Raw genomic sequence first — 57,671 nt, 5'->3', positions numbered from 1 at the left:
TGTGCAGGATGTTTTTACCGATGTTTGGTTGTATCGGGATTCTTTGCAGGATTCTGTTGTGGTAAAAGCATATTTGTTGTCAAGTGTTAGAAAAAGGATTGCCAGATTGTTTCAAAGAGATCACATTTTTCGCAAAACAGCCTCAACTGATGCGATAGAATTTTTATTTGATTTTTCTATCGAGCACACGCTTATCGATGACGAAACTACTGCTGAACGTGTTTTGCATCTTAATAAACTTTTAAATGATTTACCCCCACGCCAAAAAGAGGCTTTGTATCTTCGCTACCATCAAGGGCTGGCAATAGAACAAATTGCTGAAATGTTAGAAGTCAATTATCAATCCGCAAATAATTTATTGCACCGTGGATTGTTAAGCCTTCGAAAAGAATTTCAGGGTAATTTGTTTTCAGCTTTAGCACTGTTTTCAGGGTTTTCTCAACTTTCTTAAAAAAAACTTAAAAAAAATCACAATTTGGTGAGTATATAATTAAAAAGTTGTCCTCTATGTTTTTGTAACCTCATTAATAGATGCAAAAACGTAATCAATATATCGAAATAGAAGATTTTTTAGCCGATGAATCTTTTCAGTTATGGATATTAACTAAAACTGATGAACAAGGCTGGGAAGAATGGACAGTTGAAAATCAACAACGTGCCAAATTAGTTGAAGATGCCCGTCTTTTATTATTAGCGATGAGGGCAGGCAACAAAGAAATATCTCCAATTGAAATTCAATCTGCTTTACAAGCTACCTGGAAAAGAATTGAAGAAAGAGAAATTTCAAAAAAACAAAATTCAAAATTCTCCATAATTTTTCTACAAAAACATTGGTTAAGCAGTGTTGCTGCTACTTTGTTTTTTTGTTTTCTTTCTATTTGGTTTTACAATAATCAAATTTCTCCATCCAATACTGTGGTTACTTACAATGAGCTTATCGAAGAAAATAATGAAGGATTGGTTGAACAAACCAACAATTCGGATAAGCCGCAAATTATTACATTGTCAGATGGCAGCTCTGTATTGTTGCAGCCAAAAAGTAAACTAAGTTATCCTAAAATTTTTACAGGAAACGAAAGAAAAGTGTATTTATCCGGAGAAGGCTTCTTCGAAATTAGCAAAAACCCTAAAAAACCATTTTTTGTTTATGCTAACGAAATTGTAACAAGAGTTGTAGGAACAAGTTTTAGAATCAAAGCGTATTCTGATCAGCAAAATGTTGAAGTCTTGGTGCGCACTGGTAAAGTAAGGGTAAAATCGAATGAGCTTATTTCTAATTCAGACGAAATTGTACTTCTACCCAATCAGGCCTTGCGATTTGTTCGTAAAGAATTGGTATTTAATAAAATAACAGATATTACAGAAGATAAATCATTAATTCAAAATGTAGGTAATATTGAGCAGTTGAGTTTTGAGTTTACAGACATTCCAGTTACACAAATATTCAAAACTATAGAACAGGCTTACTTGGTAAATATTGATTTTCCTAAGGATAAATTAAAAGATTGTCATCTTACGACATCGCTTAGTGATCAGCCTTTGTCTGAAAAACTTAAAATTATCTGTAAAAGCATCGGGAATAATACCAATTATGAAATGAATGGAAATCAAATCATAATTACATCTGAAGGTTGTAATTAAATTTTGAATTTCTATTTAAAGAGCCGTTGTTTTTAGATTTTAAAAAAAAAATAAGTTAAAGCTTGTTATTATGAATTTAATTATAGATAAAAAACTGATTATAAAAGTACAATGCAAAACTAAACCAATAATAAACTAACTAATAAATAAATTTTTTAATGCCTATGTAAATAAATAATACATAAAAAAAGTGCCGAAATGCTGTAACATTTTCGACACTTAGTAAGATTAAATTACCCTCTGTAAAGGATAATTTATGAGTTTCAATATACACCTGTATAGTATTAATCAAAACAAACCAAAATTATGAAAAAACCAGTTGTTAAACAACGATTACTCCATCGAATTATGAAAATAACACTATTTCAGTTCGTCTTAGCACTTGTATTTTCAAGTGTTACCATGGCAAACAGTGTAAATGGGCAAAAAAAATTAGATACAAAAGTCACCATAGACCTTACAAATCTAACTTTAGACAATGCTCTTTCTAAACTTGAAAAATCGGCACATGTGAAATTTTCTTATAATTCAAGGATCAGCCAGTTGAACCAAAAGATAACTATTAAGGCTACTGATGAAACTTTGGCAAGTATATTGTCAAGGATTTTAGTGCCTTTGAATATTTCTTTTGATGAAATTAGCAATCAAATTGTATTACAAAAAATGAGTGCTAAAAACGCTTTTCCAGATGTAAGCAATCAAAATTCAGTATTCGAAAGTTTAGTTCCTGGGCCCATTATTAAAGGGAAAGTAACGGATTCCAGTGGAAGTCCATTGCCAGGAGCAACAGTATTAGCAAAAGGAACAAAAATAGCTGTTTTAACAGACTTTGATGGAAACTTTGTAATCGAGATGCCAGCAAATAGCGATAGATTAGTCATTTCTTATGTAGGGATGGAATCTAAAGAAATTGGTATTGAAAACACATCACCAACTATCGTTTTAACAGAAGAAGGACAAAATCTAAAAGAAGTTGTCGTTACAACAGGTTACGAAAAAACATCAAAAAGAACTTTTACAGGAGCTGTAAGTAAAATTTCCGGAACAGAACTAAAAGTTGACGGAGTTGTTGATATTAGTAGAATGATCGAAGGTAAAGCTGCAGGGGTAACGGTTCAGAATATTACCGGAACTTTTGGAACTGCACCTAAAATTACAGTTCGTGGATCGTCCTCAATTTTTGGTGATACAAAACCTTTGTGGGTTATTGATGGTGTGGTACAGGAAGATATTATTAATGTTTCAGTAGCGGATTTAGCTTCTGGAAATTCTGAAACATTGTTGAGTTCTTCTGTAGCAGGAATTAACTCAAATGACATTCAAAGTATAGAAATTTTAAAAGATGCTTCGGCAACTTCTATCTATGGATCAAGATCTTTAAATGGAGTGGTGGTAGTAACTACAAAACAAGGTCGTAGAGACTCGCCATTAAAGGTGACTTATTCATTAGAAAATACAGTAAGAACAGTGCCAAACTACAACCAATATGATATTTTGAATTCTCAGGAAACCATGAGTATTCTAAAGGAGGTTGAAGCCAAAGGTTTTCTGGAAAGACCATTAACCACACAAGGGCGTTATGGAGGAGTTTATAATATTTTAGAAAGAGCCGTAGGAACTTATGTGCCTGAAACAGATAGCTACTTAGTAAAAAATGATCCGGCAAGCCGTAACGCTTTTTTAAGAAAATACGAATTAGCAAATACAGACTGGTTCAAAGTTTTATTTAGACCATCAATAACTCAAAATCACTCACTTAGTTTTTCTGGCGGAGGAAAAAACAGCACTATGTATGCTTCGTTAGCTTATTATACGGATCCGGGTTGGAGTATAGCAGATAATGTAAAACAACTTTCCTCCAACTTAAAAGGAACTTTTTATGTTAATGACAGATTAAATGTTACACTAACAACTCAGGCTTCTGTTAGAGATCAGCGCGCTCCAGGAAGTTATGATAGCGAAAAAGATGAATATTTTGGTACAACTACCAGAGATTTTGACATCAATCCATTTAATTATGTTTTAAACACAAGCAGAACTTTAAGACCTTATGATGATAATGGGAATTTAGAATATTACAGAAACAATTGGGCTCCTATTAATATTTTGAATGAGTTGGAAAACAACTTTATGGAGATAAAAGTAAAAGATATGCGTTTTCAAATGGATTTAGATTATAAAATTAATCCATATTTAACGTACAATCTTACTGCTGCTGCGCGTTATGCAAATACAAGCAGAGAGCATAAAATTCTTGAAAACTCAAATATCGTTGGAGCTTATAATGCGGCCGAAACTACTGTTGTTAGAGATGCTAATGTTTTCTTGTATCAGGATCCTAATGATCTTACTGCACCAAAAGTATCAGTGCTTCCAAATGGTGGAATGTTAAGAAAATTTACAAATGATTTAACTTCATACAATGTTAGAAATAGTGTGAATTACAGACGTACAGTAAATGAACTGCATGAACTTGAAGGATTATTTGGTACAGAATTAAGATCTTTAGATAGAAACAGTGACAATTTTACCGCTTATGGCGTACAATATGACAGAGGACTTACTGGTTTTACAGACCCTAGATTATTAGAAAAAATCATTAGAGAAGGTGATTCTTATTTTGGATTTAATGAAGAAAGAGAAAGAACGATAGGTTTCTTCGGAAAAGTTGGTTATACCTATGATCGTCGTTATACAGCTTCTGTAACAGGACGTTATGACGGATCGAACAGACAAGGAAACAGTGATTCTTCGAGATGGTTGCCTACTTATACTTTTAGTGGTAAATGGAATGTTACCGAAGAAGATTTTATGAAAGACGCTTCAGTTGTAAACAATTTAGCATTAAGAGCTTCTTACGGACTTACTGCAACAGCTGGTCCTGCAACTAATTCGTTAGCTATTTACAAAAGTTTTATTTCAGATCGTCTAAATCTTAATGATAGAGAGTCAGGTATTGAAATTGATGAACTTCAGAATGGAGATTTGACCTGGGAGAAACAATTTGAAACTAATATAGGTGTTGATCTTGGAATGTTTAATAACAGAGTACAATTGACAACTGATATTTATAGCCGTAAAGCATTTGACTTAGTAGATTATGTGGTTACTTCCGGAATTGGTGGGCAAAAAATTAAACAAGGAAATAATGCTGATATGGAAACCAAAGGTCTTGAAATTAGCTTAACAACTAATAATATTGCAAGCAGAGACTTTAAGTGGTCAACCAATTTTAATTTTTCGGTTTATGACCAGGAAATTACAAAACTGCAAAACCAGCCTAACGCATTCGATTTGATCGAGGGAACAGGAGGAAATACAGTAGGTCATCCAAGAAATTCGCTGTACTCTTATCAGTTTACGGGTCTTAATCCACAAGGTTTACCAACTTTTTTAATGAAAGATGGTGAAACAGATAATATTGCTGGAGCCAATTTTCAGGATACAGAAAATGTTACTGACTATTTGAAATATGAAGGTTCAATCGAGCCAAATAAATCGTTTGGTCTTTCAAATACTTTTACTTATAAAAGCTGGTCACTTTATGTTTTTGTAGTAGCATCTGCCGGAAACAAAGTTCGTTTGAATCCTATTTTTGATAGCGAATACGATGATCTAACCGTATTTACAAAAGATTATACAAACCGATGGATAAATCCAGGAGATGAGAAATTTACAAACATACCTGTAATTGCCGATAAAAGATTAATTGCAAATTATGATGAGCAATCAAGAGATCTTGAAATTGCATATAATACTTATAATTTTTCTGATGCTCGTATAGCAGACGGAGATTTTGTAAGATTAAAGAATGTTTCATTAAGCTGGGAATTTCCTAAAGATTTAAAGAAAAAGTTAGGATTTACAACTTTTACTTTAAAAGGTTCTGCCGTTAACCCTTTATTGATTTATTCTGATAAAAGACTAAATGGGCAAGATCCTGAATTTCGTAATACTGGTGGGGTAGCTTTACCGGTTACGACACAATATACATTTGCTTTAAACATTTCATTATAATTTATACTATTATGAGAAAATTAAAAATAACACTATCACTATTATTACTAATAAGTATTAGTAGTTGTGATGAATTTCTATCTGAAACACCAGATAACAGAACACAAATAGACACACCAGAAAAAATAGCTGAATTACTTGTAAACGCATATCCAAAAGGTTCTTACATGGAATTTGCCGAAACAATGTCGGATAATGTTTTTGATAGTGGAGATCCAAGTTTTTTTGAACCTAATAATACTCAAAATTATAATTGGGAAATGAATGAGGCTGTTGATACAGATAGTCAGGCAAATTATTGGGATGCTTGTTATAATGCGATTGCACACGCAAATAAAGCATTACAGGCTATTGAAGAATTAGGAACACCAACAAATTTACTGCCACTAAAAGGTGAGGCATTAATGGCCAGAGCTTACGCGCATTTTATGTTGGTTACCTTTTGGTCTGAGCGTTACAATCCCGCAACAGCCAAAACTGATTTAGGAATTCCTTATGTATTAAAACCAGAAGAAGTTTTACTTGAAAAATACAAGAGAAATTCAATGGCAGAAGTTTTTGCTTATTTAGAAAGTGATATTGAGGAAGGCCTTTTATATGTAAGAAATGATTACAGTCAGCCTAAGTTTCATTTCAACGAAAATGCGGCTAAAGCTTTTGCTACCCGTTTTTATATTGTAAAAGGAGATTGGGAAAGAGTTATTCAGCTTTCAGAAGAACTGGCAGCTAACCCGGATGGTAAATTAAGAGATTACACTTCGTATTTAGCACTTGATTTTAATACACGTGTTAGAGTATATGGGGATGCTACTCAGGAAACTAATTTATTGATTACTTCGGCGCAATCCTGGTACGAAAGATCTTTTTACCAAAACAGATTTCAGCTTACAGGTGCCAGACAAGATGAAGTGGTAGGGTTTTCTACTAATCTGTTTAATAAAGACTGGAATTTTCAGATTTTATCTTACAATGGACAAATTACCGTTTTTGTGCCAAAATTTGATGAGTATTTCAAATATACCAACCCAAATGCAGGAATTGGAAATGGTTATGTATCACAAGTTTTACTTAGCAATAACGAATTTTATCTGAATAGAATAGAAGCACTTGTAATGGAGAATCGTTTTGCAGAAGCCAATACTGCCATGCAATACATTTTATCAACTCTAACAGATAGTTTTGATCCTGCAACAGATGTGGTTACGGAAGAATTAATTATAGATAAATATCCTGTAATTGAAAATGAATATACTCCGTTTTACGAGCTTACAGATAAACAAAAATCATATATAAAAGCAATTGCTCAAATTCGTCGTGTAGATTTTATTCATGAAGGAATAAGATGGTTTGATATTAAGCGCTTTGGTTTAGAGGTAAAACATGATATTTACAATCAGCCAACTATTGTTTTAGCTAAAAATGATAAGCGTAGAGCGTTACAAATTCCGCTTCACGCATCTTCAAATGGTATCGAAAAAAATCCTAGATAATTTAATTTTGAAATTATGAAAATTACAAAGAAATATAAAGTTGCAATTTTAGCGATGACACTAGTTGCTTTTGCCGGATGCTCTCATGAAGATCAGCCTACAGAAAGTCAATTGGATTTAACAAAACCGGTTCAGTCTGATTTAGATAAATGGATTACAACAAATTATGTAAATCCATACAATATGAAAGTGCAGTATAAATGGAATCAGAATACGGTAGATTTTAATCGTTTTTTATATCCTCCACAAGAGGATAAAGTAAAACCGGTATTAGAAATTATCCAGAAAATCTGGTTGGATAGTTATAAGGTTATTGCTGGAGCAGATTTTGTCAAAAAAATTGCACCAAGAGAGATTGTCATGGTTGGAGGTGTTAATAGAAACACAACTGGAACAATTACTTTAGGTCTAGCAGAAGGAGGACAAAGAGTGACACTTTTTGAAACTGATTATGTAGATAAAACAGATAGAGAAAATGTAAAACAATTTATTCATACTATCCAGCACGAGTATATCCATATTTTAAACCAGACTAAACCTTATGATGAAAACTCATTGGCTAAAATTACACCATCTGGTTATACGGCCAACTGGTACGCATCAGGCGATGCTGTAGCAAACGAAGAAGGATTTATTACGGCTTATGCCAGGTCTAACATAAACGAAGACTTTGCCGAAATGGCCTCTATAATGCTTATTAATTCTAAAGAAGAGTACGAAGCAATTTTAGCAGGTATCGAAAGTGAAGAAGCTGTTGCAGCAATTAAATCAAAAGAAGCTATTGTAGTAAAATATTTTAAAGAAGCTTTTAATATTGATTTCTATGCTTTAAGGGATGAAGCTGATAAAAACACTACAGCAGTGGTTAATGGCAATTAATAAGTCGTTATAAAATTAACTTAACATGAAAACATTATGAAAATAAAAAATATATTTAAGTTTCTGATTTTTGCTTTACTGGCAATGCAATTAGGCTCTTGTAATGATAATACAGATGCTGAGCAAAAATTTGATCAAAATCCTACCGATCGATTAAATGCTCAGAAAAAAGAACTGAGTGATGTATTACTAACTTCTGAACATGGTTGGAAAGCGGTTTATTTTACAGACAATACTCAATTAGGAGGATTTACCCATTTGTTTAAATTTTCGAGTGATGGAAAAGTAGAAATGGCTTCAGATTTTGATGGTGATACAGATGCTTACGAAAGTGCGTATAGTGTAGAACTGGGAAGTGCCGTTAGTTTATTGTTTACTACTAAAAACAGAATTCATCTATTGTCTGATTCGGATAATTCTCCAACGGATGCCTTAGAAGGAAAAGGATACAAAGGTGATTTTCAGTTTTTATATTATGGTCAGGAAAACGGAGAAATCATTTTTAAAACCAACAGAAGTTTTCAGGAATTACGTTTTGTAAAAGCAACTGAAGAAGATTGGGAAAATTTGGCTCAAAATGTGATTATGGGCGAAAATGTTGTGGGAGGAGAAGAACGTCCGCTTTTTAGATTATTAGAAACAAATGATGGAACAACAACACATCAGTTTGATTTTATTTTTTCTGAAGCTCCTCGTTTTGCTAGTGCCAATTCTATAGAAACAGGTTATGCTGTGAGCTATAATATGGGTATTGCTTATACGCCTACAGGAATTTCTGTTAGCCCGGCTGTAGAGGTAAAAGGTCAGAAACTAACCGATTTTGTTTATAACGATACTGATGGAAGTTTTACAGCTACAGGAACAGGTGGAGTAAGTGCAACTATAAAATACACAACAAAACCTCTTATTTTAACTGATGATTATAAAGGTTTACTGGATGGTAATGACTTCAAAGTGTATGGTTATATTTCTCCTTTCTTAACAAATGCCATAACCACTTCTACCTTATGTAAGGAATTGTTGGATGAAATAAACGCTAGTTTACCAGCAACACAACAATTAACAAGAGTTCAGTTGTATTTTAATGATGGAGGATATAATTACATCGAATACAGATTTTCTGGAGGAAGGCCTACACTTTATCATAATGTAACAACAAGTGAGAATGCTGTAGATAAAACAATTGTATTAACTCATGATTCATGGCAAACGGCCACAGCATTAATACCTGCACCAGCACTTTTGAAAAAAATAGACGATGAGTTTACAAATCCTAAAGGTTTGTATGTTAAAAAAGAAAACTTTAAGGTTGTTTACAGCAATGTAGTCTGGACCTTTACCAGTGCCAGTAGTAATTTTAGAATTACGACCTACGCATTGAACTAAAATTTTAGTTTTTAATTTTGATTTTGGAAAGAAAATGCAGCTCTTTTATGGGCTGCATTTTTGATTAAATTAAGTTTAATAAAAAGATAAAAGATGAAAAAATACATAACATCTGTAAATATTGCTTTCTTTTTATGGGGTTTGATACTGGTTGCTATATCAGAAATAAGTAAAGGAGAATACACGAGAAATTTTTTGTATTTCTCCATAATCGTGATTATTCCAATAATGATTTTTAATCTTATAAAAAAAAGAAAAGAAGATAAACGGAATGATACTTCGCTATTTAGAGAATCGATTTATAGAATGTTAATTGTTGTAATAATGCTGGGAATTGCATTTTATATAACAATACAAAATAGGATGTAACTGATGTTTAAGTCTTAAACCTTAAAGAAAATGCAGCTCTTTTATGGGCTGCATTTTTGATTTATAGATTTAGGTAAAATTTAGTAAATTTAATTTATATTGTTTTATTTGATAAAATAATCACTACTTTTGCACCCGTTATCACGAATCTCGCAAAGAGATAGCAACCTGCAACAACGAGCAAGGTGCTAAAACGATAAGCCAAATCCTTTGGAAAAAATGTTGTTTTTCACATTACCATTCTGGATTTACTTGTCGTTATAAACGTTTCATTATATAATTTAGTTTATGACAAAACACAGTAAGAAAAAAGGAAGCGCAGTAGCTTTGATTCCTTTATTTGTATTTATTTTTACCTTTTTAGGTGTTGGAATCGCTTTGAATGATTTTTACGCTTTTCCTTCGCCAGTTGCCGTCTTAATTGGAATTATTGTTGCTTTTTTACTTTTCAAATCTTCGACAGAGGAGAAAGTAGATACATTAATTGCCGGTTGTGGCGAAAGCAAAATCATGACCATGTGTATTATTTATCTGCTTGCAGGTGCTTTTGCAGTGGTAAGTAAAGCCATGGGTGGAGTAGATGCTGTTGTAAATTTAGGTATCAACACTATTGATCCGGCTTATTTTCCGTTGGGAATTTTCCTGATTTCGGCTTTTTTATCAACTGCAACTGGAACTTCAGTAGGAGCGATTGTGGCTTTAGGTCCCATAGCGGTGAGTTTGGCTAATGCGAGCGGGAGTTCTTTACCGCTTATTTGTGGTTCTTTATTAGGCGGCGCGATGTTGGGCGACAATCTTTCGATGATTTCGGATACGACTATTGCAGCTACGCAATCTTTGGGTTGTGAACTGAAAGATAAATTCAAAATTAACTTGTTTATTGCTTTACCGGCAGCGATAATTACGATTTTGGTGTTGTTTTATTTAGGATTTAATTCTGAAATTCAGACGGTTGAAATTCCGAAAAACACTTTCGAATGGATGGCAATTGTACCGTATATATTGGTAATTGTTTTGGCTTTGTTTGGTGTGAATGTGTTTTCGACATTGATAATCGGAACTTTATTGGCGGGAATTGTTGGTTTTTATAATGATCAGTTTACGCTTTTGATTTTTGCACAAAAAATTTACGAAGGTTTTACAAGTATGACAGATATTTTTATGCTGTCGATGCTTTCTGGTGGATTGGCAGCAATGGTGGACAAAGCGGGTGGAATAGATTTTATTTTGTACCAAATAAAAAAACGCATCAAAAACAAGAAATCAGCTCAGGTTGGGATAGGAACTTTGGTTGGTTTGACCAATTTAGCAATAGCAAATAATACTGTTTCGATAGTGATTACTGGCGGAATTGCGAGGGAAATTAATGATGAGTATGATTTAAATCCGAAGAAAACGGCAACTATTATGGATATTTTTTCGTGTCTGGTACAAGGAATTTTACCTTACGGCGCACAAGTTTTATTGCTGTTGAATTTTGCTGGTGGAAAATTAAATTTCTTAGATTTGGTGGGCAATGCGTGGTATATTTTGTTTTTGTTTATATTTACAATGATTGCTATTTATAGTTCATTTTGGGACAAATGGGTGTATAAATATTTTAAGATTTAAAACGTATTGTTTAAAGGTTCTTGCAATTGTTATTTTTTTAAAAAGGGAATTGTTCTATATTTGACGAGTCGTTTTTAGCCCTGTCCCGATAGCTATCGGGAGAAGCGACATCTCCCGATTTAGAAAAACAAGGCTTTTTAGCCGTAGTTTTTGTTAATCGGGAATATAGCGGATAGCAGGAATAGCTACAAATAAATATTAAAATTAATTTTGAATATGAAATTACTAGAAGGAAAAGTGGCCATTATTACAGGCGCTAGTCGTGGAATTGGAAAAGGAATTGCTGAAGTTTTTGCTAAACATGGTGCAAATGTAGCTTTTACATACAGCTCGTCTGTTGAATCTGCTCAGGCTTTGGAAGCTGAATTAAACGGTTTAGGAATTAAAGCAAAAGGATACCAGTCGAATGCGGCGGATTTTAACGAAGCGCAAACTTTTGTTGACGCTGTTTTAGCTGATTTTGGAACAGTTGATATTTTGATTAACAATGCTGGGATTACAAAAGATAATTTATTAATGCGTATGTCTGAGGCTGATTTTGATCAGGTTATCGATGTAAACCTGAAGTCAGTGTTTAATATGACTAAAGCGATTCAGAAAACCTTTTTGAAACAGCGTTCTGGTTCTATTATCAATATTAGTTCTGTAGTTGGAGTTTCTGGAAATGCCGGACAAACGAATTATGCGGCTTCAAAAGCGGGTGCAATTGGTTTTACAAAATCGGTAGCTTTAGAATTAGGTTCACGTAACATTCGTTGTAACGCAATCGCTCCTGGTTTTATTGAAACGGAAATGACTGCAAAATTAAGCGAAGATGTTGTAAAAGGCTGGAGAGAAGGAATTCCGTTGAAACGTGGCGGAAGCGCCGAAGATGTTGCGAATGCCTGTCTTTTCTTAGCATCAGATATGAGTGCTTATGTTACAGGACAAGTGCTTAATGTTTGTGGAGGAATGCTAACCTAAGGTACTGAGGTTCTAAGTTGCAAAGGTTCAAAGGTTTTTCTATCTTTAAATCTTAATTTCTCATCACTAAATAAAATTTATGACTACAAATACGATTCTATTAATATTACTTTCTTTAGTAATAGCGGGTGGTTTGTCGTATTTTCAATATTTTTATAAAGCCAAAAACTATTCGAAAGTGAATATGTTTTTGGCTTTTTTACGTTTTGCAGCCATTTTTGCATTGTTGGTTTTGTTGATTAATCCGATAATTACCAAAAATTCGCTGGAAATTACCAAAACACCTTTGGCCATTGCGGTTGATAATTCGAGTTCGATTGTGGCTTTGAAATCCGACAAAAAAGTGGTCGAATTGTACCAAAAACTGATTTCAAATCCGGCACTTCAGGAGAAATTCGAAATTCAGTCGTATCAGTTTGATACTGATTTAAAATCTTCTGACAAATTTGATTTTAAAGGAAAACAAACCAATCTGGATGCAGTTGCGAAAAACTTAAATAGCATCAACAAAAACCTGATTTTCCCAACGGTAATTATTACCGACGGAAATCAAACTACAGGAAACGATTATGTATATCGTTTTGATCCTGCGAATAAAGTTTATCCTTTGGTTGTGGGAGATACAACTACTTTTTTTGATTTAAAAATAAATCAGCTTAACGTAAATAAATACGCTTTTCATAAAAATAAATTCCCGGTTGAAGTTTTTCTGCAGTATGCCGGAGATAAGAATGTAACGGCAGATTTTACTATTTCGCAAGGAAATTCTGTTTTGGCAAAAGAGAAAGTTTCTTTTTCCTCTTCTAAAAAAACAGCGACGATCAATTTGCTTTTGCCTGCTGATAAAGTAGGATTGCAGGTTTTTAAAGCAACTATTTCATCCAACGTAAAAGAGAAAAACAGCTATAATAATATCAAGAATTTTGCTGTTGAAATCATCAATCAAAAGTCAACTATTGCGATTGTTTCGTCTATAAATCACCCGGATATTGCAGCTTTAAAACGCTCAATAGAAATTAATGCACAGCGTAAAGTAATATTGGTTAAACCAAATGAAATCAATTTATTACAAGATGTTTCTGTTTTAGTTTTATATCAGCCAACGACGGCTTTTAAAGCTATTTTTGACAACACCAAATTAGCAGGAACAAACACTTTTATCATTACCGGAAACAACACCGATTTTAATTTTCTGAACCAGCAGCAAAACAACTTGGTTTTTAAAATGAGCGGTCAGAGAGAAGATTATTTATCAGAATTTCAGTCGCAATTTAATTTGTTTGCGATAGAGAATATTGGTTTTGAAAATTTCCCGCCTTTGCAGAATTTATTCGGAACCATAACGACTAAAGGAAATGTTTCAGTTTTACTTTCTTCGAAAATCAGAAACGTTTCTACTAATGCTCCGTTATTGGCTTTCGCCGAAAATCAAGGTAAAAGAACTGCTTTTTTATTAGGTGAAAACAGCTGGAAATGGCGTTTGCAAAGTCATATAGACAATCAGTCATTTGAGAAATATGATGTTTTTGTAGATAAGATAATTCAATATCTGGCTTCTACAACTTCTAAAAAATCATTGGTGGTTGAACACGAAAGTTTTTATAATTCGGGTGAAGCAATTGCAATTAATGCGCAATATTTCAATAAAAATTACGAGTTCGACGAAAAAGCACGACTCACTATTACCGTTACCAATACCGAAACCAAACAAACTAAAAACTACGATTTACTAAAAGGAAACAATTCGTTCTCAGCAAATCTGGACGGTTTGGTGGCTGGGAAATATAATTTTTCGGTAAAAGAACTCAACACAAACACGGTTTACTCCAATCATTTTGAGATTTTAGATTTTGATATCGAAAAGCAATTTGTAAATCCAGATGTTCAGAAATTACAACAATTGGCATTACAAACCAACGGAAAAGCTTTTTTCGAAAATCAAGCTGATGATTTAATTCAGCAACTTCTGGAAAACAAAGAATACAAATCAATAGAGAAAAACATTTCGACCAAAACTCCATTGATTGATTGGGTTTGGTTGTTGGTTTTGATTGCGATTTTATTGACAACGGAATGGTTTGTGAGGAAGTATAATGGATTGTTGTAATTTTAAAAATGAACTACAATTTAAATAAAAAAAAGAAAGAGTATATTCATTATACAATTATTGCAACATTTATAGGTATAGCTTGTATCTTTTTACAAGATAATATTGATGTCAAGAAATTTAATGTTAGTACTAAAATATTAGCGAAAGAACCTTTTTTTACTAAAAGTGGAGGTCCAAAAAATAAAAAATATTGGGTTGAATTGAGTTTCAAAAATGTGGATACCACTTTTAAAATTAATGAATCGGATTATAAATATTTAAGTATTGAGGATTTTAAAGTAGAGGTAAAAACTAATGATACATTGACAATTTCTTCAATTAATAATGTTATTTATCATTTACGAAAAAACGATAAAGATTATTTAAATTTTAAACGAGCGAGAAAATATGAAAATGGAAAAGCGTCATTGGTAGCTTATATGTATGCAATTTTAGTTTTATTTACACTTTCTATTTTTTTATTAAACAAGAAACCTAGAATTAGAGTCTTTGATAAGATTTATTCTATAAATATTGACTTTTTGTTTCTATCAATTATTTTTATTAACATTATTTTAATTGGTGCTTTATTTGGAGATGAATATTTTAAATAATTTCAAATGGCTTTCAGGCTAAAAGTTTTTCAAACCGTTGCACTCAGGCTCAACTTTTAAAATTAGAAGTAACTTGAAATAAAATGAAAAGATTTTATGTAAATTGAGTGATTATGAAGGAAAAAGAATCAGTACAATTATTTGAAGAAAAAAAAGTAAGAACTGTCTGGAATAAAGATGAAGAGAAATGGTATTTTTCAATTATTGATGTTGTTAGTGTATTAACTGAAAGTATCAATGCGACGGCTTATTGGCGTAAACTTAAACAAAGATTAAAAGCTGAAGGAAATGAAACCGTGACGAATTGTCACGGTTTGAAAAGTAAAATTTGTGATAATTTGTGAAATTTGTGTTTCACTTTCAATAAATATAAAATGGATTTCCGCCTAAAAGTTTTTCAGACCGTTGCACTCAGGCTTAACTTTACCAAAGCAGCTTCGGAATTGTATATCACACAGCCAGCGGTTTCGAAACACATTCAGGAACTCGAAGAAGCCTATAAAACCAAGCTTTTTGAGCGAAACGGTTCTAAAATTGCCTTAACTCCGGCCGGAGAAATTTTACTTAAATACACCAAAAACATCTTCGAAATTTACCGCGAAATCGACTTTGAAATGAGTTCGTTTAGCAACGAACGTCAAGGTTTGTTAAGGCTAGGAGCGAGCACAACCATTTCACAATATATTATTTCGCCGGTTCTGGCACGTTTTCATCAAAAACAGCAAGATATAAAAGTCAATTTACTGAACGGAAATACCGAACAAATAGAAAATGCTCTAATCAACAAAGAAATCGAAATCGGAATTGTAGAAGGACAATCAAAAAATCAATCTATAAAATACATTCCGTTTTTGAAGGACGAATTGGTTTTGGTTTGCAACAGCAAAAATCCTTTGGTACAGCAAAACGAAATTTCGCTTAACGATCTAAAAGCCATGAAATTCATCACTCGTGAACGAGGTTCAGGAACACTTGAAGTTATAGAATTTGCTTTAAAACAAGTTGGTTTAAAATTAAGCGACTTACAAATCGAAATGCAATTAGGAAGTACCGAAAGTATAAAATCCTATTTGCTGAATTCAGATTGTTTTGCATTCATGTCCATACATGCGGTAACTAACGAGCTTAAAAACAGAGAATTGATTGTTTTGGATGTCGAAAATATTACGATCGAAAGATACTTTTATATCATCACTTTACTCGGGAAATCAGATGCTTTGTCTGAATTGTTTATTCAAAATATTGCAAATCATTATAACTTAAAGTTATAGCGAATCTTTTTTTACGATTGGCGATTTGATTATAAAGAACCGACCTTTGTAAGGTAATAATCAAATTACCTTATTTTGAAAACACAACACCATTCATTTTCACATTTAGTTGAAATAAAACATTTTCTTTCGCCAATTATTTTTGGTGCTGTGATTTTGTTGTGTTTGTTTTCGATTATTTCACCACCAATTGCTTTAGTTGCAGGAATAGTTTTGGTGAATTTTTTTGGAAACCCATTTTTAGCATTCCATCATAAAGCAATTACTTTTTTATTGCAATTTTCAGTTGTAGGTTTAGGTTTCGGAATGAATGCTACAAGTGCCATTTCGGCTGGGAAAGAAGGCTTTTTATTGACCATTTTCTCTATTTTCAGCACTTTAATTTTTGGAACACTTTTAGGGAAATGGCTCAAAACCGATAAGAAAACCTCGCATTTAATTTCTTGTGGAACAGCTATTTGCGGTGGTAGCGCCATTGCAGCCATTTCTCCTGTAATTAAATCCAGCGAAAACCAAACTTCGATAGCTTTAGGTGTTATTTTTATACTGAATTCAGTTGCGTTATTTGCTTTTCCGTTTATAGGTCATCAACTCGATTTATCTCAAAAAGACTTCGGTTTGTGGTGTGCGATCGCTATACATGACACCAGCTCGGTAGTTGGTGCTGCCAATAAATACGGTGCCGAAGCATTGCAAGTCGCCACAACTGTAAAATTAGCCAGAGCCTTATGGATTATTCCAATTTCGATTATCACGGCTTTTATTTTCAAAAACAAAAACTCAAAAATCAAGATTCCGTACTTTATTGGATTATTTATTTTGGCAATGCTCCTGAATACGTATGTGCCCGCTACCGCCATTTTTGCGCCACAAATTGTGAGTATTGCCAAAATTGGTTTAACGATTACTTTATTTCTAATAGGAGCAACATTAAACATAAATACTTTAAAATCAGTAGGAGTGAAGCCTTTACTACAAGGTGTTTTCCTGTGGGTTTTTATTGCGGGGCTTTCGTTGGTTGCGATTTTGTTTTTTTAACCATATAAGTGATATAAGATAATTTAAGTAATTGGTGGAGTGAAGATCATATAAAATAATTTCACTCAATGGTTTTTAGTAATTTCAAATAGAATACGTTTTTTAAGTAAAAGCTTTTAATATGAACTTATATCACTTATATGGTAAAAAAGTTTCAGAAAATTAAATTAACATATTCTTAATTACTATTCTTTTGAATTATCTTTAAATACAATAAATTTGCAACTCAAATAAAAACAGCAAATGAAAAATTTTAAAATGAAACCAAAGCTAGTTGTGATTTTCGCTTTAGCGATTGGTTTTTTGACATTATCCTGGGGAATTGTAGGGCATGAGCGAATCAATAAAGCTGCAGTTATGGCTTTGCCACAGCCGCTTCAGGTGTTTTTTTACAACCACATCGATTTTATTACTCAGGAAGCTTCGGTTCCGGATATTCGTAAATATGCTTTAAAATATAAAGACGAAAATCCAAGACATTATTTTGATATGGAAAATTTTGGAGCCGTTGATAGTATTCCTAAAACTTACGAAGAAGCAACAAAAAAATACGATGCAAAGTTTTTGAACTCAAACGGAATTTTGCCTTGGTATATCGAAGACATGATGGTAAAATTAACCAAAGCTTTCAAAGAAAAAAACAGAGCCGAAATCTTGTTTCTGGCTGCAGATTTAGGACATTATATTGGTGATGCACACATGCCTTTGCATACTTCTGCCAATCATGACGGACAATTGAGCGATCAAAAAGGAATTCATTCGCTTTGGGAAAGCAGATTGCCGGAATTATTCGTGAAAAATTACAAATTAAACGTTCCTGAAGCACATTATTACGAAGACGTTCACAAAGCGACCTGGGACATGATTTATGATACCCATAGTCTTGTGGAGCCATTGTTATCAGTCGATAAAAAGTTGCGTACAGCGACTCCGGAAAATCAGGTTTTTGTTGTCGATGCTGATGGAAAAGTGGTGAAAAACAAATACAACAGCGCCAAATTCTCAGATGAATATGCGCAGAAATTGCACACAGAGCTTAACGGAATGGTCGAAAACCAAATGAAAAAAGCCATCACCGCGACAGCCAGTTTCTGGTACACAGCCTGGGTAAACGCCGGAAAACCAGATTTAAGCGATTTAGACGCTAAAGAAATCACCAAACGCAACAGCAAGAATCTGAAAAACGATTTAAAATTATACCAAAAAGGATATTTATTCGGAATGCAAAATCAGAATGATTAATTCTTTTACATTATACCAAAAGCCTTTGAAGTCATTGATTTCAAAGGCTTTTTTATTTAGGAGCTATTTCCCGCTATCCGTTACAATCTTTGTCTGGCTAAAGGAGCCAGACAAAGGATTTCCACTTCTATCGGGGCTAGGGCACTTGTTTTCATCAGAAGGTCGTGTTTTTTTATTTCTGATATTTTTTTTCTTTTAGCAGATGCGAAGCAGTTTGATAGAAAGAAACAGTTTCATTAACCAAATCTGTTCTTTCGGTCCGAAGTGATTTTTCGGTATAAAAAATCTGAAATTCTGGAGCAGTTCCAGCTTTAGGATTCAACTGTAATTGAAATTGCTGTACTTTTTGCTTAGGAGATAAAATAGTTAAAATATTGTCTTTTATCAATCCTAAATCTTCATAAGTTGCAATAAAAGCTCTTGGTTTGTAGTATGATTTTAGCACGTCTTGTCCGTAAAATTTGCTTTGATAATCAAAATGCAACCGTCCAAAAAGAGTAGGCATAATATCAATTTGCGACATCAGTTTATTGCATTTTTTCGACTGAAATTCTGGACTATAAATAAATCCTGGAATTCTGTATTTATCCAGCGGAAGTTGTGTTTTTCCTGCACTCGAAGCACAATGATCAGCAACGATTACAAAAATCGTATTTGTGAACCACGGCTGTTTCCTTGCCATCGCAAAGAATTTTCGTAAGGCGTAATCGGTGTATTTTACGCCGCCATCACGCGATTTGATATCCCCCGGAATATCAATTTTATTGTTAGGATACGTAAAGGGTCTGTGATTACTAACAGTCATGATATGATTGAAAAAAGGTTTATTTTCCTTCGCCTCAATATTCATAATTTTTATTGCCTTATTGTACATATCTTCATCACATACTCCCCACACATTCGAAAAAGTAATTTCTTCGGGAGAAAAACTGGATTTATCTACAATTTCATAACCATTTCCCGAATAGAAATCCTTCATATTGTCAAAAAAAGCATCGCCACCGTACATAAATTTTACATTGTACCCTTTTTGCTTAAAAATTGCACCAGTAGAAAATTTGTTTTTATTGTCTTCGCGTTTTATTATACTTTCACCTGCTGTAGGCGGCAAACATAAGGTAACAGCTTCAAGGCCTCGCACTGTGCGGTTTCCAGCAGCATAAAGATTGGTGAATTGTAAACTTTTTTGAGACAAACTATCCAGAAAAGGAGTGATGTTTTGCTCATTTCCGTAGGCTTTCATAAACTCGGCACTATAACTTTCGATAGTTATTAAAACAATATTTTTATGAATTTCTACAGAATCACTTTCTATTTTTCTAATGGAATTTTCTTCGGAAATTGCAGGGAATTGTTTTTTTAGAATTGCAAAAGCTTCTTCTTTAGGAATCGTTTTATAAAATTTAAAATAATCTAAATCGCTGTTTTTGAAAGCCAAATAAAATTTGTATAAACCATTAGATTGTAATTCATTAACGAAAACATTTTTGGAGTTTTCGGCTTTAGCCAAAGTTGGAATTGCAATTAATGAAAAGAGTAATAAAGAGATATAGATTCCGGTAATTTTAAGTTTTTGATTCAGATTCGGAATATCATTAATATAGTATTTTGCTTTTCGTAAAATAAAATAAGTAACAATTCCGGTTGTCAAAAATAAAACAGAAAATACAGGAACTATCGGATAGGATTGTAAAATATTCCCGATGACTTCATTGGTGTAAATCAGATAGTTTACGGCGATAAAGTTATATTTTACGCCAAATTCACTCCAGAAGAAAAACTCACTAATACCGTTTTGTAAAATCAATAAAACGTATAAAAAAATAACAAAAGCAAATAGCCAATACCTAATTTGCTCTCTCTTTTTAGGGAAAAATAATAACAACGAAAATAAAACGGTTTTAATGGCAACAAAAGCTAGGACGATTTTAGGTAAAGCACCTCCGTACTCGCTTAAAATGCTTTTTCCGGAGGCGATATATAAAAATAGTGCAATATAAACTGCCAAAATAATATATCCTGATGGTTTGCTATATTTTGTATTTGAGATAAAAATCAAATACAGCCATAAAAAAAATGAAGCTGCCACAAAGACAAAAGAGTCTGAGAACAAGCCTAAACTAAAGATTTTTAAGCTTTCCAGAATAGTAAATGAACTTCGTGTTATAGGATGAAATATGAGCAGAATTCGAAGAAAAAAGCTTATTGTAAAGTAAAAAAAACCTAGCGTATAAAAAGGAGAAAGTTTCTTTGAAAGTGGCATTGTTATTTTTTTTGACAAAGCTAAAATCAAACGTATTCAAATACAATTTGTTCAGCTTTTACCTTGCTTAATAGAAACTTAATATTTGCTTAAGTCGAGTTATTATTTTGATTTCTAAAGTTTTTAGGACTCGAATTAAGTATCTTTGAGTTTTAAAACGCCATGCAAAATTTAATTTTTTAGTCACTATAAAATAACTATAATGCATATTTTAATAGTCGAAGACGAACTCGGAATTGTTCAGTTTTTGCAACAGGGATTGCAGGAAGAAGGGTATCAAATAACAACTGCAAGTGACGGTTCAAAAGGTTTTGAATTGATTAAGAATCAAAAATTTGATTTGATTTTACTCGATTGGATGTTGCCCAAAATTAATGGTTTGGATTTATGTAAAGCCATCAGAATCAAAGATCAAAAAACACCTGTCATATTCTTGACTGCAAAAGATACAGTTCATGAAACGATTGAAGGATTACGAGCTGGCGCTAATGATTACATTAAAAAACCGTTTAGTTTTGATGAATTATTGGCACGTATCAAAATACATTTCAGAACATTCGAAAAAGAAGAAATCCTAACTTTAGGAAGTATAAAAATTGACTTGGCTAAACATATCGTTACCAATAATAATATCGAAATTTCGCTAACTCAACGAGAATTTGAACTATTAACGTATTTGGTCAAAAACAAAGGAAAAGTATGTACTAGAAATGATATTTTGAAAGATGTTTGGGATATTCATTTTGAATACGATACAGGTGTAATTGACGTTTTTATGAATGCCATCAGAAAAAAACTCAAATTGAAGATCGAAGAAGATTATATAAAAACAATTCGCGGTATCGGATATATCGCCAACGACTTATAAATGATACAACTTTCTTTTAAAAATCGAATTGCTTTCAACTACATTGTGACCACAGGTTTATTAATGTTTGTGGTTTTTTGCACTATTTTTTCTATTGTAAAGCATTCGGTTTACAGACATATAGATGAAGATATTAAGGTAGAAATTCAAAATCATCTTGACGAAATCAAGATTATTGATGGTGTTGTAGTTTTGGCTGATAAAGAAGAGTGGAAAGAGCGCGAACACAATACGGTAGATGTAAATCCTGTATTTGTTCAGTTTTTAGATAGTAATAAAAAAATAACTGAAAAATCTCCCAATCTAAAAAAGCATTCCCTTGTCTTTGCTGATACAGCAGAGAATTTCGAATTGTTTGACACTCAGTTAGGAGATGATACCATTAGACAAATTCAGGTTCCGCTCATTATAAAGTCTAGAAACATAGGGTATCTTATAATTGCCATGTCGTTGACAAATTCTAGTATGGTTTTAGATAATTTGTTCGAAATTCTGATTGTTGCATTTCCGATAATCTTATTGCTTTTATTTTTTATTGCCCGATTTTTTGCTGGAAGAAGTATAAAACCTATCAATGCTATCATTAGTACTTCTAAAACCATTACCAAAGATAATCTGAAAACACGCATTGGCTTACCAAAAATAAAAGACGAGCTTTATACACTTTCTGATACGATAAATAATTTATTGAACAGGTTAGAAGATGCAATTGAACGAGAAAAGCAGTTTACCTCTGATGCTTCTCATGAATTAAGAACACCGCTAACTGTTATTCGGGGAACACTTGAAGTTTTAATACGTAAACCTCGTGATAACAAAGAATATGAAGAAAAAATTAATTTCTGTATAAACGAAGTTGATCATTTGAATATGTTGGTAGATCAGTTGTTGTTATTGGCTCGTTTTGAGAATCAGAAAAAAAATATAATCTTAGAATCTGTTTATTTGAATGCAGTAATTCTGGATGTAATGACTTTGAATGCTGAGAAAATAAAAAGAAAAAAGATAAATATAAAACTTGACGCACAACAAGATTTTTATATCAATTCAGATAATTATTTAATAGTAACAATTTTTAGGAATATTATTTCGAATGCTCTTAAATATTCAAACAATAACGGAGAGGTTGCGATTTTGCTTTTTAATGAAAATCACAAAATAAGCTGCAAAATCACTGATAACGGGATCGGAATTAACAAAGAAGATTTAGAGGCTATTTGCAATCCTTTTTTTAGATCAAATTCTTCAGTACATCCTGAAATAAAAGGGACAGGATTAGGATTGTCAATTGTAAAAAGACTTTCGGAATTATTGCAAATTTCTTTTCAGATTGAGAGCGAAATTGGAATAGGAACGACTGTTATTTTGAAATTTGACGAAGATTTGAAAACGTTTTCGTAATAGAAAAGTTCTAATTTAAACGTAAGTTGAGTTTTATTTTAACAAGGAAATAGTATTAAGTTAAATAAAAATTTGTTTTTTTATGAAATTAACTATTATATTTGCAACCGAATCAAAGAATAAAAAATCAACCAACAATGTTTTTAAATCAATTACATCATCATCATTTTCATAATTGCTCTCAGGCGATGTGTTAATGGTATGCGTGTAAATCATCATATTTTAAAACCCGTTTGAGTACATCAAACGGGTTTTTTATTACCTATTCTTTGTACTCAAACTATTAATTTAACAAAAAAAGAAAAAATGAGTACGTTAAAAATTGCAATTCAAAAATCAGGTCGTTTAAACGAAGACAGTATCCAGATCCTTAGAGATTGCGGTATTTCGATCAACAATGGTAACGACCAGTTAAAAGCTGAAGCTTCTAATTTTCCTCTTGAAGTTTTGTATTTACGAAATTCAGACATTCCTCAATATTTGATTGACGGAGTAGTAGATTTAGCCATTGTAGGCGATAATTTATTAATCGAAAAGGGAAAACACATTGAAGTTGTTCAGAAATTAGGATTTTCAAAATGTAAGGTTTCTGTGGCTGTTCCTAAAACTTTCGAGTACAATTCGATTCAGGATTTAGCTGGTTTGCGAGTAGCGACTTCCTACCCAAACACGGTTACCGAATATTTTGCATCTTTTGGATTAACGGTTGATATTCACCAAATTTCAGGTTCAGTAGAAATTGCGCCTAATATAGGCCTTGCCGATGCCATTGTAGATATTGTTTCTAGCGGAAGCACTTTATTCAAAAACAACTTAAAAGAGGTTGAAGTGATCCTGAAATCAGAAGCTGTTTTGGCAGTTTCGCCAAAAGTTTCTCCAGAAATTCAAAAACACATTGATACATTAAAATTCAGAATTCAGTCGGTTTTGAGAGCTCGTAATTCAAAATACATTTTGATGAACGTTCCAAACGACAAAATTGATGAAATAGGTAAAATTCTTCCCGTTTTAAGAAGTTTAACTGTTTTGCCATTGGCACAGGAAGGCTGGAGCTCTGTACACTCAGTAATTGACAAAGATACTTTTTGGGATGTAATCGATCAGTTGAAAGAGGCAGGAGCCGAAGGGATTTTGGTTTGTCCAATTGAGAAAATGGTACTGTAGAGTTAAAATCCAAAATAAAGGAAAATTCCAAATTCCAACTTTAAAAAATGAAATTACAAAAGAAAAATTCAAAATTCCAAAAATCGACAACAGCTTTGTAAACTTTATGTTTGTCAAGGAAATATAAACAAAAAAACCTTGTGCCTTTGCGGTAAAAAAAAACACAGTAATTGGAATTTGGAATTTAAAAAATTGGAATTTAATATAAAATATTATGAATAAAATAGACAATCCAAAACCAAATACCTGGTCAGAAATACTAAAAAGACCGACCAAAACAATAGATGATATTGAGGTTACGGTCAAAGAAATTTTTAAAGAAGTTCAGAAAAAAGGTGACGAAGCGGTTGCAAAATACACTTCCATTTTCGACGGAATTACTTTAGATAATTACGAAGTTTCTAATGAAGAAATTCAGGAAGCTGTAAATACTATTTCTTCTGAATTAAAAGATGCTATTCAATTAGCGAAAGCAAATATTTATAAATTTCACGCAGCTCAAAAAACCGGAAAAGTTTCGGTAGAAACAATTGAAGGAGTAAACTGCTGGCAGGAAAAACGTCCAATCCAGAAAATCGGATTGTACATTCCGGGTGGAACCGCGCCTTTATTTTCAACCGTTTTAATGTTAGCTGTTCCTGCTGAAATTGCGGGTTGCAAAGAAATCGTTTTGTGTTCGCCACCAGATAAATCAGGAAAAATTAATCCAGCTATTTTGTACGCGGCCAATTTATGCGGTGTGACTAAAATTTTAAAAGTTGGTGGAATTCAGGCGATTGCAGGAATGACTTTCGGAACACAATCTATCCCGAAAGTATATAAAATTTTCGGTCCAGGAAATCAGTTTGTAACCGTAGCAAAACAATTAGCGACTCAATTTGGTGTTGCAATTGATATGCCGGCCGGTCCATCAGAATTGTTGGTTGTGGCTGATGATACAGCGGTTCCAGCGTTTGTAGCGTCGGATTTATTATCACAGGCAGAACACGGTACCGATAGTCAGGTGATTTTGGTTTCGACTTCAAAGAAATTGATTGATGCTGTAGAAGGTGAAATTCAAATACAAATTGAAGAATTGCCTAGGAAAGTAATCGCTAAAAAAGCCATCGAAAATTCAAAATTAATTTATGTCGAAAACGATCAAATCGCTTTAGATTTAATCAACGAATACGGACCTGAACACTTTATTGTCTGTTCAGAATTTGATGATTTTTATGTAAATGGAATTGTGAACGCAGGTTCGGTTTTCATTGGAAATTATACACCGGAAAGCGCAGGAGATTATGCTTCCGGAACGAATCATACCTTGCCGACAAACGGATACGCTAAGAATTACAGCGGAGTAAATCTGGATAGTTTTACCAAATCGATGACGTTTCAGAAAATTTCGGAAAAAGGAATTCAGAATATTGGCAGAGCAATCGAAGTTATGGCTGAAGCTGAAGGTTTGCAAGCGCATAAGAATGCGGTAACTTTGAGATTACAGTCGTTGAAGTAATCCGGTTTTCCTGCAAGGTTTCCAAAACCTTGTAGGTATAAAATGTGAGACTTATAAAAAAAAACATACCTACAAGATTTTGTAAACCTTGCAGGAACAAAAAATACGATAATGAGTACTTTTGATATAAATACAATTACGCGTGAAAACGTAAAAACATTAAAACCTTATTCGTCTGCAAGAGATGAATTTGAAGATTTTGATACTGCCGAAATGATTTTTTTGGATGCCAATGAAAATCCGTTTCAAAATGGGGTAAATCGTTATCCGGATCCACAGCAAAATTCGGTAAAAGCAATTTTGGCAAAAAGTAATAATGTAAAACAAAGTCAGATATTGTTAGGAAACGGAAGCGACGAAGTTTTAGATTTGATTTTTAGAGCCTTTTGCGAGCCAAAAAAGGATAACATTATTTCGCTGCCACCAACGTACGGAATGTACAGCGTTCTGGCGAATATCAATGCAGTTGAAAACAGAGAAGTTTTGCTTTCCGCAGATTTTCAGCCACAAGTAGAAAAGATTTTAGATAGTGTTGATGATAATACTAAAATTATCTTTTTATGCTCACCAAACAACCCAACCGGAAATTCTTTTTCGGATGAAAGTGTGGTTAAATTATTGCAAAATTTTAAAGGTCTGGTTGTAATTGATGAAGCGTATATCGACTTTTCGGATAAAGAAAGCTGGTTAGTAGAATTGGAAGAATACCCGAATTTAGTGATTACACAAACGCTTTCTAAAGCGTATGGTTTAGCAGGAATTCGTTTAGGAATTTGTTATGCCTCAGAAGCGGTTATTTCAGTTTTGAATAAAATAAAACCGCCCTACAATGTAAACGAATTGACTCAACAAAGAGCGATTTCCCGCTTGAATTATTCGGAAAAAATAAAACAAGAAATAACTTCTATTATTGAGCAAAGAGAGGAGTTACTTAAAGTTTTACTTGATGTTAATTTTGTTGAAAAAGTGTATCCTACAGAAGCTAATTTTGTTTTGATAAAAGTGGATAATGCCAACAAAAGATACGACGAATTAATTGCAAAAGGAATCGTAATCAGAAATAGAACAACACAACCGTTATGCGAAAATTGCCTTCGTTTGACGATAGGAATTCCTGAGGAAAATGCAGTTTTAATTAGAGAATTAAAATTATTAAGCTAAAAGAAATAGCCCACAGATTTTGCGGATTAAACAGATTATTTTTTCACGCAGATTTTGCAGATTAAAGCAGATTTAATTTTGATTTTTAATTATAAAATAATCCGCGTGCATCTGCTTTAATCTTTTTGAAATCTGCGTGAAAAAATTAGTGAAAATTTATGTAATTCGTGGTAAAAGAAAATCATTTTAATCTGTGCAATCTGTGGCAGAAAAAATATTTAGATAACCGATTTGCGTGAGGGATAGAGGCGGTATCCTTTTGTGAAGAGAAACGGAACAAAAGATAAAGCCGAAAGCCCGACCCGGAGGGACACGCCCAAAATATAATTAAAATATGAAAAAAGTACTTTTTATCGATCGTGACGGAACGATTGTTTTAGAACCAGAAAATTACCAATTAGATGCTTTGGAGAAAGTAGAATTTTACCCAAAAGCCTTTCAATATTTGGCAAAAATTGCCAACGAATTAGATTACGAATTGGCAATGGTGACCAATCAAGACGGATTGGGAACCGATAGTTTTCCAGAAGATACGTTTTGGCCAACGCAAAATTTTATTTTAAGAGCTTTTGAGAACGAAGGCGTTTTGTTTGATGATATTTTTATCGACAGATCTTTTCCTGAAGATAATGCACCAACACGCAAGCCAAGAACAGGAATGTTGACAAAATATCTTGATAATCCAGAATATGATTTGGCGAATTCTTTTGTTTTGGGAGATCGCTTGACGGATGTTGAACTGGCGAAAAACTTAGGAGCAAAAGCCATTTTCATTAATGATAATGATGGAATTGGTAGCAACGAAATTTCATCAAAAAGAGAAGAATTAGACGAAACGATTATTCTTCAAACGATGAGTTGGAAAGAAATCTATGAATTTTTGAAATTGGAAGCACGTTCAGCATCAATTACGCGTAAAACCAATGAAACCGATATTTTTATCAACCTAAATCTTGACGGAACGGGGAAAAGTAAAATCGAAACTGGAATTGCTTTTTTCGACCATATGTTAGATCAAATCGCACGTCACGGCCAAATGGACTTGGAAATCCTTGTAAAAGGAGATCTTGAAGTAGATGAGCATCACACAATCGAAGATACGGCAATTGCCTTGGGAGAAGTTTTTGCAAAAGCGTTAGGAAACAAATTAGGTATCGAACGTTACGGTTTTTGCCTGCCAATGGACGACTGTTTATCGCAGGTGGCGATTGATTTTGGCGGTAGAAACTGGTTGGTTTGGGAAACCGAATTCAAACGCGAAATGGTAGGTAAAATGCCAACCGAAATGTTTTATCATTTCTTTAAATCCTTCTCAGACGGTGCCAAAGCCAATATCAACATCAAAGCCGAAGGAACCAACGAGCACCACAAAATTGAAGCGATTTTTAAAGCTTTCGCAAAAGCGATAAAAGTAGCCGTAAAAAGAGATACGGAGAAAATGATTTTGCCTTCGACGAAAGGAATGTTGTAAAATAAAGCTGGAAGTTTGAAGAGGGAAGTTTAAAACTTCTGACTTCTAACTTCTGACTTCTAACTTAAAATAATGAAAATAGTAATTATAAATTACGGAGCAGGAAATATTCAGAGCATCATGTTTGCTATTGAACGACTGGGTTTTAAAGCGGTTTTGAGCAATAATCCGGAGGAAATTCAGGCGGCAGACAAAGTGATTTTTCCTGGCGTTGGAGAAGCAAGTTCGGCGATGAAAAAACTGAAAGAAAGCGGTTTAGATAGTTTGATTCCGAATTTGAAACAGCCTGTTTTAGGGATTTGTTTGGGAATGCAATTGATGTGTAAATCGTCTGAAGAAGGTGATACAAAAGGTTTGGGGATTTTTGATGTGGATGTAATTAAATTTACTTCGAAAGTAAAAGTGCCACAAATGGGCTGGAATCAGATTTATAATCTTAAATCGGATTTGTTCAAAGGAATTCCGGAGAATGAGTTTATGTATTTGGTGCATAGTTTTTATGCTCCAAATTGTGCTGAAGCCATTGCAACAACCAATTACGAGTTAGAATACGCATCAGCTTTGCAAAAAGATAATTTTTACGGAACACAATTTCACCCTGAGAAAAGCGGTGCTGTTGGGGAGAAAATTTTGGAGAACTTTTTAAAATTAAATTCCAATATTTAAATTGCTTCGCCTGTTCGCTAACGCTCGGGTCCAAATTCCAATTGTAAAATTGAATATCAATTGCAATATCAAAAATCAAAAATCAATTTCAATTTTTAGAATCTAAAATCTAAAATCAGAAATCTAAAATATCAAAAAATGAGAATAATACCTGCCATAGATATCATCGACGGAAAATGTGTTCGCTTATCAAAAGGCGATTACGATACCAAAATAATTTATAACGAAAATCCGCTGGAAGTAGCCAAATCATTCGAAGCACACGGAATCGAATATTTGCATTTGGTAGATTTAGACGGAGCAAAATCAAGCAAAATTGTCAATTATAAAATTTTGGAACAAATCGCGAATCAAACGAGTTTAAAAATTGATTTTGGCGGAGGTTTAAAGTCAGATGAGGATTTAAGGATTGCTTTTGAAAGCGGAGCCAATCAAATTACGGGTGGAAGTATAGCGGTAAAAAATAGAGCGATTTTCGAAAAATGGATTTCAGAATATGGCTCAGATAAAATTATCTTAGGTGCCGATGCCAAAGACGAAAAAATTGCCGTTTCAGGCTGGTTAGAAGATTCAGATGAAGACTTGATTCCGTTTATTCAGGATTATCAAACTAAGGGAATTCAGTACGTAATTTGCACCGATATCGCCAAAGACGGAATGCTCGAAGGACCAAGTTTTGATTTGTACGGAAAAATTTTGGCGGAAGCCAAAGGTGTAAAATTAATCGCTTCTGGCGGAATTTCAACCTTTGATGAATTGCCAAAATTAGCCGAATTGGGTTGCGAAGGAACGATTATTGGAAAAGCGATTTACGAAGGTAGAATCACTTTGAAACAGTTAGAAAATTATATTATTGGTAAAATGTAAAAAGTGAATTGTAAGACCAGGATTAGAGGTTTTACAAATAACATTTCACATCTTACATTTAACAATTGACAAAAAAAATATGTTAGCAAAAAGAATCATACCCTGTCTCGATATAAAAAACGGAAGAACCGTAAAAGGCGTAAATTTTGTAGATTTGCGTGATGCTGGTGATCCGGTGGAACTGGCTGAAATTTATTCGGCAGAAGGAGCAGATGAGCTGGTTTTTTTGGATATTTCCGCTACCGAAGAACGTCGTAAAACGTTAGTCAATATGGTACGAAGTGTGGCGGAGAAAATCAATATTCCGTTTACAGTTGGTGGTGGAATTTCTTCTGTTGAAGATGTTGAAATTCTATTGAATAACGGAGCTGATAAAGTTTCGATCAATTCATCGGCAGTAAAAAATCCACAGTTAATCAATGATTTAGCTCAGAAATTCGGAAGCCAATGTGTTGTTGTGGCGATAGATGCCAAGCAAATTGACGGACAATGGATCGTGCATTTGGTGGGTGGAAAAGTGCCAACAGAACTTAATTTATTCGATTGGGCAGTAGAAGTCGCTGAACGTGGTGCGGGTGAAATTTTATTTACCTCAATGGATAATGACGGAACCAAAAATGGTTTTGCAAACGAGGCTTTGGCTAAATTGTCTGAGTTAATCAATATTCCGATTATAGCTTCTGGAGGTGCCGGAAACATTCAGCATTTTGTAGATTCTTTCAAGGTTGGAAAGGCAGATGCGGCGCTTGCTGCGAGTGTTTTTCACTTTAAAGAAATTGAAATAAAAGAGTTGAAAGAAGAACTGAGAAACAATGATATTGAAGTAAGGATTTAGTATTAAATTCCAATTTTTAAAATTCCAAATTCCAATTGCAATTTCAAAAAATCAATCAAAATAGCAATTTAAAAATCTAAAATAAAAAATATCGAGTACAGAAATAATCTAAAATCTGAACTCTAAAATCTAAAATTAATTATGAACATAGATATAAAAAGCGCACACGGATTGATTCCGGCCATCATTCAGGATTCAGAAACCAAAAATGTGCTGATGCTGGGGTATATGAACGAAGAATCGCTTCAAAAAACAATCGAAATCCAAAAAGTAACTTTTTTCAGTCGTTCAAAACAAAGACTTTGGACAAAAGGTGAGGAGAGCGGCAACTTTTTAGAACTTGTTGATATTAAAAATGATTGCGACGGCGATACGCTTTTAATTCAGGCAAAACCAGTAGGGCCAACGTGTCACACTGGAGCAGATACCTGTTGGCAAGAACCAAATACTGCCAATTATGGCTTTATTTCAGACTTAGAAAACACGATTAAAGTTCGTCGTGAAAACGCAGATTCTGAGAAAAGTTATGTGGCTTCTTTATTCGATAAAGGCATCAATAAAATTGCTCAAAAAGTAGGCGAAGAGGCTGTAGAAGTGGTGATTGAGGCCAAAGATAATAATGACGAATTATTTCTTGACGAAAGCGCCGATTTGCTTTTTCATTACCTTATTTTACTGCAGGCCAAAGGTTTTCAGCTGAATGATGTGGTCGATGTTTTAAAGAAACGTCAGAAGTAATTTTTCTATAAAACAAAAAAATCCGTAGTAATTTATGTTAAAATTCATTTTGTTTTTTAATATTTACATAAATTATTAAATTATGGATATAGAAACTTTCAGGAAGCGTTTTGTGAGTCATTCTGACGAAGAATTAATTTTAATGTTGACCAAAAATGCCACTAAATACAATCCAGATGCGTTAGTGGTTGCAAAAGAAATTTTGATAGATCGGAAAGTCGATATCGAAACAATTTTTCAGGAAGAAGAAGTGAGCGAACCAAAATTTGATTTGGATGAAGAAGAAATTGAAAGGAGATATATTCAAAGCCTTTCTCCAATAGATCAAATCGGATATCTTTCTGAAAAAAGAGCCGAATTAGAAGAGAACATTGAAGAAATAGTCGCAACCAATAATAAGGATCTTAGTGACGAAGAGTTAATTCAAAATTTTGATAAAATCTTAGATGCAATTATGAAAGCGGGTGATTTTGGTGACATTACCGACATTCATTCCAGAGAAAACTTCTTTTATACAAGTAATTCTATTGAAAAAAGAAATCTTAAACTTTCGTTTATCATCATGATAAAAGTAGATTTTGTCAATATGATTGCCACGCGCGATCTCAGAAAAAGAGCCAGTAAACAAATCTTCTATGGGCTTTTATTGCTCACATTAGGTTTGATTTTCACCATTGGAACCGGTGGAAATATGATCATGTATGGTGCAATCTTATCCGGTTTTGGTTTATTTGTAACAGGAATCAGAGGAAAAATTTTAGTAAAAAGACATTTAAAAGAACTTTCAGAAGCTTACAGCTAAAATTTCAATAATAAGTTTTAGGAGCTGTTTCCCGCTATCCGTTGCAATCTTTTGTGCCGAACCCCGGCACAAAAGGATTTTCACTTCTATCGGGGCTAGGGCAGTCATTTTCATAAGAGTAATTAAAAATAAGTTTTTCAATTCTCTGGTAGATAAGAAGCTTAAATAGTACACTGTCTGAGAATAATAAAATTTGTGAAAATTTGTGTAATTTGTGGTCAAAAAAATTTAAAGAAAATATAGATTTTAAGTATTAATCTGCTTTAATCTGCGTCATCAGCGTGCCGTTTCAAAGCTACTCCACAAACTCAAAAACAGCAAATTCCTCAGGCTGATGAAAACCAAATTTAGAACTTTTATAAGCCTGTAATGCAGTGTATTCAGTAGTGTTACCATAATCAATTCTAAAAGTATTTCCTTTCCATTTCGTACCAATTTCTGGTTTTATAAAATGGCCATTTTGAATATTTTCTAAACTCGAAAACGGAATTTTTATTTCGGTACAAAAACCTTCGGAAGTTATTTTGCTGACTGCTTCCATTCCTAAAATATCAAAATTTAGGGAAGTATTCCATCCGCCACAATCTGGTGCAATACATTTTATGAGCATATCATAATTTGTTGAAAAAGCATTCACACCAATTTCAATATAATTTTGTCCGTCACCATCCGGATCAATGAATATTTCGACCAAATCATCTGTTTTAAAAATCGGAGCATCTTTCTTTTGGTTAGAACCAATAATCTGAGAATCTTCCGAACGATAAGCAATATAAAGGTTTTTGTCATTCCACGAAAGTGAAACAAAGGTAGTCTGGGCTGTTTTTACTGCAGAATCATGAATCAGAAACGGACCTAGAAAAGGCTTTTTCCAATCAGATAAATCGCCGTCAATAGTGATTTTTTCAGTTGTTTTATAAATCGGAAAAGTTTGGGCATTTCCGGGAATGGAAAACATCAAAAATAAAACAGCAAAAAGCGAACTGAATTTTAGGGGCATATTGTGGATTTTAAATTGCTAAAATAGAGAAGAATAATGAATTTTAACATTAAATATTTCGATTAGAAATAATAAAATGGCTTCGAATGTTTACTTTTATACCCATAAAATTCCAAATTTTAAATTAATGAAAAAATACTTCGGAGGCATTTTTGTTGCCTTTTTGGTTGGTTTCACTTCCAATGCACAAGGACTTCTTAATAAGTCAGAAACGGTTTTTACTCGTCAGGATACGCTTCGCGGCAGCATTACAAAAGAGCGCTCTTGGTGGGATTTGAAATATTATCACTTGGATATAAAAGTTAATCCTTCAGATAAAACAATCTCAGGTTCAAACACTGTAAAATATACTGTTTTATCAGAATATAACAAGATGCAAATCGATTTGCAGGAACCAATGCAGATTTATAAAGTAACACAAGATGGCAAAGAATTAAAGTTTGAAAGAGACGGAAATGCTTTTTTTATTGAGTTGTCAGCTGCTCAAAAAGTAGGGCAAACTAAAGAAATCGTAATTTCTTTTGGAGGAAAACCTAAAGAAGCTGTTCGTCCGCCCTGGGATGGTGGAATTACCTGGAAAAAAGACAAAAACGGAAAGGATTTTATCGCTTCTTCTTGTCAGGGTTTAGGAGCAAGTGTTTGGTGGCCAAACAAAGACCACATGTACGATGAAGTTGAAAACATGGATATTAGCGTAAATGTTCCAGGAGATTTGACTGATGTTTCGAACGGAAGATTAAAAAGTGTTAAGAAAGAAAAAGACGGTACAAAAACCTTTAATTGGTATGTTTCGAACCCAATAAATAATTACGGAGTAAATATTAATATTGGAGACTACGTAAATTTTTCGGAGAAATACAAAGGCGAAAAAGGCAATTTAGACTGTGATTATTATGTCTTGAGAGATAATTTAGCTTTGGCCAAAGAACAATTTAAAGATGCACCAAGAATGTTAAAAGCATTTGAAAACTGGTTTGGGCCTTATCCTTTTTATGAAGATAGTTACAAATTGGTTGAAGCACCTTATTTAGGTATGGAGCATCAAAGTAGTGTAACCTACGGAAACGCTTACAAAAATGGTTATTTAGGACGTGATTTAAGTGGAACAGGCTGGGGATTGAAATTTGATTTTATCATTATTCACGAGTCTGGACATGAGTGGTTTGCAAACAATATTACGTATAAAGACATTGCAGATATGTGGATTCACGAAAGTTTTACTAGTTACTCTGAAAGTCTTTTTGTTGAATATTATTACGGGAAAGATGCTGGAGCCGAATATGTTATCGGATGCAGAAAAGGCATTCAAAATGATGCCTCAATTATTGGGCATTATGATGTAAATAATGAAGGTTCCGGGGATATGTATCCTAAAGGAGCGAATATGCTGCATACCATTCGCCAAACTATAAATGATGATGCCAAATGGAAATCGATTTTGAGAGGTTTAAATAAAACTTTTTATCATCAAACGGTTACGTCTAAGCAAATTCAGGATTATATTAATGAACAATCAGGAATTAATTTCAACAGTGTTTTTGCTCAGTATTTAACAACAACTCAAATTCCGGTTTTAGATTATATTTTTAAGGATGGACAAGTTGGTTATCATTGGTCAAATTGCGTAGCCAAATTTGATATGCCGGTAAAAGTGGTTATAAATGGTGTTGAAACCTGGCTGAAACCTACTACAGAATGGCAATCAGTAAAAGTAACTGGTGATAAACGTACGTTTGAAGTTGACAAGAATTTCTATATAACGAGCTCTAATATTGTGGAATAAAAATATTAAAATTCCAATTTTTTAAAATCCTAAATTCCAATTGTTGGAGTTTAGTAAACCCGACAGGTTTTAGGTTATAAAAATCTGTCGGGTTTATTATTTTGCAATATTCACAAAGTATGTCATTTCGAATGAGAAATCTCCTCAAGAAGCTCCGTACGGAAAATTGTCAATTTCTGTCGAGTTACTTGCAGAGATTTCTCGTTCGAAATGACAAAAAAAAAAGAAAATATCCTTTTTGAAAACGGATGCCCTAGCCCCGATAGAAGTGGAAATCCTTTTGTTTTTTTCTTTAAAAAACAAAAGATTGAAACGGATAGCGGGATTAGCTCCTAAAAAAGATTCTGTTTTGTCATAGAAATCGAAATGACAAAAAGCCACTAAAACGTAGTTTTAAGCGGCTTTTTTTTATTGGAATTTTGGCATTTAAAAAAAATTGGAATTTTAAAATTTTATCGGCTGCTGAGTTTTGCCTTTTCCTTAATGATATCAGCAATTTTTCGATTTTCCATTTTACTTTCCAGCCAAGAAATAATATCTAAATAAAGGAAAGCTCTTTTTTCGTAGGTATTCTTTTCAAGTTCTACAAAACGAGCGTGCATTTTTTTGAATTCCTTTTTAATATCAGCCGGATAAAAGTTGTTTAGGTTTCTTAAAAACTTGATGATTTCTTTTTGAACCTCATGTAAGTCGTTCATTTTCAAAAGAAATTTATAGGTGTTTTTAAGATGATTTTCTAGATAATAATCTTTTCCAAGCTCATAATGTGCGATCAAAGACAAAAGTCGGGCAAAACACATTAAATCCTCACGCATTGTTAAGTTCTTGTTGTTGATGATTTTATCCAAATAAGCAATACATTCGTTATACTTTTCATTCCCAAAATAGATAGAAGCAATTTTATAGAAAAACAACATTTCGTGATGTTCGTCAAGATGTTCACTGTGTACTTTTATTTTGTCTAAAATCTCCGGAATTAGATATTCGCTTTCCGCAAAAGTACCTTCCAGTATGTGTAAATTTAACTTATTGTTATAAATATACAGAAATGATAGTGATGCAATGTTATCGTTTACCGGAAATTTTTCATCCTGGATAGTTTTTTCTAAAAGCGTCAGGTATTTTTTGAAATTCGATGTGTACTTCAGCATATACAGGGATTCCAGAAAATAATGATTTCCTTTTAAGAAAAATACAGGATTTTGGTAAATCATATTGGGGTTGTCATAAAATAAAGTCACCCATTTATAAGCATATTTATAACTCGCCAAAAAATCCTGAACTAAGAAACTGCGCCATAAGTTGGCATTGTAAAACCAATATTTCTCACGGAAACCAAATTTACTTTCGTCTAATTTAGAAATATGTTTATTAAAGTAATCATCAATATATTTATATTCTTCATCGTTTTTTACGTAACCTGTTTTAAGCATGATTCCGTACAGCTGAAGCGATAAATTGGACAATTTACTGGAGATTGTATTGCGATAATTCAGTTCTTTAGCCTGAATCACCAATTCATCTGCGCGGCCCTGAATACTTCGGGTAATATATTGAGATTCGATGAGTTTTTCGAATTCGACAATTTCATACGCCATGTATTTTTCGTCATTTTCGAGCGCAATAATTTTGGTCTTATCCAGAATTTTTAAACTCTGTTTGTACAATCCTTTATTGTACAAGATCCCGGCAAAATCTATTTGCTCACGCAATTGATAACGAATATTTTGGCTCGGAATATTCAATCGGATACTTACCAAAATTTGTTTGTATAAGTATGATTTTAAGTTAGATAGCTGTACTTTTTTGATGATGCCGCTCTTTAAAATGAGTTTTTCATCATAATTTTCAGATTTATCTAAAATATTAAATAATTCAATGAATTTAGTGTTTGAACTGGTTTCCAAACGGCTTGCAAATATTTTAAACTGTCTTTTTTCAGATTTCGAAAGCGATTTTATCAGAACAAATAAGAAATCTTTTTGATGGTTAGCCATTGTAAAATATAATAAGGTAACTTGTTGGTTTTTAGTTATTTAGTGTGGTATAAATTGTTTTATGAACAGTATAATTTCATTAAAATGAATTTCATACTGCGATACTACAATATATATTTGTTATCAAGATGTGAAATTACATTAAATAAATGAATATGAATAGAGAGAAAGTTCAAATTTTTGACACCACTTTGCGTGATGGTGAACAAGTCCCGGGATGTAAGTTAGATACTAAACAAAAATTAGTTATCGCAGAACGACTAGACAAAATGGGAGTTGACATTATCGAGGCAGGCTTTCCTGTATCAAGTCCCGGCGATTTTTTATCCGTCTCTGAGATTTGTAAAATTGTAGAAAATGCAACCGTCTGCGGATTGACAAGAGCCGTAAAAAACGACATTGATGTTGCTGCAGCAGCTTTAAAGCATGCAAAAAGACCTAGAATCCATACTGGAATCGGAACATCTGAATCTCACATCCTCCATAAATTACAAACTACAAGAGAAGATATTATTGCCAGAGCAAAATATGCTGTTTCTCATGCTAAATCTTACGTTGAAGACGTTGAGTTTTATGCAGAAGACGCAGGAAGAACTGATAATGCTTTCTTAGCAAAAGTTTGTGAAGAAGTTATCAAATCTGGAGCTACAGTATTGAATATACCAGATACTACTGGATATTGTTTACCAGAAGAATACGGAGCAAAAATTAAATACCTGAAAGAAAACGTAAAAGGAATCGAAAACGTAATTCTTTCTTGTCACTGTCATAACGATTTAGGAATGGCAACGGCAAACTCAATCGCTGGAGCTATAAATGGTGCAAGACAAATTGAGTGTACTATTAATGGTATTGGAGAAAGAGCAGGAAACACAGCACTTGAAGAAGTGGTGATGATTTTCAAACAGCATCCTTACTTAAATTTAGATACCAATATCAATACAAGAGAATTAAACGAAATGAGTCGTTTGGTTTCTGAAAGTATGGGAATGATTGTGCAGCCAAATAAAGCAATTGTAGGAGCTAATGCTTTTGCACACAGTTCTGGAATTCATCAGGATGGTGTGATCAAAAACAGAGCAACTTACGAAATTATGGATCCGCTTGATGTGGGTGTGAATGAATCATCGATTATCCTTACTGCAAGAAGCGGTAGAGCGGCATTAGCTTATCGCGCTAAAAAAGTGGGTTACGAATTAACGAAAGTACAACTAGACATTGTATATGTGGAGTTTTTAAAATTCGCAGACATCAAAAAAGAAGTTTTAGACGAAGATATTCATCAAATTATAGAAGCTTCAAAAATTCAGGGAGACTTGATTAGAAGCTAATTTTAAATTAAAGAAAATAAATAAAGATTTAAATACATAAAGAACGAGACATTATGAATTTGAAAATAGCAGTTTTACCTGGAGACGGAATCGGACCAGAAGTCATTTTACAAGCCAAAAAAGCATTATATGCAATTGGTGAAGTGTATAATCATGAATTTGTTTTTGAAGAAGCGCTCATGGGTGCTGTTGCCATTGACAAAACAGGAAATCCGCTTCCGGAGCAAACGCTAAATCTTTGTTTAAATACTGATGCCGTTTTATTTGGCGCCATTGGTGATCCAAAATATGATAATAATCCAAATGCAAAAGTTCGTCCGGAGCAGGGATTATTAAAATTACGTAAGGAATTAGGTTTGTTTGCAAACATCAGACCAATCAAACCATACAAATCATTACTTGATGCTTCCCCTTTAAAAAGAGAGATTATCGAAGGAGCAGATTTTACGATTTTTAGAGAATTAACGGGTGGAGCTTATTTTGGAGCAAAAACTTTGAATGAAGAAGGTACACATGCTTCGGATTTATGCGAATATTCAGAAGAAGAAATTACCAGAATAGCACATTTAGCTTTTAAATCGGCACAAAACCGTCGTAAAAAGTTAACCATGGTGGACAAAGCAAATGTTTTGGAAACCTCCAGATTGTGGAGAAAAGTGGTTCAAAAAGTGAGCGAAGGTTATCCGGATGTGGCTTTAGACTTTTTATTTGTTGATAATGCGGCGATGCAGATCATTTTGAATCCAAAACAGTTTGATGTGATTTTGACAGAAAACCTGTTCGGAGATATTTTATCGGATGAAGCAAGTGTTATTACGGGTTCTATCGGTTTATTGGCTTCGGCTTCATTAGGAGAAAAAAATGCTTTGTTTGAACCTATTCACGGTTCTTATCCGCAGGCAAAAGGTAAAAATATTGCCAATCCAATCGCGTCTATTTTATCAGCAGCGATGTTGTTAGAGCATTTTGGTTTGTTTAAAGAAGCAAATGTAATTTATCAGGCGATTGAAAAAGCGATTGAATTTAAGGTAGTTACAACAGATTTAAAATCAGATTCAAAATTTGGTACCAATGAAGTAGGGGAGTTCGTTTCGAATTTCATTTTTAGCAAAGATGACCTGCTTTATTTTAATAATGACAATGTTAGCATCGGACAATCGACAATTGTTTAGTGTTTCTTGTTAAAATAATAGAATAAACAACAAAAGTTGATTAAAATGTTGAGATTTTATTTTTTTAATCATATTAGTTTTTATACTTTTGTGACACTGAAAAATAAAACATGAAAATCTCAATTATTTTTACTCCTGTCATTGTTGTCAATGTGATTCACACATCTGCACTGGGAATATTATAGATATAATTTAAAAATATATATTATAAACCTCCCACTTAGTCGGGAGGTTTTTTTTTAGAATAAAATTAAAAATACAAATTAAATACATAAATGGAATTAAATAAGTACAGCAAAACAATCACGCAAGATGAAACTCAACCAGCTTCTCAAGCTATGTTCTACGGAATTGGCCTGACAGAAGAGGATCTTAAAAAAGCGCAGGTAGGAATTGTAAGTATGGGTTACGACGGAAATCCTTGTAACATGCACTTGAATGACCTGGCAAAAGATATCAAAACTGGCGTCTGGAAAGAAGATTTGGTGGGCTTGATTTTTAATACTATTGGTGTAAGTGATGGTATTTCTAATGGTAATGACGGAATGCGTTTTTCTTTGGTATCTCGTGATGTAATTGCAGATTCTATCGAAACTGTTATGGGTGCACAATGGTACGATGGTTTGATAGCCGTTCCAGGTTGTGATAAAAATATGCCGGGAGCTTTAATGGCTATGGGTAGAGTAAATCGCCCTTCGATTATGGTTTACGGAGGATCTATTCATCCGGGAAAATGGAAAGGTGAGGATTTGAATATTGTTTCTGCTTTTGAAGCTTTAGGTAAAAAAATCAAAAACACGATTACTCCTGAAGATTTTAAAGGAGTAATTCAGAATGCTTGTCCAGGTGCTGGTGCTTGTGGTGGAATGTACACAGCAAATACCATGTCATCAGCGATTGAAGCATTAGGAATGAGTTTACCATACAGTTCTTCTAATCCTGCTTTAAGTCCGGAAAAAAAACAAGAATGTGTTGATGCGGGTAAAGCGATTAGAATATTATTAGAAAAAGATATTAAACCCAGAGACATCATGACGCGTAAAGCATTTGAAAATGCAATTACAATGGTCGCTGTTTTAGGAGGTTCTACAAATGCGGTTATGCACTTAATTGCAATGGCGCATTCAGTAGGTATTGAATTGACTTTAAAAGATTTTCAGGATATCAGTGATAAAACACCATTATTAGCCGACTTGAAACCAAGTGGTAAATACCTAATGGAAGATTTACACAATGTTGGAGGGGTTCCGGGAGTAATGAAATATTTATTAAAAGAGGGATTTTTACACGGAGATTGTTTAACTGTAACAGGAAAAACAATTGCTGAAAATCTAGCTGCAGTTCCTGATCTGGAAGCTGGTCAGCAAGTAGTTTTCGAAATTCAAAAAGCTTTAAAAGCAACTGGAAATATTCAAATTTTATACGGAAATATTGCAACTGAAGGTTGTGTGGCTAAAATTAGCGGTAAAGAAGGAGAATTTTTTGAAGGTACAGCGGTAGTTTTTGAAGGAGAAAAAGATGTAATCAGAGGAATACAAGCGGGTGAAGTAAAGCCAGGAAACGTAGTAATCATTCGTTACTGTGGCCCAAAAGGTGGTCCTGGTATGTCTGAGATGTTAAAACCAACATCTGCTATTATGGGAGCTGGTTTAGGAAATTCTGTGGCTTTGATTACAGATGGACGTTTCTCAGGAGGTTCACACGGTTTTGTCGTCGGGCACGTCACTCCTGAAGCATACGAAGGTGGTGGAATTGCATTGATAGAAAATGGAGATGTAATTACAATTGATGCTGTAAAAAACACAATCGATGTCAAAATTTCTGATGAAGAATTGGCAGAACGTAAAGCAAACTGGAAAAGACCAGAATCACCAATCAAACAAGGTGTTTTATTAAAATATATGCGTTCGGTCTCTAGTGCTTCTGAAGGATGTGTTACCGATAAATAGAAAAATACAATTTCAAAATTCAATTTCAAAAATCAAAAAGATGGAAGAATTATTGGAAAAAAACAATATAGATCTCAACTCTATTTCATTAGAAAATAAGAGTGAAGAAAAAATTACCAACATGGGAAAAATAAAAATATCAGGCGCTGAAGCCGTTATAAGATGTTTATTAGCAGAAGGAGTTGACTTGGTTTATGGTTATCCTGGAGGAGCAATCATGCCTGTTTACGACGAATTGTATAAGTTTCAGGATCAATTACACCATGTTTTAGTACGTCACGAACAAGGTGCAACGCACGCAGCTCAAGGGTATGCAAGAGCAACAGGAAAAGTAGGTGTAGCAATAGCTACTTCTGGACCAGGAGCTACAAATTTAGTGACAGGAATTGCTGATGCACAAATTGATTCTACACCAATGGTTTGTATTACAGGTCAGGTTGGGAAACATTTGTTAGGTTCTGATGCTTTTCAGGAAACAGATATTATCGGAATTTCGACTCCTGTAACCAAATGGAATTACCAGGTTACAGAAGCTTCTGAGATACCGGAAATTATTGCAAAAGCATTTTATATTGCACGTTCTGGTCGTCCAGGACCTGTATTGATTGATATTACAAAAAATGCTCAGTTTGATGAGTTCGAATTTAGTTACGAAAAATGTACTTCGATTAGAAGTTATCATCCAGTTCCAAAATTGAATTTAGACAAAGTTGCAGAAGCTGCTGCTTTGATTAATTCGGCTAAAAAACCATTTATTGTTTTTGGACAAGGTGTTATTTTAAGTCAGGCTGAAGCTGAATTGAAAGCTTTAATCGAAAAATCAGGAGTTCCGGCAGCATGGACAATTCTAGGGCTTTCGGCTTTACCAACAGATCATTCATTAAATGTGGGAATGCTAGGAATGCACGGAAATTACGGGCCTAATTTATTGACTAACGAATGCGATGTTTTAATTGCATTAGGAATGCGTTTTGATGACCGCGTTACTGGAAATTTGAATACTTATGCAAAACAAGCAAAAGTAATTCACTTCGAAATTGATCCAGCAGAAGTTGATAAAAATGTAAAAACGGAAGTAGCTGTTTTAGGAGATTTAAAAGAAGCTTTGACAGCGTTATTGCCTTTGATTGAGAAAAATTCTCATGAGTCCTGGCATAATGAATTCAAAATAAAAGATAAAATTGAATTTGATTCGGTTATAAAAGAAGAATTAAATCCAACGAATGGTAAAGGAATTTCGATGGGTGAAACTATGGAAATGATTAACAAACACTCAAAAGGTGATGCTATAATCGTTTCGGATGTTGGACAACATCAAATGTTTGCTTGCCGTTATGCTAAATTTAATCAAACCAAAAGTAATGTTACTTCTGGAGGTTTAGGAACAATGGGATTTGCGCTTCCAGCAGCAATTGGAGCTAAAATGGGAAGACCGGATCGTGAAGTAGTTGCTATTATTGGAGACGGAGGTTTTCAGATGACGATTCAGGAGTTAGGTACTATTTTTCAAACGAAAGTTCCTGTAAAAATTGTAATCTTAAATAATGAATTCTTAGGAATGGTTCGTCAATGGCAAGAATTGTTTTTTGATAACCGATATGCTTCAACTAATATGATCAATCCAAATTTTGTTGCGATTGCAGAAGGATATTACATCAAAGCTAAAAAAGTAACCAAAAGAGAGGATTTGGATGCAGCTGTTGCCGAAATGATGGCTTCAAAAGATTCTTATTTCCTGGAAGTTATGGTAGAGAAAGAAAACAACGTATTTCCAATGATTCCAACAGGAGCTAGTGTTTCTGATATTAGATTAAGCTAAAAAAGTTTCAAGTTTCAGATTTCAAGTTCTCATCAACATGAAACTTGAAACCTGAAACAAAAAAAACTAAAAAATAACATGGAAGATAAAACATTTACCATATCGGTATATTCAGAAAATAATGTGGGTTTATTGAATAGAATATCAGGAATATTCTTAAAGCGTCACATTAATATATTAAGTCTAAACGTTTCAGAATCAGAAATAGAAAATGTTTCAAGATTTATAATAGTTGTAGAGACAACAGAAAAATGGGTTCAGAATATTGTGGGACAAATAGAAAAACAAATAGAGGTTATAAAAGCATTTTATCACACAGATGAAGAGACAATTTATCTGGAAAATGCGCTTTTTAAAATTGCTTCAAGTTTGTTATTTGATGAAAAACAAATTCAGAATATCATCAAAGAGAGTCAATCAACAATTGTAACCGTTTCTCGTGATTTTTTCGTGGTTTCAAAATCTGGAAGACGTTCTGAAATAGAAGAATTATACGCAAAATTTAAACCTTACGGCATTATGCAGTTTGTGCGTTCCGGAAGAATTTCTGTTTCTAAGGAAAAGATGGAAATTTCTTCATTATTGTTAAACGAATTAAAATAAATAAAATTAAAATTAAAAATGGCAAATTATTTCAACACATTACCACTTAGATTACAATTAGAACAATTAGGAGTTTGCGAATTTATGGAGCAATCTGAATTTGCAAATGGAATTGCAGCATTAGCAGGAAAAAAAGTTGTCATCGTAGGTTGTGGTGCACAAGGTTTGAATCAAGGTTTAAACATGAGAGATTCAGGTTTAGATATTTCTTACGCATTACGCCCTGAAGCTATTGCTCAAAAGAGAGCTTCTTTCATGAATGCTGCAGATAATGGATTTAAAGTTGGTACTTATGAAGAATTGATTCCTACTGCTGATTTAGTTTGTAATCTTACACCAGATAAACAACATACTGCGGTTGTAACTGCAATTATGCCATTAATGAAAAATGGTTCGACTTTAGCATACTCTCATGGTTTTAACATTGTTGAAGAAGGAATGCAAATCCGTAAAGATATTACGGTTATCATGTGTGCGCCTAAATGTCCAGGTTCTGAGGTACGTGAAGAATATAAGAGAGGTTTTGGTGTACCAACACTTATCGCTGTTCACCCTGAAAATGATCCAAATGGCCTAGGTTTAGATCAGGCAAAAGCGTACGCTGTAGCAACTGGAGGTCATAAAGCAGGAGTTTTGAAATCATCTTTTGTTGCTGAAGTAAAATCAGATTTAATGGGTGAGCAAACTATCCTTTGCGGATTATTGCAAACAGGATCTATTTTATGTTTTGATAAAATGGTTGAAAAAGGAATTGATAAAGCTTATGCTTCAAAACTAATTCAATACGGATGGGAAACTATTACTGAAGCTTTGAAACACGGTGGAATCACCAATATGATGGATCGTTTAAACAATCCTTCAAAAATTGAAGCTTACGAATTGGCTGAAGAATTAAAAGATATTATGCGTCCGTTGTTCCAAAAACACCAGGATGATATTATTTCAGGAGAATTCTCAAGAACAATGATGATTGACTGGGCGAATGATGATGTAAATTTATTGAAATGGAGAGCCGCTACAGGAGAAACTAACTTTGAGAAAACAGCACCACAAGAGGCACCAATTTCTGAGCAAGAATATTTTGATAATGGCGTTTTGATGATTGCAATGGTAAAAGCTGGTGTTGAATTGGCTTTTGAAACAATGACTGAAGCTGGAATTATAGAAGAATCAGCTTATTATGAATCATTACACGAATTGCCATTGATTGCAAATACAATAGCAAGAAAAAAATTGTTCGAAATGAACCGTGTAATTTCTGATACTGCTGAATATGGTTGTTATTTATTCGATCACGCTTGTAAACCATTATTGACTGAGTTTATGAAAAAGGTGGAAACAAATATAATTGGTAAGCCATTCTCAACTTCAAATGGAGTAGATAATGCTGTATTAATAGCAGTAAACAAAGAAATTCGTCAGCATCCTATCGAAGAAGTAGGAGCTTGGTTGAGAGAGTCTATGACTGCAATGAAAAAAATTGGATAATATAAATTGGGAATTACCACACATTCGGGTGTGATGGGATTTGCACTGTATCTCTGTTTTATGTAATATTTTGAATTAGTAAGCACTTATTAAGATAATATGGATATAGATGCATATTGCATTCACTTAACTTCTGTGAGGTATAAGTTAAGTGAAGGTAATCCCTAATTATTGGGGTACATTAGTTTGATGTACTTGTATAATTTCTATTTTGATTAATTAAGATGCTGCTATTTTCAAAATGGAAAAAGCCGTGTAATACAGAATTACAAAATTAATTGTTATTGAAATTGTTAAAATTAAAAGGCATGGTATTTATTTATCATGCCTTTTTTGCAATACGACTATTTACTTAAAAAGCAAAATTTTATATTAAATACATAAAAAGACGATATTTTATTTATTATGTGTTTTTTTTTGATAAAATTTATGAATTAAATAATTTTAAGAATACGTTGATATTTAATACATTTATAAAAAAAATTCCACAAACTATGAGTTATTATAAAATTGAAAATTTAGAACAATATTTTAAACATTACAATAAGTCAATAAGAGAGCCAAGAAAATTTTGGGGAAAAATAGCTGAAGAAAATTTTACATGGTACCAACAATGGGATAAAGTTGTTGATTTTAATATGGCTGATGCCGAAGTAAAATGGTTTACAGAAGCAAAAGTAAACATTACCAAAAACTGTATTGATAGACATTTAAGTAAAAGAGGAGAAAAAACAGCGATAATTTTCGAACCAAATGATCCTTCTGAAACTGCTATACATATAACCTACAACGAATTATACGAAAGAGTTTCTAAAATGTCGAATGTTCTTCGTGAACAGGGAGTTAAAAAAGGTGACCGTGTTTGTATTTATTTACCAATGATTCCTGAGCTGGCAGTTTCAGTATTAGCCTGTGCCAGAATTGGTGCTATTCACTCGGTGATTTTTGCAGGATTTTCAGCTTCTGCAGTTTCTGCCAGAATTAATGATTGCGAATGTAAAATGGTTATTACTTCTGATGGAGGTTATAGAGGAAACAAAACGATTGACCTTAAAGGGATTATAGACGAAGCATTAGAAACTTGTCCTTCTGTAACTAAAGTTTTGGTAGCTAAAAGAACCCAAAACGAAGTGAAGATGAAAGAAGGCCGTGATTCCTGGTTGCAGCCTTTATTAGACAATGCTCTTGATAATAGTGTTGCTGAAATTATGGACGCTGAAGATCCCTTATTTATTTTATATACTTCCGGATCTACAGGAAAACCAAAAGGTATGGTACATACTACAGCTGGATATATGGTTTATACCGCTTATACTTTTAAAAATGTTTTCAGTCACGAAGAAAATGATATTTTCTGGTGTACGGCCGATATTGGCTGGATTACAGGACATTCTTATATTTTATACGGACCATTACTAAACGGAGGGACAACTGTAATTTTTGAAGGTGTACCTTCATATCCAGATTTCAGCCGTTTCTGGGATATTATCGAAAAACATAAAATCACACAATTTTATACTGCGCCAACTGCAATTCGTTCGTTAGCCAAAGAAAGCTTAGATTATATTCAGAAATATCCTTTGAAATCACTTAAAGTTATTGGATCTGTTGGAGAACCAATCAATGAAGAAGCCTGGCACTGGTTTAATGACCACGTAGGAGATAAAAGATGTCCAGTGGTTGATACGTGGTGGCAAACCGAAACAGGTGGAATTATGATTTCGCCAATTGCTTTCGTGACACCTACAAAACCAACCTACGCTACTTTGCCATTACCGGGAATTCAGCCCGTTTTAATGGACGAAAAGCGCAATGAAATCGAAGGAAATCAGGTAGTTGGAAGTTTGTGTATTAAATTTCCATGGCCAGGAATTGCCAGAACTATCTGGGGAGATCACGAACGCTATAAAGACACTTATTTTTCTGCCTTTCCAGGGAAATATTTTACAGGTGATGGTGCATTAAGAGATGAAGTAGGATATTATAGAATTACAGGTAGAGTAGATGATGTGGTGATTGTTTCCGGTCACAACTTAGGAACTGCACCTATCGAAGATGCTATCAATGAGCACCAGGCAGTTGCAGAATCTGCCATTGTTGGTTTCCCTCATGAAATAAAAGGAAATGCTCTGTACGGCTATGTGATCCTGAAAGAAACAGGAGAAGTTCGTAATAAAGAGAACCTGACAAAAGAAATCAATCAGTATATTGCGGATCATATTGGACCAATTGCAAAATTGGATAAAATTCAATTCGTTTCTGGTTTACCAAAAACACGTTCCGGAAAAATCATGCGTAGAATTTTACGTAAAATAGCTGAAGGAGATTTTTCTAATTTTGGAGATACTTCCACCTTATTAAATCCTGAAGTTGTTGAAGAAATCATGAAAGATAGAATTGCTTAAATTTTATTTAAACATAAAAAAACCGTTAAGTGATTAACGGTTTTTTTATGCGCAATTTTCTGAGAGAAATTTAGAATTTTCTTGGATCATTTGCAGGATAATCTTCCTCTTGCTCATCTTCTTCAATTTCAATAATTTCTTCAAAATCTTCTTCCTCTTCGTCATCCTGATCGATATCTTCAAGATCTTCTTCGGTTTCATTAAAATCACCATTTGTTACATCTGAAGGATTATCAAATTCATCATTAACTGTGTTTAATTCATCACCGTCCAGATCCAAATCTTCTTCTACAAGATCATCATCTTCTAAATCTTCTTCAATCAGATCATCATCCTCAAGATCTCTGTCGGTATGAAAATCATCGTCCAGATCGTCTAAATCATCCTCATCATTGGTTACCTGATCCTGCTCCGGATTAGGTCTGTTAGGGTCGTATCCGTTTCTAATGGTATAACCACGCTCAGCAATTTCCTTATTATCATTATCTGACATTTTGATTTTGTCGATATCATACAATTCTTCGTTCATAAGCGTGTTTTTATCGGTTTTATCCTGACTTGTGTTTCTAGGATCTCTATTACCTATACTATTTCTGTTTGCTTGTTCTGTAGTATTCATGATTGTGATTTTTAATGTTTATATAGTACAAAGCTAAAGGCTTACTTAGTAAAATTTCTTACAGAATTATTATGTCTAATTGCATAATTAACAGGTGTTTATCATAGAACTTTAGTGGGGAATCATATAACACAACCCTACAGAAACAGATTACTTTTATCTGATGATAATTTAAAATTTTTCACACTATATATGTTGGGTGAAATAGTCAGAGTTAATAAACACTTCAAAAGAATATTAAATTAAAAAGAGATGAAAAACGCAAACAAAAACAAAGAGGATTACGCTGATGAGAAACAAAAAGACTTAGAAATCAATAAGTCTAATGCAGAAAATCAATTTCTGACAACCAATCAGGGAGTTAAAATTAATGACAATAACAATTCCTTAAAAGCGGGTGAAAGAGGTCCTTCATTACTGGAAGATTTTATTCTGAGAGAAAAGATAACCCATTTTGATCATGAGCGTATTCCAGAACGAATAGTACATGCAAGAGGTTCTGCAGCACATGGTTATTTTGAGTTATATAAATCAATGGAAAAATTTACAAAAGCAGAATTTTTAAACGATACTTCTATTAAAACTCCTGTTTTTGTTCGGTTTTCTACGGTTGCAGGCTCACGCGGCTCAACAGATTTGGCCCGTGATGTACGTGGATTCTCTGTTAAGTTTTATACGCAGCAGGGTAATTATGATTTGGTAGGAAACAATATGCCTGTATTCTTTATTCAGGATGCTATGAAATTTCCAGATCTTATTCATGCTGTAAAACCCGAACCTCATCATGAAATGCCACAGGCAGCATCGGCCCATGATACCTTTTGGGATTTTATTTCTCTAATGCCGGAATCGATGCACATGATTATGTGGGTAATGAGTGACAGAGCTATTCCGAGAAGTTTACGAATGATGGAAGGTTTTGGTGTTCATACTTTTAGATTCATCAATAAAAATAATGAATCACATTTTGTAAAATTTCATTGGAAACCAAAACTAGGAACTCATGCTGTTGTATGGGATGAAGCGCAAAAAATATCAGGTAAAAATTCTGATTTTCACAGACAGGATTTGTGGGAAGCGATTGATGGAGGGAATTTTCCAGAATGGGAATTAGGTGTTCAAATTATTCCTGAAGCGGATGAACATAAATATGATTTTGATTTGCTGGATCCAACAAAATTAGTTCCTGAGGAATTAGTTCCGGTAACCCTTATCGGAAAGATGGTTTTGAATAGAAACCCAGATAACTTTTTTGCAGAAACAGAGCAGGTTGCTTTTCATCCAGGACATGTTGTACCCGGAATAGACTTTACAAATGATCCTTTATTGCAAGGAAGATTATTTTCTTATACGGATACACAATTGTCAAGATTAGGAAGTCCTAATTTTCATGAAATCCCTATTAATCGTACGGTGGCGCCTATGCACAACAATCAGCGTGACGGACACATGCGTCAGGAAATTCCTGTTGGACGTGTGAGTTATCATCCTAATTCATTAGGGGGAGGCTGTCCGTTTCAGGCAAAAATCGAAGAAGGTGGTTTTGCCAGTTTTAATGAAAGAATAGATGCTTCGAAAGTGCGTGAGCGCAGCGCTAGTTTTTCGGATCATTTTAGTCAGGCAAAACTTTTTTATGTAAGTCAAACACCAACAGAACAAGAACACATTATGAAAGCATTATCATTTGAATTAGGAAAAGTAGAAACGCCATCTATTAGAGAGCGAATGTTAGGTTTATTGACAAAAGTGGATAAAACACTTACTGCCAAAATAGCGAAATCTTTAGGTATGGAAGTTCCAAAAGATATTGAAAAACCCATTAATCATGGAGTAGGAGCAGACGATTCAGGCAAACAAGAACCTACAATCGTAAAACAATCTATTGAAACATCAGATACATTAAGTATGCTGAAAACGCCTTTAGATCCTAAGACTATAGCCACGAGACAAATCGCTTTTTTATGTGCTGATGGTGTGAGTGCAGCTTCAGTAGATAATATGAAAAATGCACTGAAACAAGCTGGTGCCAAAGCAATAATTATTGCACCTCATTTAGGAACTATTGTGGCTGAAGAAGGTACTGAAATTGTAGTCGATCAAAGTTATTTGATTGCCTCTTCGGTATTGTTTGATGGTGTATTTGTACCAGGAGGAAAAGGTATTCTGTCTTTAAAAAATCTAAAGGAAGTAAAAGAATTCCTAACCGATTCTTATGCCCATTGTAAATTTATTGCTGGCGAAGGCGAAGGGTCAGAAATTATCATGCTAATCGAGCGAAAAGAGGATAAGGTAAATAAAGATTCCGGAATACTTTTGAGTGATAAATTTGCCGATGAAAATCTCGCTGGTGCCTTTATTCATGCTTTAGGCGATCATCGTTATTGGGAAAGAGAAGATAACTTATAGTATTCAACTCATTTTCTAAAAATGATTCTTATCAAAAGAATAGATTATAAAAAAGAACCGTTAGCTAATATGCTAACGGTTCTTTTTTATTGAATTAATTTTAAGGAATTATAAATGCTTAATTATCATTTCTTTCTAAGTCATCTCCATCAAAATCATCTTCGTCTTCGATATGTTCTACTTCGTCCGATTCATCAGGCTGATCAAAATCATCGTCGGCATCCTGTGTGTTGGTAATATGATCATCTTCATTAACAACCTGTTCTTCATTCGGGATATTTTCGTTCCTGAAAATGTTGTCTTTATTAAGAAGATTATCAATCGCTTTATCAATCAAAATGGCCGCATCCGGATCTAAAAATCCTCTTTGGTATTTCTGAAGAAAAAAAAGTTCGGCATCCTTATAAAGTTTGTGTGTATCTGTAGCTTGTATCGTTTTCATGATCTGTTTTTTTAAAGTTTGAATAAAACAAATGTACCATCAGCATCAAAAAAAGGTGTTATTAAATTAAGGACGTTACTTATATAATTTACGGATGTTTAGAATAGAACTTTAAGCTGAAATCTTATAAGTACACTGATAGTCAATAGTCTAATTTTAAAAAATATTAATCACATAAAATTATTGCTATGAAAACGTCTAATAACAAAAAAGAAACAACTCCAAAAGAGACTGCTAAAAAAGGAGTAACAAAACCAAAATCTGATGCCGCATCCGGTCTAACTGAATTATTCGAAGATGGACTGAAAGACATTTACTGGGCTGAGAAAGCTTTAACAAAAGCAATTCCTGCGATGGCTAAAAATGCCACATCGGCAGATTTAATCGAAGCCTTGAATGCACATCTTACCGAAACAGAAGAACATGTAATTCGCCTGGAAAAAGTTTTTGAATTAATAGGTAAAAAAGCTACCGCAAAGAAATGCGATGCCATGGAAGGCTTAATAGAAGAGGGAAAAGGTATTCTGGAAGAAACTGAAATCGGAGTAGTAAGAGATGCGGGCATTATAGCTGCAAGCCAAAAGATAGAGCATTATGAAATTGCTACTTATGGTACCCTAAGACAATTTGCAGAAACTTTAGGTTTAGCCGAAGCTGCAACTCTATTAGAGCAAACCCTTGACGAGGAAAAATCAGCAGATGTAAAACTAACAGAAGTAGCTGTAAATGCTGTAAATCTGGAAGCTGCAGAAGCAGATTAATTCTAAGAATAAGATCCGTAAAAAGGTGCAGTGGTAACATTGCACTTTTTTTAGTTTATATCCTAAATACCTAATGAAGAGCCTTAAAGGTGCAATTATTCAAAATAGATTATAAAAAAAGGACAATCACACTTAAATGATTGTCCTTTTTTTATTTCAAAATAAACCTATAAACTCAGGTTGCCTTCAATGCCATCGTCCATAGTCTGACCGCTTACTAATGCTATGGTCATTTTGGCGATAGCCACCATTTTTCCGTGTTTATTGTTCCAATAGTATCCGTCTTCCGGGATAACTTTTATGACACTCAGGTTCGGATCTTCTTCGCCTTCAGGCATCCATACTTTTATGATAGGATTCCATAATTCTTTTATTGTATGTCTATCAAATAAAATACTTGCGTTACCATGCAGCGTAAGAAATTTATCGTGTGGCTGTGCAAAAAACAATTCCACTTTTGAGTTTTCGGTTATTTCCTGGTTTTTGCTGCTTCGTTTGTCAGACAGGAACCAAAGATGGCCCTGTTCGTCAATCTTCTGTACAGACATCGGACGCGATTGTAATGAATCTCCTTTGTAGGTACAGAACATACAGGATTTGATATCTTCTGCCAGCTCTTTAATTTTCTCTGCAGCAAGATTGTTGCTAAGGTTTTTGTGATCTCCCATGACTATATTTTTTAAATTTAGTAGTAAAACAATTGGTAAAGCACTCCTTTATCATGAAGTAATAATTATAATATTGATAAAGTCTGCTAACGTAAAGTTCTAATTTTAATGCTTTTTGGGGTTATAGAATTCACTTTGGAATTTATGAGATTTCAAGTACTAAAAAAAATGTTTTCAGAATCTGAAATGAATTGCAAAGTATATAATTTTAGTTATCTTTGACAAAGATTAAGGACCTTTTATAAACAATACCACATGGCAGATCTTACTGTTTTTTATACTGATGATGATGAGGATGATTTGAGCATTTTTGCAGATGCTGTAGAGTCATTACCGAAGAAAATTCAGCTTCAGACCTATACTGGTGGAGAAAAATTGCTAAACGCAATATATAATCCCCCACCAACTCCTAATATTGTTTTTTTAGATTTAAATATGCCCGGTAAAAATGGATTTGATGTGCTGCAGGAACTACGAAACTCCGGATATAAAAATGATATACCCATCATTATTTTCTCAACGTCAAACGAACCGACTATCATTGAAAGATGTCGTAATCTGGGAGCAGATTATTTTATTACCAAACCGGTTTTAATGAAAGACATTATTAAATCTATTGAACATGCTTTAGAAATTGACTGGAAAAACTTTAATGCAAATGATAAAAACTTTGTTTACAAATCATAGCGCTATCCATTATAATAGATAAAAAAACAGCATCCAAAAAATAAATTGCTTCGCCTGTTCGCTGGCGCTCGGATCCAAATTCCAAATTGATTATAAAAGATCAAAGTGGAATTTGGAATTTTAGTTTTAGAGCAGTTCCTTTTTAAAGTTCTGGCAGGTAAATATGAAAAGCAGCTCCTTTATCTTTTTCGCCATTGGCTATAATTATTCCTTTATGATTCTCCACAATCTTTTTTACAATAGCCAGACCAATTCCAGTTCCTGCAAATTCACTTTCTGTATTTAATCGCTGAAAAACTTCGAAAACACGTTTGTTGTATTCTTTATCGAAACCAATACCATTATCCGAAACCTGAAGATGATAATACATCTTATCAGGAAAATTATGGTCTTGTTGAATGGCTTTTCCTTCCACCTGGTCTGCTTTTATTTCAATAACAGGAGGAGTGTCTTTTTTAGAAAACTTTAGCGCATTACCTATCAGATTGTGTAATAATTGCCTGAACTGAAAGGGTATGATGGTAACTTCACCTAACGGAGCAAGTTCTATCAGAGCATTTTTCTCTTCTATAAGTTCAGCAAAATCACTAATTACTTCTTCGGCTATTTCATCTAGATTGACTTTTGTAAATACTCTTTCAGCAGAATTGGTTCGTGAATATGTCAAAAGGTCTTGTATTAATGTTTGCATCCTTTTAGCAGAAACATGTATCTTCTCCAGATATCCTTTGGCTTTAGCCGAAATATTCTGTTCGTCTAATTCATCTAAACGGCTTGCAAATAGCTGTATCTTCCGGAGTGGTTCCTGCAAATCATGACTGGAAATATAAGCAAACGACTGCAATTCGATGTTCATATTGATCAGGTCTTTGTTTTTTATTTCAAGTTCAGCCGTACGTTCGTAAACTTCTTTTTCTAATCGGGTCGAAAAGTTTTTATGATCCTGAATATCAGTGCTGGTACCTACCCACATTTGGATGTTTCCTTCAGTATCTTTTTGAGCAATCGCCCTGCTTAATTGCCACCTGTATTCGCCATCATGACGACGGAAACGATGTTCCAGTAAGAAATCATTTCCTGTATTTACAGATTCCATCCAAACCTTTATGTTCTGCTCACGGTCATCCGGATGCACAATCTGAAGCCATCCGTCTCTGTCAATATCTTCCTGCGTAATACCAGAATAGGTAAATACGGATTTATTATAATAATTTAGATTTCCCTCTGCATCACCAGTCCAGATATGTTGTGGCATAGAATCGGCAAGGAGTCTGAATTTCTCCTCACTTTTTATCAAAGTCTGCTGATTGTTCTTTTCGTCCGTAATATCCATTACCGTACCCAGCATTTTAACCGGAAGGTTGTTTTCATCAAAGAATACTTTACCATGCGCCCTGATCCAGGCGATAGAATTATCTGTTTTTATAATTCGCGATTCGTATTTATATATGCTTGTTTCCAGCGCTACCAATTTTGCTTTTTCTAAAATAGGCAAATCATCGGGGTGCATTTGTTTATAAATATCAGCACGGGTGAGTTTTAATGTTTTATCATGGCCAAATATCGTAAGCAGATTTTCAGAATAAATCATATCCTGCGTTGCTACATCAAGATCCCAGGTAGCAATTTCGGCAATTTCGGCAGCAAGTCTGGCTCTTTCTTCAGCATTTTCGACCTTTTTGCGGGCTTCTACTTTTGTGGTTACATCATTTACAGTAACCATTACACCAGAGGCTTTTCCATCATCTTCAAAAAGAGGCGTATATTGATAATCTAAATAAAGTTTCTCCAGTTTTCCTTTGATGTTGATATAAACTACAGATTCATATTCCCGTACAACTTTCCCTTTGGCAACAACCTCGTCCAGCAATTCCGGGTATTTTTGTTCTTTAAGTTCAGGAAAAACTTCTAATATTGGTTTCCCGATGGTTTCTTTTTTCTTTTTTTGCCAGATGGTTTCAAGCATCGTTGTATTAGCCATTTCAATAACATGATCTGTACCTCTAAAAATACACATGGCAATAGGAGATTCCATGACAATTTTCCTAAATGCTTTTTCGCTTTCGGTCAAAAGATGTCTTGCCTTAACAGACTCCGTTACTTCATAAGCCACGATTATCACACCCGAAACAGCGTTATCCTCTTCTTTTAAAGGATGAAAAACCAGATCAAAATAACATTTCTCCTGTTTGCCATAACGATCCAGTACCACCGAAAATTCATCGGTGTGATAGGGGATACCGGTTTTATATACATTGGTAAGCAGCGGATAAACAGATTCATTTGCTTCAGGATCCGAATTGAAAAGCGACTCTCCTAGAATTTCTACTTCTTTTTTATCTACAATTTGCAGGTAAGCAGCATTTGCCATTTCGACTACTAAATCCTCACCTTTAAGAATAGCAATACCCAGCGGTACTTGTTTTATAGTATTTCTAAATTTGATTTCACTATCCTGAACCGCTTGTCTGGCAATCACCTGCAGGGTTACATCATTGGCTATTGCTACAATTCCCGATATGCTTCCGTCTGGTTCTTTAAGTGCTTCATACACCACATTGATAAAGGTATCTACTATTTTTCCTTTCCGTCTTAGTTTTACCGGAAGTTCATAAGCTGTAAACTTTTCACCAGTGGTATATACCGCATCCAGAATCGCTTCAAGACCCTGACCTGTTGCTTCCTGAAGAGCTTCGAAAACAGGCTTATTAATAACCTGCTCTGCTTTTCTATCCCATATCTCCAGCATGAGTTCATTAGCAATTTCTACCACATAATCAGCTCCTCTAAAGATGCACATGGCATTAGGAGTCTGCAAAATATTGTTTAAATAGCGTTGGTTACTTTCTTCTAGCTTGCTTACAAGATTTACTTTCTCGGTTGTTTCATTACAAATAACCAGTACGCCTGTAGTTTTTCCGGATTCATTATTGACAGGACTGTAACTAAAGGTCCAGTAAACATCTTCCATTTTTCCATTGCGGTAAATAGGCAGCAAATGATCTTCATGCCAGGTAGCTTCACCTTCAGTAAGTACCTGGTTTATTAAGGGCTGTATAAAATCCCAGATTTCAGGCCAGGAATCAGCTCCTCTTTTGCCTAATATAAAAGGATGTTTGCCATTATTGCCCAGACTAGGTCTGTAAGCATCATTATAAAAACAAATATGTTCTGGTCCCCAAAAAAGAAACATTGGGAATTTAGAATTTAGAAGAATTCCTAAGGTAGTACATAAACTCTGAGGCCAAAGTTCAACAGGACCTACTGCGGTCAGGTTCCAGTCATGGGTACGTGTCAGCATACCCATTTCGCCGCCCTTTGTCAGGAAATCATAATTATTATTGGTCATGAAATGTATTATTTTTTGGTTTAGAGAGTAGGCTCTTACAGATAATTATAAATAAATTAACTACTAATATACTCTGAAATTATACATTATAATAGCTTTTTTGATCAAAAACATCATTAGAGATAATAAAATTATTTATTGAGTTAATGCCGCTTCTCAACATACATGAATTTTGTTAAACAGGCAGACATTTATAGGCTGCATCATTTAAATTATACTGTTATGAAAAGAGAAATTTCTAAAAACGAAATGGATTATATAGAAGAATATCAAAAGAATGGATATACCTGCAACTTTATGTTTGAAGGCGGATGCTTATTAGATACAGAAACGAAATACGCTTATCAGCCTGACGAAATTTTTATTGTGGCACATCATCGCTATGAAGGGATGAGTGATCCTGATGATATGTCGATTTTATATGTAATTCGAACAGCCGACAACCAGTTAGGAACTTATTTACTGGGTTATGGTCCGATGGCAGCTTTGGAGGAAGCTGAATTCTTTAAAAATATTCCGGAAGAAAATTATTCTAAGAATTCGGATATTCAAAAACTAACGTAGAGAGGATATACTCACAGTTGATTCTATTGTACCGATTTTACTTTTAATTTTATCCCTTGAAGGGTTTTAAACCCTTCAAGGGATAAAACTACAACTCCACGTATGAGGTTCGAAACGTCAAATTTGACGTTCCGAACCTCAAATTTGACGTTGGCAACCTCATTTATGACGTTCCAGACGTATAATTTGACGTTCGAGACCTCAAATTTGACGTTCAAGACCTCAAATTTGACGTTCGGAACGTCAAATTTGAGGTTGGCAACCCCATGTATGACGTCTGGAAC

General features: G+C 33.8%; 46 protein-coding genes and 1 riboswitch (1 of these 47 running past the window's edge). Of the genes, 38 read left to right on the top strand and 8 right to left on the bottom strand.

The features are described from left to right. The 15 genes from GON26_RS06265 to GON26_RS06195 form a co-directional block, all read left to right on the top strand. On the top strand, positions 1-451 hold the 3' portion of the coding sequence (locus GON26_RS06265; protein WP_160373887.1) for an RNA polymerase sigma factor. Its footprint begins 167 nt before the window's first position; 451 of the gene's 618 nt are visible here — the last part of the coding sequence; its start codon lies off the left edge, out of view; the stop codon is at positions 449-451. An 80-nt stretch (positions 452-531) separates the two neighbouring features. Continuing rightward, positions 532-1,641: a FecR family protein gene (locus GON26_RS06260; protein ID WP_160373886.1), complete on the top strand. Its 1,110-nt coding sequence runs from the start codon at positions 532-534 to the stop codon at positions 1,639-1,641. A 306-nt stretch (positions 1,642-1,947) separates the two neighbouring features. Next, positions 1,948-5,658 (top strand): SusC/RagA family TonB-linked outer membrane protein, encoded by a 3,711-nt coding sequence (locus tag GON26_RS06255; RefSeq protein ID WP_160373885.1) that lies wholly within the window; start codon positions 1,948-1,950, stop codon positions 5,656-5,658. Positions 5,659-5,669: 11 nt separating this feature from the next. Next, positions 5,670-7,148, top strand: a complete 1,479-nt coding sequence (locus GON26_RS06250) for a RagB/SusD family nutrient uptake outer membrane protein (RefSeq protein ID WP_160373884.1) — start codon at positions 5,670-5,672, stop codon at positions 7,146-7,148. 15 nt (positions 7,149-7,163) lie between these two features. After that, complete coding sequence (locus GON26_RS06245) at positions 7,164-8,027, top strand: zinc-binding metallopeptidase (protein WP_160373883.1); 864 nt, start codon at positions 7,164-7,166, stop codon at positions 8,025-8,027. A gap of 36 nt (positions 8,028-8,063) precedes the next feature. Next, positions 8,064-9,413 (top strand): DUF4302 domain-containing protein, encoded by a 1,350-nt coding sequence (locus GON26_RS06240; RefSeq protein ID WP_160373882.1) that lies wholly within the window; start codon positions 8,064-8,066, stop codon positions 9,411-9,413. Between the two features lie 93 nt (positions 9,414-9,506). Beyond that, positions 9,507-9,782 (top strand): hypothetical protein, encoded by a 276-nt coding sequence (locus GON26_RS06235; protein ID WP_160373881.1) that lies wholly within the window; start codon positions 9,507-9,509, stop codon positions 9,780-9,782. A 133-nt stretch (positions 9,783-9,915) separates the two neighbouring features. Next, positions 9,916-10,012, top strand: a riboswitch (SAM-I-IV-variant riboswitch). Positions 10,013-10,070: 58 nt separating this feature from the next. Continuing rightward, on the top strand, positions 10,071-11,393 hold the full coding sequence (locus GON26_RS06230) for a Na+/H+ antiporter NhaC family protein (protein ID WP_160373880.1): 1,323 nt from the start codon (positions 10,071-10,073) through the stop codon (positions 11,391-11,393). 216 nt (positions 11,394-11,609) lie between these two features. Beyond that, on the top strand, positions 11,610-12,356 hold the full coding sequence (fabG, locus tag GON26_RS06225) for a 3-oxoacyl-[acyl-carrier-protein] reductase (RefSeq protein ID WP_160373879.1): 747 nt from the start codon (positions 11,610-11,612) through the stop codon (positions 12,354-12,356). A gap of 79 nt (positions 12,357-12,435) precedes the next feature. Then, a complete protein-coding gene (locus tag GON26_RS06220) occupies positions 12,436-14,463 on the top strand; it encodes a hypothetical protein (RefSeq protein ID WP_160373878.1) in 2,028 nt (675 codons plus the stop codon). A gap of 8 nt (positions 14,464-14,471) precedes the next feature. Beyond that, entirely contained in the window at positions 14,472-15,059 is a 588-nt protein-coding gene (locus GON26_RS06215; RefSeq protein ID WP_160373877.1) for a hypothetical protein, read from the top strand. Positions 15,060-15,172: 113 nt separating this feature from the next. Continuing rightward, the gene (locus GON26_RS06210) at positions 15,173-15,403 is read left to right on the top strand and encodes a BRO-N domain-containing protein (RefSeq protein WP_160373876.1); all 231 of its coding nucleotides are present in this window, start codon (positions 15,173-15,175) and stop codon (positions 15,401-15,403) included. A gap of 30 nt (positions 15,404-15,433) precedes the next feature. Further along, positions 15,434-16,330 (top strand): LysR family transcriptional regulator, encoded by an 897-nt coding sequence (locus tag GON26_RS06205; RefSeq protein ID WP_160373875.1) that lies wholly within the window; start codon positions 15,434-15,436, stop codon positions 16,328-16,330. A gap of 75 nt (positions 16,331-16,405) precedes the next feature. Next, on the top strand, positions 16,406-17,368 hold the full coding sequence (locus GON26_RS06200) for a YeiH family protein (RefSeq protein ID WP_160373874.1): 963 nt from the start codon (positions 16,406-16,408) through the stop codon (positions 17,366-17,368). 243 nt (positions 17,369-17,611) lie between these two features. Further along, positions 17,612-18,610: a zinc dependent phospholipase C family protein gene (locus GON26_RS06195; protein ID WP_160373873.1), complete on the top strand. Its 999-nt coding sequence runs from the start codon at positions 17,612-17,614 to the stop codon at positions 18,608-18,610. 172 nt (positions 18,611-18,782) lie between these two features. Here GON26_RS06195 and GON26_RS06190 read toward each other — a convergent pair whose 3' ends face one another. Continuing rightward, the gene (locus tag GON26_RS06190) at positions 18,783-20,873 is read right to left on the bottom strand and encodes an LTA synthase family protein (RefSeq protein WP_160373872.1); all 2,091 of its coding nucleotides are present in this window, start codon (positions 20,871-20,873) and stop codon (positions 18,783-18,785) included. 202 nt (positions 20,874-21,075) lie between these two features. Between GON26_RS06190 and GON26_RS06185 the strand changes: the two genes are divergently transcribed. The 11 genes from GON26_RS06185 (at position 21,076) to GON26_RS06135 (ending at position 32,344) form a co-directional block, all read left to right on the top strand. Then, complete coding sequence (locus GON26_RS06185; protein ID WP_160373871.1) at positions 21,076-21,741, top strand: response regulator transcription factor; 666 nt, start codon at positions 21,076-21,078, stop codon at positions 21,739-21,741. Continuing rightward, complete coding sequence (locus GON26_RS06180) at positions 21,742-23,142, top strand: sensor histidine kinase (protein WP_160373870.1); 1,401 nt, start codon at positions 21,742-21,744, stop codon at positions 23,140-23,142. Between the two features lie 306 nt (positions 23,143-23,448). Continuing rightward, on the top strand, positions 23,449-24,306 hold the full coding sequence (hisG, locus tag GON26_RS06175) for an ATP phosphoribosyltransferase (protein WP_160373869.1): 858 nt from the start codon (positions 23,449-23,451) through the stop codon (positions 24,304-24,306). A gap of 214 nt (positions 24,307-24,520) precedes the next feature. Then, positions 24,521-25,804: a histidinol dehydrogenase gene (hisD, locus tag GON26_RS06170; protein WP_160373868.1), complete on the top strand. Its 1,284-nt coding sequence runs from the start codon at positions 24,521-24,523 to the stop codon at positions 25,802-25,804. A gap of 111 nt (positions 25,805-25,915) precedes the next feature. Next, positions 25,916-26,965, top strand: a complete 1,050-nt coding sequence (gene hisC / locus GON26_RS06165) for a histidinol-phosphate transaminase (protein ID WP_202110840.1) — start codon at positions 25,916-25,918, stop codon at positions 26,963-26,965. Positions 26,966-27,299: 334 nt separating this feature from the next. Next, positions 27,300-28,436 (top strand): bifunctional histidinol-phosphatase/imidazoleglycerol-phosphate dehydratase HisB, encoded by a 1,137-nt coding sequence (gene hisB, locus GON26_RS06160; RefSeq protein ID WP_160373867.1) that lies wholly within the window; start codon positions 27,300-27,302, stop codon positions 28,434-28,436. Between the two features lie 72 nt (positions 28,437-28,508). After that, entirely contained in the window at positions 28,509-29,102 is a 594-nt protein-coding gene (gene hisH, locus GON26_RS06155; RefSeq protein ID WP_160373866.1) for an imidazole glycerol phosphate synthase subunit HisH, read from the top strand. 138 nt (positions 29,103-29,240) lie between these two features. Continuing rightward, the gene (hisA, locus tag GON26_RS06150; protein WP_160373865.1) at positions 29,241-29,969 is read left to right on the top strand and encodes a 1-(5-phosphoribosyl)-5-[(5-phosphoribosylamino)methylideneamino]imidazole-4-carboxamide isomerase; all 729 of its coding nucleotides are present in this window, start codon (positions 29,241-29,243) and stop codon (positions 29,967-29,969) included. Between the two features lie 79 nt (positions 29,970-30,048). Continuing rightward, positions 30,049-30,804: an imidazole glycerol phosphate synthase subunit HisF gene (gene hisF, locus GON26_RS06145; RefSeq protein ID WP_160373864.1), complete on the top strand. Its 756-nt coding sequence runs from the start codon at positions 30,049-30,051 to the stop codon at positions 30,802-30,804. Between the two features lie 141 nt (positions 30,805-30,945). After that, positions 30,946-31,542: a bifunctional phosphoribosyl-AMP cyclohydrolase/phosphoribosyl-ATP diphosphatase HisIE gene (gene hisIE / locus GON26_RS06140; protein WP_160373863.1), complete on the top strand. Its 597-nt coding sequence runs from the start codon at positions 30,946-30,948 to the stop codon at positions 31,540-31,542. An 82-nt stretch (positions 31,543-31,624) separates the two neighbouring features. After that, positions 31,625-32,344 (top strand): hypothetical protein, encoded by a 720-nt coding sequence (locus GON26_RS06135; protein ID WP_160373862.1) that lies wholly within the window; start codon positions 31,625-31,627, stop codon positions 32,342-32,344. Between the two features lie 295 nt (positions 32,345-32,639). On the opposite strand, the gene GON26_RS06130 is transcribed toward GON26_RS06135, so the two are convergent. Beyond that, positions 32,640-33,344 carry a carbohydrate-binding family 9-like protein gene (locus tag GON26_RS06130; RefSeq protein ID WP_160373861.1) on the bottom strand — a complete coding sequence of 235 codons (705 nt, stop codon included), beginning with the start codon at positions 33,342-33,344 and terminating at the stop codon, positions 32,640-32,642. Between the two features lie 127 nt (positions 33,345-33,471). On the opposite strand from GON26_RS06130, the gene GON26_RS06125 reads away from it, so the two are divergent. Continuing rightward, positions 33,472-35,127, top strand: coding sequence for a M1 family metallopeptidase (locus GON26_RS06125; protein WP_160373860.1), 1,656 nt, complete (start codon positions 33,472-33,474; stop codon positions 35,125-35,127). Positions 35,128-35,579: 452 nt separating this feature from the next. On the opposite strand, the gene GON26_RS06120 is transcribed toward GON26_RS06125, so the two are convergent. Further along, positions 35,580-37,124: a hypothetical protein gene (locus GON26_RS06120; RefSeq protein ID WP_160373859.1), complete on the bottom strand. Its 1,545-nt coding sequence runs from the start codon at positions 37,122-37,124 to the stop codon at positions 35,580-35,582. 155 nt (positions 37,125-37,279) lie between these two features. Here GON26_RS06120 and GON26_RS06115 point away from each other — a divergent pair, with 155 nt between their 5' ends. The 7 genes from GON26_RS06115 to acs all read left to right on the top strand — a co-directional run bounded on the left by GON26_RS06115 (position 37,280) and on the right by acs (position 47,891). After that, positions 37,280-38,455 (top strand): 2-isopropylmalate synthase, encoded by a 1,176-nt coding sequence (locus tag GON26_RS06115; protein WP_160373858.1) that lies wholly within the window; start codon positions 37,280-37,282, stop codon positions 38,453-38,455. Positions 38,456-38,508: 53 nt separating this feature from the next. Beyond that, on the top strand, positions 38,509-39,627 hold the full coding sequence (leuB, locus tag GON26_RS06110) for a 3-isopropylmalate dehydrogenase (RefSeq protein WP_160373857.1): 1,119 nt from the start codon (positions 38,509-38,511) through the stop codon (positions 39,625-39,627). 275 nt (positions 39,628-39,902) lie between these two features. Then, the gene (gene ilvD, locus GON26_RS06105; protein ID WP_160373856.1) at positions 39,903-41,576 is read left to right on the top strand and encodes a dihydroxy-acid dehydratase; all 1,674 of its coding nucleotides are present in this window, start codon (positions 39,903-39,905) and stop codon (positions 41,574-41,576) included. Positions 41,577-41,697: 121 nt separating this feature from the next. Further along, complete coding sequence (gene ilvB / locus GON26_RS06100; protein ID WP_160374271.1) at positions 41,698-43,395, top strand: biosynthetic-type acetolactate synthase large subunit; 1,698 nt, start codon at positions 41,698-41,700, stop codon at positions 43,393-43,395. A gap of 78 nt (positions 43,396-43,473) precedes the next feature. Further along, positions 43,474-43,998, top strand: coding sequence for an acetolactate synthase small subunit (ilvN, locus tag GON26_RS06095; RefSeq protein WP_160373855.1), 525 nt, complete (start codon positions 43,474-43,476; stop codon positions 43,996-43,998). A gap of 18 nt (positions 43,999-44,016) precedes the next feature. Next, positions 44,017-45,486, top strand: coding sequence for a ketol-acid reductoisomerase (gene ilvC / locus GON26_RS06090; protein ID WP_160373854.1), 1,470 nt, complete (start codon positions 44,017-44,019; stop codon positions 45,484-45,486). Positions 45,487-45,968: 482 nt separating this feature from the next. Next, on the top strand, positions 45,969-47,891 hold the full coding sequence (acs, locus tag GON26_RS06085) for an acetate--CoA ligase (protein WP_317164688.1): 1,923 nt from the start codon (positions 45,969-45,971) through the stop codon (positions 47,889-47,891). Between the two features lie 70 nt (positions 47,892-47,961). On the opposite strand, the gene GON26_RS06080 is transcribed toward acs, so the two are convergent. After that, positions 47,962-48,510: a hypothetical protein gene (locus GON26_RS06080; protein ID WP_160373852.1), complete on the bottom strand. Its 549-nt coding sequence runs from the start codon at positions 48,508-48,510 to the stop codon at positions 47,962-47,964. 252 nt (positions 48,511-48,762) lie between these two features. Between GON26_RS06080 and GON26_RS06075 the strand changes: the two genes are divergently transcribed. Continuing rightward, a complete protein-coding gene (locus GON26_RS06075) occupies positions 48,763-50,916 on the top strand; it encodes a catalase (protein ID WP_160373851.1) in 2,154 nt (717 codons plus the stop codon). 118 nt (positions 50,917-51,034) lie between these two features. Here the strand turns inward: GON26_RS06075 and GON26_RS06070 are convergent, their stop codons facing one another. Further along, positions 51,035-51,358 carry a hypothetical protein gene (locus GON26_RS06070; RefSeq protein ID WP_160373850.1) on the bottom strand — a complete coding sequence of 108 codons (324 nt, stop codon included), beginning with the start codon at positions 51,356-51,358 and terminating at the stop codon, positions 51,035-51,037. A 188-nt stretch (positions 51,359-51,546) separates the two neighbouring features. On the opposite strand from GON26_RS06070, the gene GON26_RS06065 reads away from it, so the two are divergent. Then, positions 51,547-52,119: a YciE/YciF ferroxidase family protein gene (locus GON26_RS06065; protein WP_160373849.1), complete on the top strand. Its 573-nt coding sequence runs from the start codon at positions 51,547-51,549 to the stop codon at positions 52,117-52,119. Positions 52,120-52,286: 167 nt separating this feature from the next. Here the strand turns inward: GON26_RS06065 and GON26_RS06060 are convergent, their stop codons facing one another. Further along, entirely contained in the window at positions 52,287-52,787 is a 501-nt protein-coding gene (locus tag GON26_RS06060) for a pyridoxamine 5'-phosphate oxidase family protein (RefSeq protein WP_160373848.1), read from the bottom strand. 255 nt (positions 52,788-53,042) lie between these two features. Here GON26_RS06060 and GON26_RS06055 point away from each other — a divergent pair, with 255 nt between their 5' ends. Next, complete coding sequence (locus GON26_RS06055) at positions 53,043-53,474, top strand: response regulator (RefSeq protein ID WP_160373847.1); 432 nt, start codon at positions 53,043-53,045, stop codon at positions 53,472-53,474. A 142-nt stretch (positions 53,475-53,616) separates the two neighbouring features. Here the strand turns inward: GON26_RS06055 and GON26_RS06050 are convergent, their stop codons facing one another. Continuing rightward, positions 53,617-56,823: a PAS domain-containing protein gene (locus GON26_RS06050; protein WP_160373846.1), complete on the bottom strand. Its 3,207-nt coding sequence runs from the start codon at positions 56,821-56,823 to the stop codon at positions 53,617-53,619. A gap of 222 nt (positions 56,824-57,045) precedes the next feature. Here GON26_RS06050 and GON26_RS06045 point away from each other — a divergent pair, with 222 nt between their 5' ends. Next, positions 57,046-57,387, top strand: a complete 342-nt coding sequence (locus GON26_RS06045; protein ID WP_160373845.1) for a hypothetical protein — start codon at positions 57,046-57,048, stop codon at positions 57,385-57,387. Positions 57,388-57,410: 23 nt separating this feature from the next. Here the strand turns inward: GON26_RS06045 and GON26_RS06040 are convergent. Continuing rightward, a partial coding sequence (locus GON26_RS06040) for a hypothetical protein (protein WP_160373844.1) occupies positions 57,411-57,671 on the bottom strand: 261 nt, incomplete at its 5' end.

Origin of the sequence: Flavobacterium hydrocarbonoxydans (assembly GCF_009789235.1) — a bacterium.
GTDB lineage: Bacteria > Bacteroidota > Bacteroidia > Flavobacteriales > Flavobacteriaceae > Flavobacterium > Flavobacterium hydrocarbonoxydans.
Note: the sequence above shows the minus strand (reverse complement) of the source record. Positions and strands in the feature narration are given on the sequence as shown.

What these genes read in the sequence shown, in the direction of transcription:
- GON26_RS06260 (WP_160373886.1), top strand. Translation starts at nt 532, where the DNA reads ATGCAAAAACGTAATCAATATATCGAAATAGAAGATTTTTTAGCCGAT.
- GON26_RS06255 (WP_160373885.1), top strand. Translation starts at nt 1,948, where the DNA reads ATGAAAAAACCAGTTGTTAAACAACGATTACTCCATCGAATTATGAAA.
- GON26_RS06250 (WP_160373884.1), top strand. Translation starts at nt 5,670, where the DNA reads ATGAGAAAATTAAAAATAACACTATCACTATTATTACTAATAAGTATT.
- GON26_RS06245 (WP_160373883.1), top strand. Translation starts at nt 7,164, where the DNA reads ATGAAAATTACAAAGAAATATAAAGTTGCAATTTTAGCGATGACACTA.
- GON26_RS06240 (WP_160373882.1), top strand. Translation starts at nt 8,064, where the DNA reads ATGAAAATAAAAAATATATTTAAGTTTCTGATTTTTGCTTTACTGGCA.
- GON26_RS06235 (WP_160373881.1), top strand. Translation starts at nt 9,507, where the DNA reads ATGAAAAAATACATAACATCTGTAAATATTGCTTTCTTTTTATGGGGT.
- GON26_RS06230 (WP_160373880.1), top strand. Translation starts at nt 10,071, where the DNA reads ATGACAAAACACAGTAAGAAAAAAGGAAGCGCAGTAGCTTTGATTCCT.
- fabG (WP_160373879.1), top strand. Translation starts at nt 11,610, where the DNA reads ATGAAATTACTAGAAGGAAAAGTGGCCATTATTACAGGCGCTAGTCGT.
- GON26_RS06220 (WP_160373878.1), top strand. Translation starts at nt 12,436, where the DNA reads ATGACTACAAATACGATTCTATTAATATTACTTTCTTTAGTAATAGCG.
- GON26_RS06215 (WP_160373877.1), top strand. Translation starts at nt 14,472, where the DNA reads ATGAACTACAATTTAAATAAAAAAAAGAAAGAGTATATTCATTATACA.
- GON26_RS06210 (WP_160373876.1), top strand. Translation starts at nt 15,173, where the DNA reads ATGAAGGAAAAAGAATCAGTACAATTATTTGAAGAAAAAAAAGTAAGA.
- GON26_RS06205 (WP_160373875.1), top strand. Translation starts at nt 15,434, where the DNA reads ATGGATTTCCGCCTAAAAGTTTTTCAGACCGTTGCACTCAGGCTTAAC.
- GON26_RS06195 (WP_160373873.1), top strand. Translation starts at nt 17,612, where the DNA reads ATGAAAAATTTTAAAATGAAACCAAAGCTAGTTGTGATTTTCGCTTTA.
- GON26_RS06190 (WP_160373872.1), bottom strand. Translation starts at nt 20,873, where the DNA reads ATGCCACTTTCAAAGAAACTTTCTCCTTTTTATACGCTAGGTTTTTTT.
- GON26_RS06185 (WP_160373871.1), top strand. Translation starts at nt 21,076, where the DNA reads ATGCATATTTTAATAGTCGAAGACGAACTCGGAATTGTTCAGTTTTTG.
- GON26_RS06180 (WP_160373870.1), top strand. Translation starts at nt 21,742, where the DNA reads ATGATACAACTTTCTTTTAAAAATCGAATTGCTTTCAACTACATTGTG.
- hisG (WP_160373869.1), top strand. Translation starts at nt 23,449, where the DNA reads ATGAGTACGTTAAAAATTGCAATTCAAAAATCAGGTCGTTTAAACGAA.
- hisD (WP_160373868.1), top strand. Translation starts at nt 24,521, where the DNA reads ATGAATAAAATAGACAATCCAAAACCAAATACCTGGTCAGAAATACTA.
- hisC (WP_202110840.1), top strand. Translation starts at nt 25,916, where the DNA reads ATGAGTACTTTTGATATAAATACAATTACGCGTGAAAACGTAAAAACA.
- hisB (WP_160373867.1), top strand. Translation starts at nt 27,300, where the DNA reads ATGAAAAAAGTACTTTTTATCGATCGTGACGGAACGATTGTTTTAGAA.
- hisH (WP_160373866.1), top strand. Translation starts at nt 28,509, where the DNA reads ATGAAAATAGTAATTATAAATTACGGAGCAGGAAATATTCAGAGCATC.
- hisA (WP_160373865.1), top strand. Translation starts at nt 29,241, where the DNA reads ATGAGAATAATACCTGCCATAGATATCATCGACGGAAAATGTGTTCGC.
- hisF (WP_160373864.1), top strand. Translation starts at nt 30,049, where the DNA reads ATGTTAGCAAAAAGAATCATACCCTGTCTCGATATAAAAAACGGAAGA.
- hisIE (WP_160373863.1), top strand. Translation starts at nt 30,946, where the DNA reads ATGAACATAGATATAAAAAGCGCACACGGATTGATTCCGGCCATCATT.
- GON26_RS06135 (WP_160373862.1), top strand. Translation starts at nt 31,625, where the DNA reads ATGGATATAGAAACTTTCAGGAAGCGTTTTGTGAGTCATTCTGACGAA.
- GON26_RS06130 (WP_160373861.1), bottom strand. Translation starts at nt 33,344, where the DNA reads ATGCCCCTAAAATTCAGTTCGCTTTTTGCTGTTTTATTTTTGATGTTT.
- GON26_RS06125 (WP_160373860.1), top strand. Translation starts at nt 33,472, where the DNA reads ATGAAAAAATACTTCGGAGGCATTTTTGTTGCCTTTTTGGTTGGTTTC.
- GON26_RS06120 (WP_160373859.1), bottom strand. Translation starts at nt 37,124, where the DNA reads ATGGCTAACCATCAAAAAGATTTCTTATTTGTTCTGATAAAATCGCTT.
- GON26_RS06115 (WP_160373858.1), top strand. Translation starts at nt 37,280, where the DNA reads ATGAATAGAGAGAAAGTTCAAATTTTTGACACCACTTTGCGTGATGGT.
- leuB (WP_160373857.1), top strand. Translation starts at nt 38,509, where the DNA reads ATGAATTTGAAAATAGCAGTTTTACCTGGAGACGGAATCGGACCAGAA.
- ilvD (WP_160373856.1), top strand. Translation starts at nt 39,903, where the DNA reads ATGGAATTAAATAAGTACAGCAAAACAATCACGCAAGATGAAACTCAA.
- ilvB (WP_160374271.1), top strand. Translation starts at nt 41,698, where the DNA reads ATGGGAAAAATAAAAATATCAGGCGCTGAAGCCGTTATAAGATGTTTA.
- ilvN (WP_160373855.1), top strand. Translation starts at nt 43,474, where the DNA reads ATGGAAGATAAAACATTTACCATATCGGTATATTCAGAAAATAATGTG.
- ilvC (WP_160373854.1), top strand. Translation starts at nt 44,017, where the DNA reads ATGGCAAATTATTTCAACACATTACCACTTAGATTACAATTAGAACAA.
- GON26_RS06080 (WP_160373852.1), bottom strand. Translation starts at nt 48,510, where the DNA reads ATGAATACTACAGAACAAGCAAACAGAAATAGTATAGGTAATAGAGAT.
- GON26_RS06075 (WP_160373851.1), top strand. Translation starts at nt 48,763, where the DNA reads ATGAAAAACGCAAACAAAAACAAAGAGGATTACGCTGATGAGAAACAA.
- GON26_RS06070 (WP_160373850.1), bottom strand. Translation starts at nt 51,358, where the DNA reads ATGAAAACGATACAAGCTACAGATACACACAAACTTTATAAGGATGCC.
- GON26_RS06065 (WP_160373849.1), top strand. Translation starts at nt 51,547, where the DNA reads ATGAAAACGTCTAATAACAAAAAAGAAACAACTCCAAAAGAGACTGCT.
- GON26_RS06060 (WP_160373848.1), bottom strand. Translation starts at nt 52,787, where the DNA reads ATGGGAGATCACAAAAACCTTAGCAACAATCTTGCTGCAGAGAAAATT.
- GON26_RS06055 (WP_160373847.1), top strand. Translation starts at nt 53,043, where the DNA reads ATGGCAGATCTTACTGTTTTTTATACTGATGATGATGAGGATGATTTG.
- GON26_RS06050 (WP_160373846.1), bottom strand. Translation starts at nt 56,823, where the DNA reads ATGACCAATAATAATTATGATTTCCTGACAAAGGGCGGCGAAATGGGT.
- GON26_RS06045 (WP_160373845.1), top strand. Translation starts at nt 57,046, where the DNA reads ATGAAAAGAGAAATTTCTAAAAACGAAATGGATTATATAGAAGAATAT.